Origin of the sequence: Metabacillus sp. B2-18 (assembly GCF_021117275.1) — a bacterium.
GTDB lineage: Bacteria > Bacillota > Bacilli > Bacillales > Bacillaceae > Metabacillus.
Genome location: NZ_CP088245.1, coordinates 4,337,672 through 4,395,342 on the forward strand (window position 1 = coordinate 4,337,672; position 57,671 = coordinate 4,395,342).

Here is a 57,671-nt window from a genome sequence, read left to right on the forward strand (position 1 = left end):
TTTTCTACTCGCTCAGGTGTAAATTCATTTCCTGCTTCTTCAAGCAATTCCAGTTCACCCAATGTATCTTGATAGATAGGATTCTCTTCAATATCCGTGTTAGCAAGGTCGTCTAGAGAGATAATTTCTTCCTCTTCATCACCTTTAAAGCAAACAAATTGCTTATTAAAGCGATCATGTATACCTAAGAAGCGTTTACCGCTTCCGACTGGCCAGTTCATTGGATATGACTCAATTCCTAGCACTTCCTCAATTTCTGAAAGAAGCTCTAACGGATCTCGCCCTTCACGGTCAAGCTTATTAATAAACGTAAAGATCGGAATACCTCTCATCCGACATACTTTAAAAAGTTTAATCGTTTGTGGCTCAACACCTTTTGTTGAATCGATGATCATCACAACACTGTCAACGGCAGTTAATGTACGATATGTGTCTTCACTAAAGTCTTCGTGTCCAGGCGTATCCAGGATATTCACGTGAAAATCATGATACGGGAAACTCATAACACTTGATGTAACCGAGATTCCACGTTTTTTCTCGATCTCCATCCAGTCTGATGCAGCAAACTTACCTGATTTTTTTCCTTTAACCGTCCCTGTTGAACGAATAATTTGACCAAAGAAAAGTAGTTTTTCTGTTAACGTCGTTTTTCCGGCATCCGGGTGAGAGATGATGGCAAACGTACGTCGTTTATTTATTTCCTGTTGTAAGCTCATTAGCAATAACCTCTTTTAAATAAATTCGTGCTTCAAATATACTACAAAGCGATCGAAAGAACAATTTGTTGTTTATGGCAAAGGGATTTCGTAGTTAGTTTATTCACCACAAAAAAAGCTGCCAATAATGGTTGCGGGTTTCCGTAAACTACCGAAACATATATAAATATAATCTGAAATGACCATCAATCCTCATATTGTTTTGATGGTCACTTTATGTTTTTATATAGAGTTTTGTCATTGCATTTACTTATTGATTAAACTGTTACCTAAGCTAAAGCATACACATTTCTCGTTTGCGTATACTTTTTTCACTTTTTCACTTAGAAAGGATACGCAAATGGAAAATAACTACAAGTTTAAGCTCTATTCATATTAAATTTCCCTTTTTCTGGATCTTACGAATGGTTTTAACCTGACTAGCTATGCAAAAGCATACATATTTCTCGTTTACGAATGCTTTTTTCACTTTTTCACTTAAAAAGGATACGTAAATGGAAAATAACTACAAGTTTAAGCTCCATTCATATTAAATTTCCCTTTTTCTGGATATTGCGAATGATGTTAACCTGACTAGCTATGCAAAAGCATACACATTTCTCGTTTACGTATGCTTTTTTCACTTTTTCACTTAAAAAGGATACGTAAATGGAAAATAACTACAAGTTTAAGCTCCATTCATATTAAATTTCCCTTTTTCTGGATATTGCGAATGATGTTAACCTGACTAGCTATGCAAAAGCATACACATTTCTCGTTTACGTATGCTTTTTTCACTTTTTCACTTAAAAACCATACACAAATGACTAAGTATTAACGATAGCTTCCCATTTTTTATTACAGAAAAAAGCAGAAGTAAAATACTCCTGCTTATCTTCCATATTTCCTAACCGCTCGTTTTCTCACATTATTTCGTTCATTCTTTGAATCAACTAAATTCCATGCAGTGGTATAACGATATTTCTTGCCCCATATAGAAATCAGCATGCGCATTCCTGTGATAAAGCTTAATAATAATAAGCTTACAATTAAAAATAAGATATCCATTTTATCTCCCCCAATCTTCCTTGTACACATTTATATGTGAGACGAGGGGAAACATTCTCAATAATTACAAGAAGAACTGAAGAAAGTAATAGACAATTCCTGCCAAAATAGCAGCTGCGGGCAGTGTTACCACCCAAGTAAAAATCATTGTTTGGGCTGTACCCCAATTAACTCCTTTTACCCGATTTGAAGCACCTACACCTAGTATAGAAGAAGAAATCACATGAGTTGTACTAACAGGTAGGTGAAAATAAGTTGCTGCAAAAATAATTGAAGCAGACGACAGATCTGCAGCAACCCCGTTAACTGGTCGGATTTTCATAATTTTGTTTCCAACCGTTTGAATAATTCTCCATCCACCAATAGATGTACCCAATCCCATTGCTAAAGCACAGGAAAATTGTACCCAAAACGGAATATCCATTGTTTGATGATAGTTATTGGCAATAAGAGCTAATGTGATAATCCCCATTGCTTTTTGGGCATCATTTGTCCCATGTGTATAAGCTTGAAAAGCAGCGGTTAAAATTTGAATTCTCCTAAATCGATTATTCGATTTTGTTAGCGAGTGATTTTTGAACAGCACTTTAAAGAGACTAAACACAACATATCCAACGATAAATGCTAGAATTGGTGAAATTAGCAGTGATTGAACAATTTTTGTAAATCCTGAGTAGTTAATACTTCCAAAGCCAGACGCGGCAATTGCTGCCCCAACAATTGATCCAATAATTGCGTGTGAAGAGCTGCTCGGTATTCCGTAATACCATGTAATCAAATTCCATGCGATTGCAGAGACAAGGGCTGATAAGATCACAACAGATCCATTTTCTAATGTGAATGGATCCACAATCCCACTTGTAATCGTCTTTGCCACACCCGTAAACGTAAGTGCCCCAATAAAATTCATAACAGCTGCAAGAATGACCGCATGTCTTGGTTTAAGCGCTTTTGTTGAAACACTCGTTGCAATCGCATTTGCCGTGTCATGAAATCCATTGATAAAATCAAAAGCTAAAGCGCCTACGACAATGAAGCATGTAATTAGTAAGGTCATCTCCATCTAGCTCGGCTCCTTACGCATTTTTCATCACAATGCTATCAAGTGTATTTGCCACTTTACGACAGCTGTCAACGATGCCCTCGAGAGATTCATAGATGTCTTTATACTGAATGATTTTAATCGGATCTTTTACGGTAGCAAACAGATTTTTCACAGCCGTACGAAGTAAATTATCACTATTTGTTTCATGTTCTTTAAGCTTTATTGAATACGGTGAGATGGCTTGTAATTTTTTCTGTGATAAGCATGTAACCGCTAATGAAATTTCTACGGCACATTGATGGTTAATGTTCACGAATTTTCTCATGTGCTCGGTTACATTTGTGACGGAATACATTTCAAAAAGTGCAGCAGTATGTTCAATACCGTCTAGTACGTCATCGATATCGATCGCAAGTTGAAGGATGTCCTCTCTGTCGATTGGCGTGATAAACGTTTGGTTAAGCTCTCTCGTAATCGTTTGAATGAGCTCATCACCTGTTGATTCATACTCTTTTATTGCTTCTAAGAAAATCTGTAACTCATGATGATTTGAAATGTTTTGCTCAATGCAATACTGTGTTGTTGATTTAAGATTGTCTGTCATTTTTAATAAAAGCTCTGAAAATTTATCTTTTTTACCCTTTGAAAACACCGTTTATTCCCCCAAGAAACCTTGTCCTTATTTATTGATACGTATGTAAATATAAAAACATGACAAATTTATCAAGTTTACTCGTATTGTAGCTTATTCAATGGTTATTATGCTAGATAGTTGGAAAATATTTTCGTCGACATTTGTCTAAATTAGTCGATTGTATGAGGAATAGATTTTCTTCTCTTGGTATATTTGGGACTAGAATCGAGGGCTGGCGCTTATACCTGTCTCGAGTCAGGGAGAATCGGGACTCGAACCGGGGGCTGGCTTTTATACCTGTCTCGTTTCAAGGACAATCGGGACTACAATCGGGGGCTGGCGCTTATTCCTGTCTCGTTTCAAGGACAATCGGGACTACAATCGGGGGCTGGCGCTTATTCCTGTCTCGAGTCAGGGGGAATCGGGACTCGAATAGGGGGCTGGCTTTTATACCTGTCTCGTTTCAAGGAGAATCGGGACTACAATCGGGGGCTGGCGCTGATTCCTGTCTCGATTCAAGGACAATCGGGACTACAATCGGGGGCTGGCGCTTATACCTGTCTCGAGTCAGGGGGAATCGGGACTCGAACCGGGGGCTGGCTTTTATACCTGTCTCGTTTCAAGGAGAATCGGGACTCCTATCGGGGGCTGGCGCTTATTCCTGTCTCGATTCAAGGAGAATCGGGACTCCTATCGGGGGCTGGCTTTTATACCTGTCTCGATTCAAGGAGAATCGGGACTACAATCGGGGGCTGGCGCTTATTCCTGTCTCGATTCAAGGACAATCGGGACTCCTATCGGGGGCTGGCGCTTATTCCTGTCTCGATTCAAGGACAATCGGGACTACAATCGGGGGCTGGTGCTTATTCCTGTCTCGATTCAAGGACAATCGGGACTCCTATCGGGGGCTGACGCTTATACCTGTCTCGATTCAAGGACAATCGGGACTCCTATCGGGGCTGGCGCTTATTCCTGTCTCGATTCAAGGAGAATCGGGACTCCTATCGGGGGCTGGCGCTTATTCCTGTCTCGATTCAAGGACAATCGGGACTCCTATCGGGGGCTGGCGCTTATTCCTGTCTCGATTCAAGGACAATCGGGACTCCTATCGGGGGCTGGCGCTTATTCCTGTCTCGATTCCCGGGTGAATAGCAATTATTCCTGCGATTTGGGCAATTTACACTCAGTTCCTGTTAATAGAGCACAAACTAAAAAAGAACCCAACACAAATGTGCTAGGTTCCCTATTATTTTTATTCTTCTTCAACTAACGTTTTTTTACGACGCACCTTGCTTAATGCTTCATATACGATTGGCACTATAACAAGCGTTAATAACGTGGAACTTGTTAAACCACCAATTACCGTTACACCAAGGTCTTTTGAGATCATCCCGCCGCCTTCTAGTCCTAGTGCTAGTGGGATGAGGGCACCGATTGTAGCGATTGCTGTCATGAGGATTGGACGAAGACGAGTTGTACCCGCTTCTAAAATGGCCTCACGTGTGCTTAAGCCTTCTTTCTCCTTGTGGATTACGCGGTCAATTAATACAATCGCGTTTGTTACAACGATACCGATCAGCATTAGAGCACCAATCATTGAGTTAACACTTAATGTTTCACCAGCAATTAATAAGCCGACAAGAGCACCGATTACTGTAAACGGTAAGGAGAACAGAATCGCGAATGGTGCTAGTGCTCCACCGAAAGTGATAACTAAGATCAGATAAACGATCGCAATCGCTGCTAACATGGCTAAACCTAATTGAGTAAATGATTCTTGGATGTCCGCTGATACCCCACCCATATTTACTTCAATTGTTGACGGAAGTTCTAAATCGTCTACCTTTGTTTGAACATCTGTTGAAACTTTTGCAACATCATCTGTTGTGATTTCACCTGAAACTGAAACATAGATTTTTCCATCACGTCTTGTGACAGTATTTGATGTTTCACCTTCTTGTACGTCAACTACATCACCAATTTTCACTCCTGTTCCAAGTGGAGATTGAATGGTTTTTTCTGTTAAATCATCAACATTTTCATACGTTTCTTCATCAACTTGAAGATACACATTTAGGTCTTCACCGTCTTTTTCAACTGTTGTTAATACTGGACGTTCTCTTGTTGGGTTAAGCGCCATACCGATTTGAGCTGCTGTTAATCCGTACTTACTTAACTCTTCTTGATTAGCTACAAATGTGTACTCTTCATATGTTTCTGACATACTTGATTCTACATTTTTAAGAGAATCATTGTTTTCCATAATCTCTTGGATATCTGCTACAACAGGCTCAATGTCTTCCATGCTGTTGCCATAAACATACATTGTAATTGCATTGCTAGATCCCATTGAAGCAAAGTCTTGTGAAGCCCATTCTCCCCCACCAGCTGCTACTTCAATTAAATCTTCAACAACTTGTTCTTTTTCTTCTGCAAATTCAGGTGTGTCATCTTCATAAAGAATGAAGAACATCGCACTGTTTGTATCACCAGGATTCATTGGGTTTTCACTACCAAGTGAATATTGTACTGTTTTCACATGTTCTCTATCCAAGAAGAATTCTTCAGCACTTAAAGCTGCTTCTTCTGCTTGCTCTCTTGTTTCACCTGGCTCTGGTTTGTACGTAACGATCATCATTTTTTCTTCTTCAGATGATAAGAAACTAACCCCGATAACCGGAACTAAGAATAAACTTCCTACTAACATAGCAATCGCAATCAAGGAGGTAATGATCTTGTGGTTCAACGTCCAATTTAGAATTGAACGATAAGCACCTGTCATTTTGCCTGGTTTGTGTTCGTCATGTTGCTTTAATTTTTTGCTTTCACCATATAAATTTTTCTTAAATAAACTGTGCGCCATCATTGGTACAATTGTGATTGCAACTAATAATGATGCTAAAAGCGCAAATACCATTGTTAATGCGAATGGTAAGAATAGTTCCCCGATCATTCCTTTTACAAGCGCTAACGGTAAGAATACCGCGATCGTAACGATTGTCGATGACATAATTGGTATGAACATCTCTTTTGTTGCTTCACGAACTAATGCCTTACCTTTTAATTGTTCACCTTTAAGTGACATTCTTCGGTAAATATTTTCAATAACAACGATCGAGTCATCAACAACACGACCAATCGCAACAGTCATCGCACCAAGTGTCATCATGTTCAGCGTAATACCCATTTGATTTAACAGGATAATTGCGATCAATAATGACAACGGAATTGAAATAATTGAGATTAATGTTGATTTAATATCTCTTAAGAATAAGAGAATAATAACAACCGCGAAAAGTGCTCCAAATAGTGCTTTACTTAGCATTGTCCCAACTGACTCTTCAATTGGTGTTGCTTGGTCAAGTGTATAAACAACATCAAGACCTTCAATTTCATCTTCAAAATCAGCTAATTTTTCTTCAATACCGTTGGCAACATCTACTGTATTAGCGTCTGATGCTTTTACAATTTGAATACCGATTGCTTCTTTCCCATTAGTACGAGAAATCGACTCTGCCTTTCCAACTAATTCGATATCAGCAATTTCTGAAAGTTTCACAGTAGGCAATTCGATCTTAGCAGACATTTGTGCTTGGGCTTGGGCTTGGGCTTGGCCCGCACCAGTTTGTGGTGACTGAGCGGTCATATCAGCCGATTGACCACCTTGTGCTGCTGCCTGTTGATTTCCTTGCGCCGAAGGCATAACTGGAATTTCAATATTTTTCAAATCATCAATTGTTGTAATGTTTCCATCAACTACCACAGATTTTTCTGTTTCATCTAATGTTAAAACTCCTAATGGAAAATTAACATCAGAGCCTTGAATAAGACCTTTTACTGTCTCTGTATCTAAACCTAGCTCTGTTATTTTATCTTCTTTAAAAGTAAACAATACTTCCTCTAACTGTTGTCCAGATACTTGAACAGAAGAAACACCTTCAACCCCTTCTAAAGCAGGGATGATTTCGTCTTCAACAACAGTGGTAAGCTCTGCAAGTGATTGATCTTCATTCGCAATACTTAATGCTAAAATAGGAAATGCATTTAAACTAATTCTTGAAACGCCAGGTTCATTAGCGCCATCAGGAAGTTCAATATCCGTTAATGCATCGTTTAATTCATCTTCAGCTTCATCCATATTTTTTTCAAATCCGTATTCGATTTGAAGCGATGATGCATTTTGCATAGAGTTTGAGCTAACAACATTTACTCCATTTAAATTTTGAACAATCTTTTCAATTGGTTCTGTGACATGATCAGCGACTTCTTCAGGAGTAGCCCCTGGATAAATGGTTGTAACTGAAATAATCGGGGTATTAATATTCGGGATTGTTTCAAGCTTCATGTTTAATCCGGAATATAGCCCAGCTACTGTTATAATTATTGTAAGCAGCCATACAGCAAATTTGTTTTTCAATACAAAATTAATTATGCTATTCATAACATCCTCCATTTTTTAGAATCTAATTGACTATCGGGTCACAATAATTAATAATATAAATGACTAGTCAGTCAGAGTCAACGAACATTTTGTTAATAAACTTTAATTTTTTTGTAAATGTTTTTATATCAAGCTATAAAAAACTCAATATAGAGGCTAAGTCTTTTGTAGTAAGGAGGTCAAAATGAAGGAAAAGGAAAAGAAAATTATTGAGGCCGCCGTTAGTATTTTTGCCACAAAAGGATATTCCGCTACATCGATTCAAGAAATTGTTGATGCTTGCGGAATTTCAAAAGGCGCTTTTTACTTATACTTTAAATCGAAGGATGCCCTACTTCTGGCAGCATTTAAGTATCAATTTCAATTAATTCAATCTAAAGTCGATTCCGTACCGATTAAAGATTTATCCCCTCGTGATGCATTTGTTCTTCAGCTAAAAACTCAGCTAGAAGAAATTCAAAAAAACAAAGAATTTATTATTATGCAAACACGTGAACAAGCAATACCAATAAATTCTGAGATTGAGGACTTTATTAAGAAAATGACTCAAAATATTGGGAGATTTTATCATAGATCTCTTCACGCTATTTATGGCTCAAAAATTGACCGTTATATTTTCGATTTAAATATGATTCTACAAGGTATTGTTCAATCGTATTTAAAACTGATTATTCTTGATTTAGGACAATTTGATCTTCAGAAGTTTGCAGTCTTTGTTTTAAGACGAGCTGATGATTTAGTAGAAGGCTACTTAAAATCAGATGAAGAACCAATATTATCAGATGAATTTGTCTGTCAGTTAACAGAGCAATACCCGGAGTTAACGAAGGAGGATTTAGTCAGAGAAATTTCACTGGTGAAAAATAAGATTGATAATGAAGCTTTTTTAATCACACTAGATGTAATTGAAGAAGAAATAAAGGGAGATTCACCGCGTTTACCCGTGATCAAAGGAATGTTAAGCAATATAAAAAACGCCCCTGGTTTAGAAGAATTAAATTCTGTCATTGAGCACTACTTTAAGCTGTAAAATAGAAAAAGGGATGAGCCATGCTCTTCCCCAATTTCCCTTACATTCATCCAATCGTTTCATTTTCGCGATCTGTTCCCTCCCCTGAATCTTCCTTCAACACAGTTGCAAACATACATAAAAAAATCCCCTTAAGCAAGGAGACTCGATTATGTATGCGACACAATCAGTTCAAGTGTCCCATCTACGATCATTTCTTTTGTATTGGCTGTTACTAGAAAATGGTCACCCTTTTGAAGCGAAAGTGTTTCTTCCTTTGTTTTTACAGACCCTTGTCCATTAATTACACTGCACAAGAGAAACGGTGCTTCTTTTTTATGTTTATATTCATCAACAACATTCCATTTATAAACAGAAAAGTACTCTTCTTTTACAAATGTCGTAATCATCGTTGATCTATTTTCTTCAATATGAGTTTTTACTTGATTCACATCGTCTGGGACAGTTGTCACTTGAATAGCCTTTGATAGGTGCAGCTCTCTTTTCTCACCATTTTGATCAACACGGTCATAATCGTACACACGATAAGTTGTATCAGAGCTTTGCTGTGTTTCCAACACAAGTGTTCCTTCACATAACGCATGAATGGTCCCGCTTGGAACATAAAAAAAGTCACCCGGCTTAATTTTCACTCTTCTTAACAAGTCCTCCCAACGACCAGAATGAATCATCGTGACCAGCTCTTCCTTTGTACGGGCATGATGGCCAAAAATCATTTCGGCTCCTTCTTTACAATCGATAATATACCAGCACTCTGTTTTGCCTAGTTCGCCATTTTCATGTTCTTTCGCATATGTATCGTCCGGATGAACTTGTACACTTAAGTCTGCTTTAGCATCTAGTATTTTCGTTAATAGAGGAAAGCGATCGCCTCTTATATGTCCAAAAAGCTCTTGGTGGTTTTCCCATAGCCAACTTAATTCCTTTCCTGCAAAGAGTCCATTTTGAACGGTACTATTTCCATTAGGATGTGCACTAATTGCCCAACACTCTCCAGTATGTTCACTCGGAATATCGTACCCGAAGGAATCTCTCAATGTTGTTCCACCCCAAATTCGTTCTTTAAAAACAGGCTTTAATTTTAGTAGCTCTACCACACAATTTCCTCCTTATCATACTAGTTCGTAATTACACTCATTAAAAAACAGACAAATAGTAAAAAGGGCTTATTTTCATTATAAGATAGGAGATAGCAATCTGGAAACAGATTCCTTAAAACGAATGGTCTTCGAACGTTGATGATAAGCTTCTAGTGTGTACTCCCTTGACTGCAAAACATCATGTTGAAACTCTTCTGATAGCTTTCTAGCAAGATCTTCATCATAAATAAACGCATTTACCTCAAAATTCAATTTGAAGCTTCTTACATCAATATTTGCTGTTCCAACTGAGGCAATTTCATTATCTACTACAATCATTTTGGCATGAATAAAACCATTGTCATATATGTACACCTTTGCACCTGAATTTAATAATTCGGCAACATATGAAAGGGTGGCCCAGTACACAAATGGATGATCAGGCTTATTCGGAATCATAAGCTGCACTTCAATTCCTGATAAACAGGCTATTTTTAACGCATCAAGCAGGCTAGCATCAGGAATAAAATAGGGTGTTTGAATACAAACGGATTTTTTTGCGGTAGAAATCATCTTGATATAGCCATTTTTAATTTGTTCCCATTCAGAATCAGGACCGCTCGTCACAATTTGCAAGCTGCTGTTTCCAACTGCCGTAACAGGTTCAGGGAAAAGCTCCTGTGAATAAGCAATTGTCCGCTTTTCTGTTGCTTGATTCCAATCAAGAATAAACCTTGCTTGAATCGCATGTACCGCTGTTCCTTGAATTCTTAAGTGTGTATCACGCCAGTAACCGAATGAAGGATCAAGCCCTAAATATTCGTCACCCACATTAAAGCCACCTACATACCCTGTTTTACCATCAATAATGACAAGCTTCCGATGATTACGATAATTCAAACGCAAATTTATCCATCTTAGCTTTGAAGGAAAAAACCCCTCCACCTCTCCTTCTGCAGCACGAAGCTCTTTGAAAAACGATTTTCTTAATCCTCTCGAGCCAAGATCATCATATAAAACTCTTACTTTAACACCCTGGGCTGCCTTCTTCGTTAAAGCCGCAACCAGCTTTTTACCAAGTTCTCCGTTTTTCAAAATATAATATTGTAAATGAATGTGATCGGTCGCCTCTTCAATATCCTTGAACAATTGGGAAAACTTCTCATTTCCATCTGTAAAAATATCAACAGAGTTATCTTCTGTTAACACCGCATCATTGTTAATAACCTGCATATTAATCAGCTGCTTATGCTGCTTTGCCGTTTCACTTTGAAAAGCAAATGTATTTTTGCGTATATCTTCAAGCTGATTGGCCAACAGTTTTTCAATTCCAAGCTTTTTCCGGTCTTCCCATTGAAACATGTGGTATCGACTTAAATTTTGACCAAAAAGAAGATAAAGCACAAATCCTAAAACCGGAATAAAAAAGAGAACAAGCAACCACGCCCATGAAGACGGCGCATCTCTTCTTTCTCTAAAAATCATCACAATCGCAAATAAAATATTCAAAACAATAATAAATCCAAGCAATATTGATACAATATTCATGTATATTCCTCTCATCTACAAATGATCTTTTCACACATAGTATATCGTGAAACAATGGTAAATGTTGTATGTTTTAGTGTTAATTTTCTTCAAAAAAAGAAATGTCTAAGAAATTTCAATTTAATATGTAATAACCACTGTGAGAACAACCCTCACTATGTTAAAATACTTCTTAATGAATTTTCAAAATATTATTTCCCATAGAGGTGAAAAGATAGGATCATGAATGAATTAGCACAAGCTTTAAACCAAGCAATCAAAGAAGATAATGAACATGTCTATCATATGTTATCCCAGCTTGGAAAGGAAATGTTCTATCCAAAGGGAATTTTAAGTCAATCAGCTGAAGCAGGCAAAAAAGCTCACCGCTTCAATGCAACAATCGGAATTGCAACAGAAGGCAATCAACCAATGCATTTCACTCACTTGCAAAACCTTTTTGGAGATCGTGTAGCACCAAAAGACTTGTATCCATATGCCCCACCGCAAGGGAAAGAAGAATTACGAAAAGTATGGAAAGAAAAAATCTTAAAAGATAACCCAAGTGTAAACAGTGATGTAGTTGGTTCGCCAATCGTTACAAACGCTTTAACACACGGTTTAAGTATTGTTGCTGACTTATTCGCTGATGAAGGCACTCCGGTTATTGTGCCTGATAAATTCTGGGGTAACTACAACTTAACATTCAAAGTTCGCCGTGGTGCAAATGTTGTGACATTCCCATTATTTAATGCAGAAAACGGCTTTAATACTCAAGCATTAAAAGAAACAATCTCTGCTCAGAAATCTTCTGGCAAAGTTATTGTTCTTTTAAACTTCCCGAACAACCCAACTGGTTACACACCACTTGAGTCTGAAGCAAGAGAAATTGCCGCAGTTTTAACAGAAGCTGCAGAGGAAGGCTTAAATGTTGTTGTCTTAATTGACGATGCATATTTCGGCTTATTCTATGAAGATTCTATGAAAGAATCCATTTTCAGCTACTTAGCAGATACTCACGAACGCATTTTAGCTGTAAAAGTAGACGGTGCAACAAAAGAAAACTATGTATGGGGCTTCCGTGTTGGATTCATCACATATGCAAGCAAAAGTGCCGCGATCTTAAACGCACTCGAGCAAAAAACAAAAGGGCTAATCAGAGGAACCATCTCAAGCAGTTCTCACCCATCTCAAACATTGATTCTAGAATCACTAAAATCAAATGAATTCGCGGTAGAAAAAGAACAAAAATTTGCATTGATGAAAAGTCGTGCAGATAAAACAAAAGAAGTTTTGGCAAAAGAAGAATACCAAAAATACTGGACTTACTACCCATTCAACTCTGGCTACTTCATGTGCCTAAAACTTAACGGAATCGATGCCGAAGAACTCCGCCTACACCTACTAGACAAATACGGAGTAGGAACCATCTCAATCAACTCAACAGACCTTCGCATCGCCTTCTCATGCGTAGAAGCAGATGACATCGAAGAACTATTTGATTTGATTGCACAGGGAGCTGCGGATTTAGCGTAGGTTTTTATGGTGCCTGTCACTTCCCGAAGTTTGTCGAAAACCCTCACATCCTAGATTGGATAGGTGAGGGTTTTTTTGTGCTTGTTTTGAAGCATAGATACATTGTATGTATTCGGAATTTCTAAGGTATAACACGTTCGAACAGGTTCCTGTCCCAATACCCTCCGAATCGGGACAGAAATTCACTCATAGCTCTGGCGTTTGTCCCAATACCTCCTGAATCGGGACAGAAATCCACTCATTGCACTAGCGTTTGTCCCGATACCCTCCAAATCGGGACAGAAATCCACTCATAGCACTAGCGTTTGTCCCAATACCCCCTGTATCGGGACAGAAATCCACTCATAGCTCTGGCGTTTGTCCCGATACCTCCTGTATCGGGACAGAAATCCACTCATAGCAGTCAAGTCCATATTCTTGTGTAAAAGTGTCAACAATGGTTTTCAACTTATTTAAAACGTGTATAGTAAGCAAGAATTATTTCGAATTTACATTGAGGGGCGGGCATGATAGCCTGGAGGGCAAGCCAGGGGTTGTAAAACTCCTGGCTTCCTGGCTTAACATCATGCCCGCTGGAGGCTCAATGTCAATTCGAAATTAGGAATTACCACTAGATTTTGATAGTGGTTTTGGCCTACATTTTTCTTGGTTTCCCTCTTGTAATTTGCTTCTTTGCTTGTTCCTCATTGACTTGCATAAGAACAGCTCCTATCAATCTAAATGCAGATTGAGTATTCGGAAATATACGGATAACTTGTTCTCTTCTTCGAACCTCTTGATTGAGGCGTTCCAATGAATTAGTACTTCTTATAAATTGTTGAAACCTAACTGGTTCATTTAAGTATTGAACGGCATCTTCGAAGCCATCCTCTAATGTTTGAATGGCTTTCTCGATCTTAGGATTTTCTCCAAAACGTTCAATAAATTCATCTTTAAATTGTCGTGCATCTTCAACACTGACAGCCTCAAAGATTCTCTTTAACCCTAGTTTTTCTTCTTCAATCCCTTTCTTTGGCATCACATTAAAGATGTTTCGCTTTAGATGGACTGTACAGCGTTGCCAAACAGTTCCAACAAACACCTCTTTTAGAGCCTTCTTTAGGCCAGCGTGTGCATCGGTTATGAATAGTTTAGGGGATTGAACACCTCGTGATTGAAGGTGTAGAAGAAATGCCTTCCATGCATCATAACTTTCCACATGATCTACTCTTATACCTAGTACTTCTCGTTGGTTATCTCCCGTTATGGCAGTCGCGATATAAACAGCTTTAGGCACAACACGATTATGTTCACGAACTTTGATATACATGGCGTCCGCGAAGATATAAGGATAATAGATTGTATTTAACGGGCGATTTGCCCATGCCTGTACGATTGGATCTAGCTTTTCTGTGAGGGAAGATACAAACGATTTTGAAACACTTTCTCCACAAAGCTGCTGAACAACATTCTTTACTTTTCGAGTAGAAACTCCATTTACAACCATTTCAAGCATAGAAAGGACAAACGCCTGGTCACACCGTGCATATTTTTCAAAGACGGATGGTGAAAAGTCTCCTTTACGTGTACGAGGAACTTTTAAACTTACTCTACCAATACTTAGAATAAGGTCACGATCATAGTAGCCATTTCGAGAATCAAAACGTTCAGAAGAACGTTCATAAGCTCCAACCTGTAAGTGGTCATCTCGTTCTTTCTCCATCACAGAATTTAACACAAGGACGATTGAAGCTTTGATGACAGCATCAATATCAGAATTCATTACAGATTCTTTTAAATTGTCAAGATTTAGGTTAAACTGAAATTGAGTCAAAATTAATTCCTCCACAAGGTTTTTCGTCGCTGATAACCATTGTGACCAAAAGGAATTAATTTGACTCTTTTTGTTTTTACACAATTATACGGACTTAATCCTCATAGCTCTGGCGTTTGTCCCAATACCCCCTGTATCGGGACAGAAATCCACTCATAGCTCTGGCGTTTGTCCATATACCCTCCGAATCGGGACAGAAATCCACTCATAGCTCTGGCGTTTATCCCAATCCCCCCTGTATCGGGACAGAAATCCACTCATTGCACTAGCGTTTGTCCCAATACCTCCTGAATCGGGACAGAAATCCACTCATTGCACTAGCGTTTGTCCCGATACCCTCCAAATCGGGACAGAAATCCACTCATAGCACTAGCGTTTGTCCCAATACCCCCTGTATCGGGACAGAAATCCACTCATAGCTCTGGCGTTTGTCCCGATACCCTCCAAATCGGGACAGAAATCCACTCATAGCACTAGCGTTTGTCCCAATACCCCCTGTATCGGGACAGAAATCCACTCATAGCTCTGGCGTTTGTCCATATACCCTCCGAATCGGGACAGAAATCCACTCATAGCACTAGCGTTTGTCCCAATACCTCCTGAATCGGGACAGAAATCCACTCATAGCACTAGCGTTTGTCCCAATACCTCCTGAATCGGGACAGAAATCCACACATAGCTCTGGCGTTTGTCCCAATACCTCCTGAATCGGGACAGAAATTCACTCATAGCACTAGCGTTTGTCCCAATACCTCCTGAATCGGGACAGAAATCCACTCATAGCTCTGGCGTTTGTCCCAATACCCCCTGTATCGGGACAGAAATCCACTCGTAGCACTAGCGTTTGTCCCGATACCGCCAGAATCGGAATAAAAAATTAATCATTCAACAAGAATAAACATCTCCAAAAGACAAAAAAGTGTCGCCATCTTCAAGTGGCGACACTTACTTTTTCAAAATACGATTAAAATTTCTCCGCTACCTTCTCAACCAATGGGTGATCCATAGCTAAGCCTGCAATTTCACTAAATGCAGCTGCTGCACCTTTTTCTTCTATTTTTTGTTTCAGCTCTAAAGATTCCTGATCTTCTTCTGATACGAATTGTAATGCCGCTGCCATAATCTTTACAAGGTTCTCTGGCACTTCATTGAATTCATTTAAGAATTCTAATGCTGGTGCCACAAGTCGGTCTTTCGGTCCAAGCTTACGAATTGGTGCTCTTCCAACACGCTGAACATCATCGACAATATATGGGTTGGCAAAGCGACCGATGATTTTCTCAATGTACGTTTGATGCTGATCTGCGTCAAAACCGTATTTTGACACTAGCACCTTACCTGTTTCACCAAGTGTTCCTAATACATCTTTTTTCATATTGTCGTTCGCAATTGTTTCAGCAATGGTGTTAAGACCTGCCAAGTTACCTAAATAAGCAGTTGCAGCATGCCCTGTGTTCACCGTAAACAGTTTACGTTCAATATATGCTGAAAGGTTTTCAACGAAAAGTGCTTCCTCAATTTTCGGCTGTACACCCTTGATTTGTGTAGAATCAATCACCCATTCATGGAATGGCTCAACAAGGACATCTAAAAGACGTTCGTTGTTTTGATTTGGTACGATACGATCTACTGCAGAGTTCGGGAAGCCGATATGTTCTTCCACCCATGCTTGTTCTTCTTCATTCAGCTTTTCTAACACATGCTTTTTAAGCTCACTGCTTCCACCAACCATGTTTTCACAAGCAATGATGTTAAGTGCTACCCCACCGATTTCCTTACGTTTTTTCAAGCCTTCTGCAATTAAAGCGGCCACAAATTTTAAGATATGTGGACCAACTGCAGTTGTTACGATATCAGCTGTTGATATTGATTCCACAGCTGCATCTGGAGATTGCTGACTGTTAATGCCTGAAACTCCTTCAACAACAGTTTCCTGTTTTTCTTCGTTTGCTAGCATCACACGATATGATTTCTCCTTATTTAATTCATCGATCAATGCTTCATTTACATCCACAAATTTAACAGAATAGCCAGATTGATGAAGAAGTAGGCCGATAAAGCCGCGTCCGATATTACCGGCACCAAAGTGAATCGCCTTCAAGTTAGTTCACCTCGCTAAGAAGTTGAATGATTTCCTCTTTCGTTTGTGCTTGAACAAGTTTTTCAACATTTTCTTCCTCAGAAAGAACAATGGCAATTTTAGAAAGAATGTCTAAGTGCTCGTCGCCTTTACCTGCGATTCCGATTAGAAGTTTTACTGTGTTACCATTGCCGAAGTCAACCCCACCAGGTACTTGAATAACAGATAAACCTGAGTTAAGAACAGCTGATTTTGCTTCTTCTGTTCCGTGTGGAATGGCAACAAAGTTACCCATGAACGTTGAAGATAATTCTTCTCTTTGTAACATGGCTTCGATATAAGCAGGCTCTACATACCCTTTGTCTACTAAGATCTGACCTGTTGCTTTAATTGCCTCTGTTTTATCGCTATATTGTTGATTTAATATGATATTTTCTTGGTTTAAAATACTCATTAATGAACACTCCTTAGGTTTTGAACAAAGTTTGTAAAATATTTTTGACTAATATATTGAATAAGACTACTTTTCGCAGCCGTTTCAAACATGGTAATACTTTCTTGTGATTCAATAATGCTTGCACTGATAAAGCTCATAATCTCCAAATCCTCAGCATCTGCATGTTCAGGCGCAATGAGTAAAAGAATTCTTGAAACCTCGAGCATTTCATTGTCCATCGCCCGTAACATGACCGGGAGATGGAGGTTAAGAACATGAAAGCCTGGTCGGACAACTGTCTCGCTTCTGGCATGAAATAAAGCTAGGTTTGTTTCAGGTATCGCTAGCCCACCAACATGTTCTCGCAGTAGCAAAGCTTCCACAATATCGTTCTCATTATGAACGAACCCTTTTTCTTTTAACCTCTCACTAACAGGTACCAGGATTGACCTTAGATGTTCTGTATTTTTCATTTCAAAAACTTCTAATTCCTCTAAAAGTTTTAGTAAAATGTGTGACTTTCTCGTAAACTGTTGATACTGATCAAAGGTTAATGTTAGCTCTTCCTCGTCTTTCAATTCCTCATAAAAACTTGGACTTGTTGCTATTTCTAAACCTTTCTCTTCAATATAATCTTTTATTTTATTTAATTCATCTGTTGTTAGTATTGGGCTAACAAGCAAATAATCACTTGAAATGTCTTCTATAGGAATGGTAGAAAGAATCAGATCATACTCACTAACATTAATATCTCTCAATTCAAATGCAGATATGTTCTTAAGCTCCGCAATATGCGGAAATTGATTGTTAATCTGTGTGGCAAGCATCTTTGATGTTCCTATACCACTTGAGCAAATAATTAATGCCTTTAATTTTTTCACGGTTTTTCGTTTATTTAGGGCTGCCCCAAAGTGCAAAACTAAATATCCAATCTCTTCATCAGGCACCTTTTCAAACGGAAGACTTACACTTACAGCTTTTTGAACAACGCGAAAAAGCTCTTGATAGTCTCGCTTAATTTCTTGAAGAAGTGGATTAGTAATTTTCATCCCCTGTTTTAGCCGATAAATTGCGGGCTGAAGATGGGCTAGCAAGCCTTGAAATAGAGACTGATCATGCTTTAACCCCTTGCCTGTAAGCTTTTCAACCTGCTCAATCAATCTTTGCACAAGATAGGCAATCTCGACATTTTCATTCTGGATATCCATCTTACCTTCAAATCGAAGCTTTGCCCCCCTTAGATGCATCGTAATATACCCTTTTTCATCTTCAGGGATATCAATATTAAAGGTTTCTTCAAGCTTCATCGCAATTTCATTCGCAAAAGCAAACTCACGGGATTCCTTCAGTTGATCGAGATATTCGCGTTTTATCGTAATGTTTTCACCACGTTGAATTCGTTCAATCGCAAGTGCAAGGTGTACAACTAATCCAACATAGGAGCTATCGGCTAATGGATATGGCAAGCGTGAATTAATCGTATTAATTAGATTTTCTATTATTATAAGTTTTTCTTTTTGAACGAGACCTAGCAGTCGCTCTGAAATGGAATCAATTTTATTCGTAGATTTTCTTTCAATATTTTCTCGAACCATTCGTAAAAAGTCAGGAACATCAAACCGGTTAGAAATCAAGCTAGTGATTGCCTTACGCTTTGCTTCTTCCGCTCCGGTTATCTCTATTCCATAACCTCTTCTTCGAATTAAGTTCAATCCATATTCCTGCACAAATGGCTCTAATTTATCAAGATCATGACTGATTGTTGCCGTTGTCACTCCAAGATCGTTCGCCAATGATTGAAGTTTTATTGGCTCCTGATGATCTAATAATGTACAAAGTGCAACCATCATTCGCTCGTCAGGTGTGTATTCCTTATAATCCTGCTTTTGAATTGAAACTCTTAATTCATGAAGACAACTTTCATCTCCAGTAATTTTAATTCCAATTCCAGCTCGCTTTACCAACTGGAGTTTGAAGTCTTGTAACACAGACTCAATATTATTCAGATCTCTATGTATTGTTCTTTCACTTACATCAATTATGTCAGCAAGCTCCTTAATCGTCACTTCCTGATTTGCTTCTTCAATTAAATATTGAAGAATAAGGCGCTCCCTAGCGGAAACAATCATTCTCATCAACTCGTTTCAACATGAGTTATTGACATAGTTTAATTATAAATGTAGCTAGTATGTAGTTTCAAAAGATAGAAAAAGCAATTTTTTCAGGTATGATGATGACATTATTTAATTAGTGAATAAATGCTTGTTTTATATGTACCTTGCCCAACTTCATATTCCTGCATACTGCTTCAAAAATGCTGCTTATCTGCGGTTTATGAATGTTTATCTTCGATTATCAAAATTGATCTTCGATTAGACAATTCCCGATAACTTCCGCGCCGCCCCCCCAACATTTCACACCTAAAAGTATAAAAAGGATGCGCTACCCAAAGTAATCGCATCCTCCCTAATTATTTTAACTTTTCAACAATCTCATCATATTTCGGACTGTTTAAGAAATTATCAACTGATACGTGATAAGCAGTTGGCAACTTCGCTTTTGCACGATCTGTTAAGTCTTTGTGAGAAATAACGATGTCTGCATCAGCTGGGATGTTATTGATAGATGTGTTCGTTACGTCAACACCTTCAATGTCTGCTTTTTTTACTTTATTTCTTAAAATTGAGGCACCCATCGCACTTGAACCCATTCCTGCGTCACATGCGAAGATGACTTTTTTCACATTGCCAAAATCAAACTCTTCAGTTGAAGTTGCTTCAGTTGTTACTTCAGCACCTGTTAAGTTACCACTTACAGAGCTCTTTTTACCTTTCATTGCTTCCATTTTTTCAGTAGCTGCTGTTAAGTCTTCATCTTTTTGCTTACTTGTTTTCAAGATAAGTGATGCAACTAAGAAAGATACTGCTGCTGCTACAATTACACCAAGAAGAACTCCTACGTAGCCACCTTTTGGCGTCATTGCAAGTAATGCAATAATACTACCTGGAGATGGACTTGCTACTAGACCTGCGTTGAAAACTGTGAATGTGAATACACCACTAATTCCACCAGCGATTGCTGCAAGAAGTAACATAGGCTTCATTAAGATATACGGGAAGTAAATCTCATGAATACCACCAAGGAAGTGAATAATCACTGCACCAGGAGCTGTTTGTTTCGCTGAACCTCTGCCAAAGAACATATAAGCTAAAAGAATACCTAAACCAGGACCAGGGTTTGATTCAAGTAAGAATAAAACAGATTTACCAGCACTTGCTGCTTGCTCAATACCAATCGGACTTAAAATACCGTGGTTAATTGCATTGTTAAGGAATAAAACTTTTGCCGGCTCAATGAAAATACTTGCTAATGGAAGTAAGCCTGCATCAAAAATACCTTGAACCGCACCTGCTAATACTTTGTTTAACCCTTCAACAACTGGACCAATACCTAGTAAGGCAATAATCGTTAAAATGGCACCTAAAATTCCAGCTGTAAAGTTGTTTACTAACATTTCAAAGCCTTGACGAACTCGATCTTTAAATAGTCCATCAACCTTTTTGATTAAATATCCACCAAGTGGACCCATAACCATTGCACCTAAAAACATCGGGATATCCGCACCAACGATAACCCCCATTGTAGCTGTCGCACCAACGACACCACCACGTACGTCATAGATCATCTTACCACCAGTGTAACCAATTAATAGTGGAAGAAGATATGTGATCATTGGACCAACTAAAGCCCCTAATGTTTCATTTGGTACCCAACCTGTAGGAATGAATAAAGCTGTAATAATACCCCATGCAATAAATGCACCTATATTTGGCATAATCATGCCACTTAAATAACTACCAAAACGTTGAACTTTAACACGAAAATCGCCCTTGTTTTGAGTCGTTTCCATTATATTGTCACCTCTTTGTAATATGTGTACTTTCTTGTTTTAATAATAAAGCGATTACAACAACAAAACAATTTAAACTAAACTATATTTTGTCTGACACAATGTTGACAGAATTAATTTTGGAAAGAGTTGTTATTGGTTTGTCAATAGCTAATATTGTCGAAAACACTTTATTCTATTAACTTTTTTAAAATTTTCTTCATTTAAAAAGGAATGAACCTGATGGGAATTTATCAGATCCACTCCTTTGAAAACGCATTCATTTTCATGTGAATTACTTTAAAGAATTAGCCATTTCAACCATCACATCAGCTCCTAATGGTTCCTGACCTTTTAACATATGATGATATAGTCCATACACAGCTCCATTTTCCAAACACTCTATGCCTTCTCCAATATCCAATTCAGCATATTTTCCCATTCTTTTATTAGCAAGCTCCATTTCTTCCACTTGTAACTGCTCATACTCTAATAAGTCCTGTTCTTTCTGAGAAGCAATATAATATAATTCCTCATTTGTTTCTTCGTTGATAAAATGTAACTCTACCCGATGATGTTCCTGATTACCACCAAATTTCGTGATAAGTAAGGTGCCTTCTTCTTTACTTGGTGTAAATGGAAGTTCTTTTAGCTCAGGAATATCTAGGTTTGCTCTGTTCATTGTTTCCTCAACCGTCAACTCTTCGATCCTCTCAAAGCCTGTTGGGGCACTTCCACCAGTATTGCCGCTAGTAAGATATACTGCACCCCCAATAACTAAGAAAGAAAAAATAATAACAAACACATCTAATTTTCTGCTTTTTCTAGTTCTCTTCATGATCCTTAGGTTATTATTTACGTTTACTTCCACACTCAACATTCCTCCTAAAAATTTTCAAATAAATTTTTCTACCCTCCTTTCGCCCTAGTATATTATATGAAAATACCTATATATCCAATCATTTACATTGTTAACAAAATCTTCATCTCTTTTTGAACTTTCTTGTTTTTATGAAACAATCCCTCTCTTTCTTGCGTTATATCATTTTTGTAAGCCAAAAAAGCCCAGAGTCTACGTTTGACTCTGGGCTTTTCCACTAATTAATAACTTTTGATATTAAAACCGAAGGATTTTCTGCAAGATTCAATTCTTTTCCACTTTCTAAAAAGCGAATAACTGGTCGTTGTAAATGAGTTTTTATTCCTATCACAATCGCCTGCTCACCTGTATAGAGCTCCACTTTTGTACCTGGTAGATAAGAAGGAACACTGTTCACAAATGCCTGAACTACTTTGTGAGAATATTCATCATCACTTTTTGTCATAATCAATTCTAACGCTTCATGTGGAGGCAGTTTTTGATTTGAAAGCATACGATCATACAAGTTTGCTATCCCACAAATTTGCGGAAATTCTAATACTTCTTTGTCCTTAAGTCCCCTAGGATAGCCTTTTCCATTTAATAGCTCATGATGTTGAAAAGCAACATGAGCAGATAGTAAACTAATTTCGCGACTTTCCTTAATCACCTCAAAGCCTTTTGCAGGATGTTCTGCTTCTTGATCTGTTACAGCCTTTCCGATATCATGCAGCAACGCCCCTATGGCAAGATCTCTTAACTGAACAGGAGAATAACTCATTTGCTTTGATATTTGTAAACATAACAATGCTACGTTTACAGAGTGAGCATATTTCTCCAATCCTTCTGAAATAGAGGTTGTTGGAATTAAAATGATCGTTTTAAGAGCATTTACTTCATGGATAAGAGTCATGGCAGCTTTTTGAATAGCTACAACATTTAATCTTTTTCCTTTTTTCACATCTTCAAATGCTTCTTGCACAACAGCAATTATATCCATCCAAGTTGGCATGTCCAGCATTTCATCCAATGTAATTCCAAATGACTCAGCATCTTCTACCACAAGAGTTGTTACTCCAATTTCTTTAATACGTTCCAAATAGTTAGGATGAATTGTACGTCCTGCTGCTAAAAGGATCCGTCTCATCCGATCATAAACAGGCATTGCCAATTGCATGGCCTGTGGGTTGTAATCCTCTATATCAATAAATCTCATGATATCCTCCTTGTTGCTATCTTTCTTTGAAATCAAAAACTTTTTCAAGTCTCAACTACGTTTGGCTATTGAAAAATAACAAAAAATCCACCGATAAACACGGAGGATTGCTGTACAAAGCTCTTCCACTCATCAGCAATCCAGCCACCATAGATTTCTCCTTAGGTCTGTGACTTTGCGTCTCCATTTTTCAATGAATTTGCCTTTATTATATAAGGTTGTTGTTTTCGTTTATTAACAAATATACCATGAGATTTACGTTTATTAATAGCTTTAATTTCTTCCAATGAATTCTAAGAAGAGATACAAAAAACCCCTAAATGAGTTTTAAGGGATTCTTTACTTAGCTTGATTTTATCTCGACCTTATGTGACATGCTACCGATGATCCACTCTGCCGCTTCTTCTATTGCCATTATGGAAAGATCTATAGTTGGACATCCAAGGTTAACCATTACTGTTTCAGCGAATTGTAATTCTTCCTTAATCCGTTCAATTTTCGCATAACTTGAATCCGGAGATAACCCTAAGTGCTTCAATCTTTCTCCCCTTATTTCTCTTAGTTTCTCAGGTGACATCGTTAACCCAATACATTTTCCTTCTGACAACTTAAAAAGTTCTTCAGGAGGAGAAACCTCAGGGACTAATGGGATATTTGCTACCTTAACCATTTTATTAGCCAAATACATCGACAATGGTGTCTTTAAAGTTCTTGAAACACCGATGAGAACGATATCCGCCTCCTTGATTCCACGCATATCCTTTCCATCGTCATATTGCACAGCAAATTCAATGGCTTCAATTCTACGAAAATAGGAGTTATCAGGTACTTCTATTATACTTGGTTTTTGTACCGGTTGTTTATTTAGCTTAGTTGCAAATGTCTCCAATAGTGGACCTATTAAGTCAATCACCGTAACATCTTCTTCATTCGCTTTATGATCAAGATGCTTTTTAAATAGTGGAGTAAAGAGTGTATAGGCAATGATAGCGTTGCTTAGCTTCGCGAGAGCAATCAGATCATTTATTTCTTCCTTATTTTCTATATAGGAGATTGTTTTAATGTTAAACTCTGTTCCGATAAATTGGGCAGCAACTGTTTTGACCAACAGCTCTGCTGTATCACCCACCGAATCAGAAAGAACATAGACAATTTCTTTTTCATACACTTATAATCACCTATTCTTTGAACTTATTATCTTCTGAAACATTACCACATTCATCTTGCCTAAAGGTAGTATAATGCTTACTCTTACTCCAGAAAATTTCATCATTTGTTAGTAAAATCTACTTTTCTGTTAACGATACTCGAAACCTTTGAAATCGACGAAACTCTACAAATATCGGGTGGTGACAGTAAGAAACAACATTAATAGCAAAATAAACGGAATTCAATGTGAAGAATGTCATCGTACACAAGCGTTAAAAATGAATCTTGTTAAAGAATTTCAAAAAGAAGTGTATGAGCGGATTTCCACAAAGCCAGTGAGAATCACTCAGGAGTATAAAGAAGATTTAAGTAAATTACTAGCAAGCCTGCCGATTCGAATACTAAGTAAACCATATCGACTTATGCGGTACTTGAATGAAACTCGGAAGGTGTTTAAGTTGTATAGAGATAATAAGGGGTAAGCACTCATACTCTTTTATAAAAAGAATACTCTACTACCAACTTTAAAAGTCAGCAGTAGAGTATTCATCCAACAACTCTTCAAATTCCCCATGTGGTACAGGCCTCGAAAAGTAAAATCCTTGGGCCTCGATACGAGGCCACTGAAAAAGTCCAAGTAAAAGGTAGAAAGATTCACTTAGGTGAACTTTTCTACCTTTTTTACTTTATAATTAAAATTATAAATATAAGTGGGTGGTTTCCAATGATACAAAAACAACAAACAATGATGTTTAGTCCATATGTGGCTCTATATGATATCGTCGTTCCTCAGGATAATATGTTACGAAGAATTAAGGATCTAATTGACTTTTCTTTTATTTACGAAGAATTAAAGGATAAATATTGTCTAGATAATGGGCGGAATGCGATAGATCCTATTCGCATGTTTAAATATTTGTTTTTGAAAACCATTCATGATGTTTCAGATGTTGATATTATCGAGCGTTCAAAATATGATATGTCCTTCAAATATTTTTTGGATATGGCTCCGGAGGAAGCCGTTATTGATTCAAGTTCTTTGACAAAGTTTCGTAAGCTTAGGTTAAAAGACATGAACTTATTAGACATGCTTATCAATAAGACAGTGGAGATTGCCATTGAGAAAGAGATTATTAAAAGCAAGTCCATTATTGTAGATGCCACCCATACAAAGGCGAGATATAATCAAATGACTCCAAAAGAAATACTAATGGAGCGCTCCAAAAACCTCAGAAAAGCAATTTATAAAATTAACGAGAGTATGAAGAAGAAATTCCCCGTAAAGCCAAACAATGATCTACTTGAAGATGAGATTACTTATTCCCAAGAGCTCATTGAAGTGATTGAAAAGGAAGAAAGCCTTTTAGAGTATCCAAAAGTCAAGGAACATCTTAATCTCCTGAAAGAAGCCGTTGCAGATGATATCGAACAGCTACAGTCCATGAATGATCTAGATGCCAAAGTCGGACACAAAGCAGCTGACTCATCATTCTTTGGCTATAAAACTCATCTGGCGATGAGTGAAGAGCGAATTATTACAGCCGCAACGATTACAACCGGAGAAAAAAATGATGGAAAAGAGCTACAGACACTTGTTGAGAAAAGTATAGATGCAGGAATGGAAATTGAAACGGTTATTGGGGATACTGCGTATTCTGAGAAAGACAACATTCAATATAGTAAGGAAAATGGAATTAAACTGGTCTCAAAATTAAATCCTTCCATAACTCAGGGTACCCGAAAAAAAGAGGATGAATTTGAATTCAATAAGGATGCGGGCATGTATGTCTGCAAGGCAGGGCATATGGCTGTACGGAAAGCTAGGCAAGGTAAAAAAGGAGTAGGCAAAAACCAAGTTGATACCTACTATTTTAATGTTGAAAAATGCAAGAGATGTCCTTTCAGAGAAGGGTGCTACAAAGAGGGAGCCAAAAGTAAAACATATTCTGTTTCCCTTAAGTCTGAACAACATTCATCCCAAGCACAATTCCAGAAAAGTGTATATTTTAAGGAAAAGTCTAAAGAGCGTTATAAAATTGAAGCGAAAAATAGTGAATTAAAACACAGACACGGGTATAATGTGGCAAAATCCTCGGGTCTAATTAGCATGGAGTTGCAAGGCGCCATGGCTATATTTACGGTAAACATTAAAAGAATTCTAAAGCTACTAGGGGAAAATTAGAGAAAATATGTGGCTAATGCAAAGAAAGAGCCGACTTTAATTCCTAAAAAAGGAAAAAAAGTCGGCTCTTTTTAAACTCACATGAATAATCTTTAAAATCGTCAGATTTTCAGTGGCCTCCCTCGATACAACCTAGTTTTTTCAGAATTCTTATTTGGTCTTCGTCCTCAACACCTTCAGCAATCACCTGTAATCCTAGTGCCTTTGCCATCGAAATAATGGTTGAGACAACCTCTGAATTTCCCACACATTGATCAACAAACATCTTATCAATCTTCAACCGGTCCACTTCTAGCTTGTACAAGTAACTAAGTGAACTATATCCAGTTCCAAAGTCATCTATGCTTATTTCAATGCCCATATTACGTAATTGTTGAAGTCGACTATTTACCTCAACCTCATATTTCATCACAATTCTCTCTGTTATTTCAAACTCCAAAAAAGTGCCGTCTAATTTGTTTTCAACAAGTGTATGAGAAACAAAATTTATAAAACCATCATGTAGTAACGTAGGTAAAGATATATTAATAGAGGTTTGATGAATTCTTTTCCCTTTCTTCTTCCAGTTTGAAAGTATGCCACATACCTCTTTAATCATATTCTTTTCCAGCCGATCAATTTCCCCAATTTCCTCAGCCAAAGGGATAAATATATTTGGAGCAATCATACCCTGAGTACAGTGGTTCCATCTAGCAAGTGATTCTGCTCCAATTAACTCTCCATTGACCATATTATATTTCGGCTGTAGATAAACTGATATTTGATTATGATCGATTGCATAGCGTAGCTCATTTTCAATGGCAATGTTTTTAAATTTATTTTCCAACATACTTTCTGAAAAAAACGAATATCCATTTGATCCATTTTCTTTTGTATGGTACATAGCAATATCCGCGTACTTCATTAACTCCGTAATATTAGTTGAATGATGTGGATGCGTGGAGATACCAACACTTGCAGTTGATATCACGTCTACTCCTTCAACATTCAATGGCTTTCTAAAGCAATCAACAAGTTCCTCTAAATATCCGTCTTGAGTTTCTGTCAAAGGAATCATAATGAGAAACTCGTCTCCTCCAAGCCTTCCGACAACACCTTTTTTCCCTGTAACGTGTTTAAGCTTGAGAGCAATTTCTTTTAATAAAGAATCACCGAAGCTATGTCCAAAGCTATCATTTATTCGTTTAAAACGATCAAAATCCAATAATAAAATATGAAACTCTTCACCGTTTGCTGCCCATAGGTTTAATATCTCCATTAGCTTTCTTCTATTGTATAGACCTGTTAGCTCATCGTAAAAAGCCAGCTTATGAATCATTTGTTTTGCCTTTTTTTCCTCAGTAATATCCTTGGCAATCCCGTAATACCCGATTGTTTCATTATTAATAACGATCCTCATTGTTGTAATCTTAATATCAACTGCTCGTTGATCTTTTGTCACGATGACCGTTTCAACATCTTCAATGCTACCTGATTTTACTTTCTTGATAATTGCTTGTTTATCTAAATTAGGTTGTAAAAGTGAAAAAAGCTCTTTCCCAATTAATTCTTCTCGACTGTACCCTACCAACTTTAATGTTTCTTTATTTACATCCATTATTTTCCCTTTTAAATCAACAGAAAAAACAGCATTCGGGTTATGGCTGAAAAGAGATTTATATTTAACTGTCGTCGTTGACAACATTCGATCTGAAATAATATCCGGGAGTATCATTAATAAAGTGTTCGAGAGCATTGGATATAAATATGGAAGTAAATAGGTATAGCCTTTGTATTCATACTGTAAAACACCTTTGAAATCAAGCAGTGATGTTAATAGCAGATAAGGGATTCCACTTATTGAGATCCCACATAAAATAGCACCAATATTCAACCAACTCTTCTTAACCACTTCTTCATCTTCATTTGTTATCTGCCTTAAAAACTTCATAAGTTTAAAAATACAAGTAACTATGATTAGACAAGAGATGCTAAACGAAACGGGCTTAAAGTAGATTAACTCACGAAATGTCCACCAATAACCAATTGTTGTAATTCCAATAAACATCATGGAAACGACAATACTTGAAATAATATACTTCCACCATTTGAATTCCTTAGCCTTTGCCATATATAACGTAAAATAGGCACCAAGAAAACATAGTAAAAATACGAGTAGTAATAATATGTAATTTGTCTCAGCGACAATCGGTACATCCAGCGATAAGCATGCATACGTATAGATTGACCAAAAACCAAGACCAACTACAAAAGAAAAAAGAAGTAACTTCTTCTTCATTTCTTTTTTATCTGTTACTCGCTTAATTTTTGTACTATATTCAAACCCCAGCTTACACGTCAAAATAGCCAATATAGCAACGACTGAAATATCAAAAATATGAAAATAAAAAAATAAATTCATGTCAATTCCCCTAAAAACCGTTATGTTAAACATTCTAGATATCCTTCTTGATCTATTACTGACATAAAACAAAACAAACTAAGTTAGTCACCATCTAGTTTTAAAAGAATCTTCCACTCTTTTTATCGACATCTTTGTGCTAATAATGAAGGAAAATTCAAGAAAAATTGAGTTTTGTGGTGCCTGTCACTTCCCGAATTTTGTCGACACTTCAAATTAACCTTTAAGGTTCCTTTAAGGTTCCTTTAAGGTTCTTCCGTAATAATAGAGCCCTAGAAAATACAACCTTAGATATAGTCATTATTTGCTAATGCATAAAGGAGAACTACATATGAAGATTACAATTCGAAAGAAATTAATGTCCGGCTTTTTACTACTCGCTATTCTAATCGGGATGGTGAGTGCGCTATCTTACTATCAGATTCATAATATCAACAACTCTTATTCGCAATTAGTTGAGCAGCAAACTACTAATTTAACAAGCATTAAAGATATACAACTCTACGCATCTCGCTCCATTGCGAGCTTGAAAGATATGCAATCTGAAGGAACAGAAAATATGGAGTTTCTTGAAAATTCTCTTGATCAGATAACCGAACAGATAAACAGCATTGAAGCAGATATACAAGATGAAGAAGCCAAGGAACTTTTAACTACTATCACTTCCTTAAAGGAACAAATTATAGAACAGGTTCAAGAAGAGCAAGCAAACAAACTTGTTGGAGAAGAGATTATTCCATTAGCGATACAAATCGAAGAAGCAGCAAATAGAATCGTTGAAATACAAACAAAAGAGATGAAAACTGAAACAAAGGCAAATACGAAAATGGTATCTTCTGTTAAAAACATGATGCTAGTATGGAGCCTCATTTCTCTGATTCTAGCCATCTTAATCGGCATGTTCATGTCCGGCATGATTACTCGCCCTATTTCTTTATTAGTAGAAGGAGCTAAAAGAATTGCTTCAGGTGACTTAACACAAGAAGACATAAGTGTAAAAAATAGCGATGAAATCAGTGAGTTGGCAAATTCCTTTAATATCATGAAGCAAAATCTTCAACAACTAATTGATGAGGTACGCTTGAACGCACACCAGGTTTCGGTAACTTCTGAAGAGTTATCTGCAAGTGCCGATGCAACGAATCTGGCAACACAACACATTACTCTTGGGATGCAAGAGGTTGCAGCAGGCGCTGAAAAACAAGTTAGCACAGTTATTCAATCAGTTGAAAGTGCTGAAAAAATTACAAAAGGAATGAATAAAGTAACTGAATCCATTCAGTCTGTAGCGAATTTAACTATTGTGGCAAATGAAAAAGCAACACTGGGTAACGATGTAGTTAATAAAACAATTAATCAAATGAGATTGGTGCAGGATTCTGCAATGGAGTCTGCTGAAGTTGTTCATACACTAAGTAATAAGTCTAAGGAAATTGGCCATATAATCGAATTAATAACCAAGGTTGCAAGTCAAACCGACTTACTTGCTTTAAATGCTGCAATCGAAGCAGCTCGTGCGGGTGAACAAGGAAAAGGATTTGCTGTCGTTGCCGATGAGGTTCGAAAGTTGGCTGTGCAATCCGCAGATGCAGCAGGTCAAATTCGTCAACTCATAGAAGAAATACAAGAAGAATCCGAAAAAGCGGTAAGATCTATGAATAATGGAACAGATGTTGTAAATGAAGGGTTAAAGCTAGTAAGTCAAACCGGTGACTCATTCAAAAACATTCTTGGAGCGATCCAACAGGTAGCAGCTGAATCACATGAAGTGGCTGCTATTGTAAATCAAATTCACTCAAATACACAAATAGTTACAGAAGGAATGAAAGAAGCCAGAGATATAGTCGAACAATCCTCAGTAAGTATCCAAAACGTTGCTGCCTCTACTGAGGAACAAAACGCCACAATGGAAGAAGTCTCTTCATCAGCTGAAGGATTAAGTGAAATGGCACAAAATTTAAATAAAGTGATTAAGAAGTTTAAAGCATAAATATTAAAGAGATCATCTCTCTACTGACGATGATCTCTTTTTACTCTTAAAATTCGTATTACAACACTTTTTGCTTCTTCTTAATCTCTTTATGATTCATGCCGCGGTTTTTCATTTCCCATTTCACTAAAGATAGGAATTTTTTAATTTCAATCACTCTATTCAGATCATAAAAAGATCCTCTACTCTTATGTACTTTTAATTGTTTTTTATATTTTAAATAAATACAAGATAATTCGTTATTATTAATTGAACTTAGTTCTGGTCCCATCCACTTCACCCTATAGAAAAAATTCCTTTCTCATTATGAGCGAAGAATGGTGTTAATTCAAGAGATTTATTTTTTATTTTAAAACCTTTATGAAATGAGCTTTTATGAGTAATGAAAAGGTAAAGGGCAATGACCTCGCAACGGTTTATCACCCTTTACCTTTTCCTAGTCTAAGAAACCATTTCAATATGATTTGTCTTCGTATCCACAACAATACCATGAACTGCGATTGATTTTGGAATAAGGGGATGCATTTGAACCAGATTCATATTTTTCTTAATGATCGTTTCCATATTGTTCTCCCCTGTTAACCACTCGTATTGTCAAAACTTCTATAAGAAATAGGTTATAAAATATCTCCATAGAGGGCTTTATAGGCAAAAAAATTGCCACCCCCTAAATTCTTTGGATAATTGAGGTTACCACACACCCAACAACCAAGAATGGAAGTGACAATTTGTACCCTCAAATTATAACCTATTTATTAACTTTTATAAACTATCAAGAACAACTCATTCGAACATTGCTTACTTTATTGATTGGTAAAAGCATGTTCGATAAACCTACTGAACAGCCCGTAAATAAACCTTATCGAAAACTTCAAGTGGATGACCTTCCGGTCATTGAAGTTCTAGAACAGCTTGATTATCGAGTTCTTCTTAGTGAATATCTAGAGAAGAACGGGAAAGCTCTCAAACCTGTTCAAAGGCGTAAGAATGCAAAAGTTTCCGTACCTAAAGCCATGAACTGTCCAAAGTGTGGTGCTCCATCGGATTATCTTTATGCCAACAATGGAGATAAAGGTCAGTATCAATGCAAGGTGTGTACAGAACTTTTCAGTGAAAAGAACCGTTACTCTAAGGAGGCCATCCTGAAGTGTCCTCATTGTTCCAAGACTCTCGAGAAAATAAAAGAAAGAAAAGATTTTCACGTGTTTAAGTGCAAGAACAATGACTGTTCTTATTATCAAAAGAAGCTCAATGGGATGACTTCAAAAGAAAAGAAAAGGTTCAAAAAGGACCCTCAAGCATTTAAATTGAGATACATTTTCCGTCAGTTTTATATCGATTTCCAGCCGTTATCTAAGGAATCACCAGAACTGCCGGCCGTGGACTTATCAAAGATTTATGCATCCCCACATACATTAGGATTGATCCTAACCTATCATGTAAACTATGGCCTTTCGGCCCGTAAAACAGCTGCGATTATGCAGGACGTACACGGAGTGATGATTTCACATCAGACTGTATTGAACTACGAAAATAGCGTAGCTTTATTACTTAAACCTTATGTGGATCACTATCCCTATGAACTTTCAGACCAATTCTGCGGTGATGAAACGTATATCAGAGTAAACGGTCGATGGCATTATTTATTTTTCTTTTTTGACGCCGTGAAAAAGATTATTCTTTCGTATCCGGTGTCGCCTAATCGAGACACAGCAACAGCCATTCGAGCAATTGATGAGGTCTTAATCAAGATGAAAGAGATTCCAGAAAATCTGACCTTTGTGGTAGACGGGAATCCAATCTATCTTTTAGCCCAACATTTCTTCGCTCAACATGAGATTTTATTCGATGTGAAGCAGGTCATTGGATTAACCAATGAGGACCCTGTTTCAACCGAATATAGACCAATGAAACAAATAATTGAGAGACTTAACCGCACCTTTAAGGGCAATTATCGCTCCACTCATGGATTCGGCTCTGAACATGGTTCCATTTCATACGTCACCTTATTTACGGCCTACTTTAACTTTTTGCGTCCGCATGCCGCCTTAGAAGGAAAAGTGCCCGTAGTGAATCCAGAACTCAAGGGGCTTCCAACAATGCCAGCACGTTGGACAAAGCTCATTGGATTAGCACAACAATGGATAGTAGAACAAAGACAAGCCTAACTTTTTGTTTAGCTGAGCCCTTAAGCTAATTCAGCAATCGGCGGAGCGAACTCTTGACAAACCGAACTTGCCAATGGTTTAAAATGGAAACAACCAAGGGCTTATTTGGTATGCCTTCTTTTGTTCCCTTCGCCCTTGTTAAACAATCCACAAACCATTGGCGTGTTTGTCAAGAGAGATTGCGGCGCATCTCCATCCAGTAAATAGGAGAGAAGCTAACCCTTTAGGTAGTTTTCATAAATCTTTTGACACTACCTTCGTCATTCCAATAAAAAAACCGACAACTTAAGAAGTAATGGTATGACCCATTTCATCTTAAATTTGCCGGTTTACTTTCAACTAAGCTACAAGCTTTTTTGGTTGTCTCCCTCTATTTATTTCTCAAACGTTTCCTCAAGATTGCGATTTAGCTTAAACAGCATCACTCGTTCACCTGTTACTGTGCTAATATCTGTGTGGAAGCTTCTTATTTTTTCTCCAGTAATAGTAAAAATGATTTCTCCTAATGTTTCAATTCCTGACTCCACTAAATCGGAACGGGTTCTCTTAATCGATTGCATTCCTTCCTTTGTTTTACAAAGGATGAGCTCGGCCGGTGCCAACACTCCTCTTAAATTCACAATAATCATGTCCCGTAAGATATCTGTTTTCACAGAAACGGAACCACGTCCTAGAAAATCCTTTTCCCACTGTGTTAACGCCTTACTTATTTCAGACTCGATTATTCCCTTTGACTTCATGTTCCCACCTTCTCCCTAATAAAAAAATCGGTATACTTCCTAACATCGTCATCTTGTTAAGAAATATACCGATTTATCTTCACCTCGTATCTAAATTAATTATCTTCGTCTTTTTCAGATTATCAATAAAACGTATTAATAATGTGCTAAAAACTATTTATCATTTAGATCAAGTAAAATCTATCGGTTATTAAATTTAATCTAAATTTACCGATTCTTATTTGGAATGTCAACATTTATTTTAAAAACTGATTTTAAATTAATACTCCACTAACGATTACATGCTTAGCCTCCTTTTATTTTCAGTCCTTTTCTTCATTTTTTTTTAAAGCAAATCTGTATTTTTCCCCTTTTTCAATTTGAGTCACTTGAGAGTCATGTACTGTAATTTGAACAGTACCATATTCCATACTTTCCAAGAAGCTGACAATTTTATCGATTACCTCTTTATCAATTTTATTTTTTGTAGACAACAAGATCCTCTCCATTCAGTAAACTAAATCCACCCACCAAAAACCAAGTAATTCGATGTGTTTTATCTATTTTTTTTATAATATATTATGTTTCTTTCATTAAATCAACTACATTTTTGGAAGGATTTTCACTAAATTTTTTCACACTTTCTAAGAATAAGTTTTATTATAAGACGAGTCCGTTTTTAATCATACCGAACTATTTTGAAAAAGATTTAGCTTACTCCACCTCAACTAAAACTACTTTTTCTTAAAAAGGAAAAGGCTTCCAAATCTTAATAATCAAAGGATGAATATTAAGAATAGAAGCCTTTGTTAACGAGTCATCATCAAAACATCTATAGCTAGAAAAACTTTTTTCTCTGAAATTACTGTTTCGAGAGCCTACAGTTTACTAGTCAGCTTTTTATGAATTGATTTCTGCTTGATTGACATTTTTATAAATTCTTATTTTAGAAATTGTATAGAAAATAGCTACCACCCAGACAAGGGCAATCCCAACATAGATATAAGGATAAAAACCTGTATTTTCAACCCAGGAATTTAGTAGTGTTCTGGAGTTCACAAGAATAATAAATCCGCCAACTAAAACGCCCATTAATTGTGCATGAACTTTTTGGACTAACCATGCCGCAATCGGAGCAGCGATAATACCACCAATCATTAGAGCACCTACCCATAGCCAGTTAACCTCTTCCCACCCAAGAGAAATTAGAAATCCTAGTGTAGCAGATACTGCAATTGCAAACTCACTTGTATCAACCGTTCCCACAACTTTACGTGGACTCATTCCTTTTTTTGATAATAAGACAGGCGTCGCAATAGGACCCCAGCCACCTCCACCCGTTGCGTCGGCAAAACCTGCGATTAAGCCTAAAGGAATGGATTGTTTTCGACTAAGCTCAATACCCTTTTTCTCTTCTGTTTGACGAAACTTAAATAGAAATCGGATAAGAACATAAACCCCTAACAAAAGAAGAAATAAAGAGATATAAGGTTTTGCTAGATCACCAGGTAAATTACTTAAGAAGGTAGCACCTAAAAAAGCGCCAATCGAACCTGGAATAATCAGTCGATACACCGTCTGCTTATCCACATTACCAAACTTGATATGTGATGCCCCGGAGGCTGCTGTTGTCACAACTTCAGCCAGATGAACAGATGCTGAAGCAACTGCTGGTGCAATCCCGAATGTTAGTAAAAGCGTTGTGGATGTGACACCATAGGCCATTCCTAAGGCACCATCAATCAATTGTGCAAGAAAACCAATAATTGCGAAAACAAGTAACTTTTTCATCAATAAACACCTCTTTCATGATAAAAAATGATAATAAAAAAGGCATAACTCCTCTACATGAAACAGCAGAATAAGAGTTATGCCTTCGGTGGTCCGATCGGCTTTTTTATTTCATTTTTTGATTAAGCTGATTATAATTCATATTATTCCTACCCGTCAACTAGTAATTAAAATCTTTTTGTCATTTTTTTATCTCAAACAAATATGCTGCTGTAACTATAGCACCGCTATTTGTTCATATGTCATAAGAAGATGAAAGGAGCTTTTGAGAGAACATGTAGTGCAGATGTTATTCGTACTATCATTTGGTGAAAGTGCTATGCTGACAGTCTTCATCGCAGCATGTAAACAATCGAGCGAGTGTATCCAAATACACTCCTTTTTATGTTCAATTAAGGTTTATTTACTCATTTCATTTGATCATTTCCATCTTATATTTGACGATTCCAAATATTTATCCGCTAAATCCCAACTTACATAAAAAAAGCCACTCTTCCACTCGAAGAACAGCTTCCCATTAATTCGGTTCAACATGTATATGAACATCATGCACACCATATTCAATAGTCATCATTTTTTCAACCATTGTCGCAATATCATGAGCCTTTGTGATATTTAATGAAGAATTTACAAGAATCACAACATCAATCACTTCATTGTTTCCGTAATTTCTCCCCTTAATTTGCTTAATACCCTTAACACCATCTACCTTTAAAATAACTTCCTGATACAAGCGTAATTTATCTTGATCAAATCCGTCTGAAAGTTCATGTGAAGATTGCCTGAAAATGTCCCAGGCTGTTTTACATATTATTATGCCAACAATAATGGCAGTGACTGTGTCTAACCACGGCATATTGAGTTGAGAACCAATGATTCCAATGGCCGCCCCGATACTAACCCAGGCATCTGATAAATTGTCCTTTGCTGCAGCCATCACAGCACTACTCTTAATGTTTTCAGCTAATTTTTTGTTATAACGATACACAAAATACATCACGAGTGCAGAAAACACCCCTACATATGCAGCAATAATACCTGGTGATTCTTTTTCCCCATCAAATATTGATACAATTCCATCAAACAATACTTGCAATCCTACTGCCATCATAATAAAGGAAGCCAGCAGCGATGCAATTGTCTCACTTTTCCAGTGCCCATAACCATGATCCTCATCAGGAGGTCGTTGTGAAAGCTTTAGACCAATGAGTACAGCAATGGATGCAATTACATCCGTTGAATTGTTTAATCCATCTGCTTTCAGTGCATCCGAGTTACTTATGTAGCCAACAACAAGCTTTAAAAGTGATAAACATATATATGCAACGATGCTAATAATAGCACCACGTTCGCCAAGTTTTAGGTTCCGATACTTTTCTTCTTCCATCACAAACCTCCTTATCGCCTTTCATATCATAGCAACAACAAGTCGGGTGGGTCTAGAGCAACCTTTTTGCATGCTTTTATATAAATATGAAGGGTGAAAGAATGTTGAGTGGAGGAAATTTAGGTGGATTGAGAAAACACTATTTTAAGGTTGAATGAAGGTTCGTCTACCATATTAAATCTTGTAAATCAAAAATTTTAAAATAAAAATTAGCAAGGTACTTATTAGAGTGTATACCTAATAAGTACCTTGCTAAGAATTACATAGCTAATCTTAGTCATTTATTTCTTTTATCTTGTGATGGCCGCTTCCCCCACCATCCCTTACTCCTAAAAAATAAAGCAATACTAATGCCTATCCCAAACATAACAACAAGGGCTAATCCATAACCAAAATTCCATGTTAATTCAGGCATATTTTCAAAATTCATTCCATATAAACCAGCAATGAATGTCATGGGAATAAAAATAACACTAACTAATGTTAGAGTTTTCATAATAGAATTCATATGATCGGATTTAAGAGACATTTGTAAATCAAAGATACCTGTTAAAGTTTCAATAAATGTATCAAATGCACTGACAACTCGTTCAAAATTTTTGCCTAGAGTCTTTAGGTATATCGCTGAATCTTCATTAATATATTTGGAATCTGATTCTCCAATATCGTTTATAACAGACTCTTGAGCTTCAACAACTTGTCTTAAAGAATGAATTTTCCCTTTCCAATTATACACTTCATGACCTATTTCATTAGCAAACGGATATTTGAAAACAGATTTTTCAAGCTCCTGTATTTCATCTGCAATAGCATCAACTGCTTGCAGGTAATACTCACTAACATGGTCTAATATATGATACAGGATGTGCCCTGGACTGCTCATGTGCTGCGGATGGTCTTGAAAATCCTCTAGTATAGTAGAAAAAAATTGCAAGTCATTTTCTTCTTCATGGGTTATGACATAATTACCTCCTAATAAGATACTAATTCTAACATTAGAGTAATCTTCTTTTATAATGAATGTTGAAATATATGTGTGATAGCTATATACATCCATTCTTGGTGAATCACTGAAAGTAGCAATAGCTTCTGCTGCAAGAGTATGTATATTTAATGATTCAATGATTTTTTTTAACTCACCTTTAGTAGAAGGAGTAATATGAACCCACAGTGTATCATCATTTTTCTCAGGGATAAAAAATTCATTTACTATTTCACTTGTATGATTTTTATTGCAATAATATAATAAATCGGGTTCATCCTTACTCCTAGTTGTTTTCATGAGTGTGGATCCTTTCTCAAAAAAGTTTTAACCGATTTCAACTCAACGCTCTTTCCTTACTAGTATGATGGATTATTTTGTTTTTTATTTACGAAAGTAAAGATCTCATCATTGTTGTAGTTATTAAAAAAGAGAGACGTCCTCCATTAGCTAAGAACCTCTCTCCAGAATTGGTAATTTCTTAATGAAACATCCAAATTTAAACGATGTAATCTTTTTAAAGCAGTTAATGTTCTAACTACCTCTCTTAATATGCTTTCAGTTGTATGTTCTTCGTTATTTTTTATTCGATATTTGGCAAACAAAACCAACTGATTTTTTCCCACTCTTTCAATTTTTCTCATTCTAGTATGAGTTGATAAAAATACGATAAACTCCTCAATGATCTCTAATTCCCTTTCGTTATAACCTTTTTCAAATGAATTAATTAATCGTATGTACTGTTTATATAGCGATTCATAGCGCGAAGAGTTTATTGTAATCGTGTCTATATTAATAGTCATCGTGCTCATATGCCCTCCCATCGTTTACTCCTCATCTGAGTATCACGTACTTTTCAAGTAGTCTTCATTAAGCTTCCTACCAAAATTTACTATATATGACAAACCTTAAATTAACCTTAAGTTTTTTACAGAAACCTGTATAATTTTGAGTTTTCACCAAAACATATAATTACTAAGCAAAGGAGGATGGTTATGAATACAAAACGACTAATGTCATTACTGACGATTTTTCTTTCATTAGGATTTTTGTTTGGCTGTAACACAGCAGAAGAACAAGACCCTGCACCACCTGAGGTCGAAACACCTGGAATGGATGAAGAGGAACCAGATTTAGATGAGGAACCATCTGAAGAAGGTAACGAAGCTCCTGGAATGGATGAAGAAGAACCCGACTTGGATGAGGAACCGTCTGAGGAAAATAATTAATCATGATAAAAGCATGCAGAAACAGTATCAGTTCTCTGCATGCTTTTCATGGGACCTTATATTCTTAGCTGAAGTTGGTTCTTTCTCCATTAAATTAAATGACTCTCCCACTCATTCCTTAAAATTCCCATAACTAAAACGTCGTACCTTTTTCCATCTCTATAAACAGCCGATCTTTTTCTTCCTTCTAATTGAAACCCTACTCGTTCATATGCTTTTAAACCGCCGATATTATACTCAATCACCTCAAGACCAACTCGATCTAAATTGGCTTCATGAAACGCATAGCGAAGAATCAATTGTAGTGCCTCTGTTCCATATCCTTTCCCTCTATTAGTTGAGTCTCCGATGCCTATCGCTAAAAGTCCGGTTCTGTTATTCCATTCAATTGAGTGAATACAAATCAACCCTATTAATCTATTGTCTTGAATCGTTTTTAAAGTGAAGAATATTTCAGTGTGGCTCGATTTTCCTTCTTCTGCTAACTGCTCCTTATTTTTAGGAAGTGCGATTTCAGTATCAACATTGCGAAGATACTCAGCATCTTCTCCCCACTTCTCCATTGTTTCAAAGTCTTCTTCTAATGGCAGAGCCAGCTTTAGTTTTTCTCCACGAAACAGGTTTAATTTCATTGTATTCATCCGATTAATCTCCTTTTTTATATAGGTACTTACTTACAAGGACTGCTTGAATCAGTTTATCTTCGATTCTCGGTACTTTATCTTCGATTTTAGGCATCTTATCTTCGATTCTACAAAACTCTACTATTTTCTCACCGCTAACAAGTAGTAAATCATCTCCTCATAGAATTAAAATTAGTAGTCTTTCAAAAATTCCAGCATACTTTGCTTATCCTTTGCCATATATAAAGGAGTTGAATAATCCAACTTGCCACTTCTATAATCGTAAACAAAGAAGCAAGGAAAATCTGTTAGATAATATAAGGGAATTCCTTCTTCAAGAGCAATGTCTCTTGAGAATGCTTGAGACTCTCCGACATTATTGAACTGCCATAAATCATCTTCATACTAATAATGCTTGTTTAACTCGTCATGATCCTCATCATCAAACTCTCTGTAAACTGTGACTAACGTTAAATCTTCCTTAGCATCACTTTTAGGTGTTGATTTAGCTTCTTCTATACCAAATAACTTTTTAAATAATCCCATGTTCTTCCTCCTCTTTGTTCACTGTTCTTTTTTATATAAAAATTAAAAAGCTGGTGGTGTTACTGAAAATAGAATAACAGCTTTTTCAGTAAAGCTATTTTCCCATTTATGCTTCATATATGCTGGAATTTTGACGCTATCACCAGTTTCTAATCTGTATTCTTCACGATCTAAAAACACTTTTATTTTCCCTTCTATTACAATAGCCACTTCTTCTCCTTTATGCTCTAAAAGCTTTTCAGACGAAGAGGTGTTAGGAGGGACTGTCATAATGGCCGTTGCCAATGTGCCTGTAAAATCAGGTGACACTAGCTCATACGATAGGTTTTCAACAACCATTTTTTTACGTGAATGGGATCTTACAACTAAATCCTCTGTTTTTGTTTCTTCAAGTAAAAAGCTAAATGTCGGAACATCAAGAGCCTTTGCTAATACCTTTAATGTCTGGATTGATGGATTAGCTAATCCTCTTTCAATTTGACTTAACATGGAGGGTGTTATTTCAGCTATTTTTGCTAACTCTCTGCTGCTAAACCCTTTTGCTTTTCTAAACTTCTCAACTTTTTTTCCAATATCTATATTTTCCATCATCATCCCCCTTAGCAAAATAATTAAATATAATTTAACTATTTTAAATCAAATTGAATATATTGTGTTAAACTGAATTTAACAATTGTTAAATTCTATTTTACCTTACTAAATTTTACAGGTCGAGTTAGGAGTGGAGAAAATGAATGATTTCTTAACGTTTTTGGTTCTTTCTTTATTTGTGGTAATGAGTCCAGGTATTGACACTGCCCTTATTACAAAAAGAACGATTTCAGACGGTAGAAAAGATGGATTTAGCATGGCTTTAGGAATTACAACTGGATCTTTCGTTCACACATTTGCAGCTGCCTTTGGTCTTTCAGCTATTTTGCTTCAGTCAGCTGTTGCCTTTGAAATTTTAAAATATGTGGGTGCCTTTTACCTGATATATCTCGGGATTTCTTCTTTTATTTCAAGAAAGAAAAAAGATCCTGCTGCTGAAAATCAACAAGATGCCCAAATGAAAAAGTCCGCATTTAAGCAAGGTCTCATATCAAATGTACTCAATCCTAAGGTTGCTATGTTTTTTCTAACATTTTTACCACAATTTATTCAAACAGGTGAAAACGCCACACAGCAACTAATCATTATGGGAGTTATTTATACACTGCTATCAATTTCTTGGTTTTTCATTTATGTATTTTTCATTAACTATTTACGTGAATGGCTGTTGTCTCCGAAAGTACAAATAATCATGGATAGGGCTACAGGTCTGGTTTTAATCGGATTTGGTTTAAAGCTTGCGTTGGATAAAAATCACTAATAGGGCCTTACAAATACGTAAGACCCTCAAAATGTAAGGATTAGATGATCTATTTTCCCCTTAGGGATTATACGAACTATCTGTTTCTTTAGATAAAGCTTAAGAATTTACGAGAGTCATAGTGGTTTTTTTCTCATCAGTGTGTGATGTGATTATTCTGTGAAGTGAATCTAAAGAGGTTAGATACTGATTACATTTCATGTTATCTTGGCACATATAATGACTTTGCTTAGTTGAGGTTTCTGTTTCAATTGTAAAAACACCTATTTGTTCATAACGATTGCAAACTTCACAAATTCCTTTATTCGCCCTTGTAAATATTCCTTTTATACCTACTAACTCATTATCCATTGTAGCAATGATAAATTGCTTGTTTACACCAGGATCTTGCCACTTAAAATAACTAATGTCTCTTAAATCTATATTTTCTATGGAAGGAAGTTTGACACTTTTTTCGTTATCAAACAGCGTGCTAAATAATGGCTCAGAAATCTTCCTAAATGGAATAACATAAATCTTCAACCTAAGCAAATAAACCAATGCCTCCTTTTTATCATTAAGATAAAAAATTGGATCAAATAAAGCTTTCTTATTTTGATCTAAGTTAGGAAATAAATGATAAATTCTTTCCCTCATCATTTGCTTAATACTATCTAAAACATCCATGCTGCAACCAGATTCATGAACATGAACTAACCCTATTACATCTGACTTAATAACATTATATTGGTAGCTTTTTATAAAAGGCTTCATGTAATCCTCCACACCTTGTTTTGACTAGTACCATTAGTAAACCCGATAGGTCTTTCCGGTTTGAGCACCTTCTACACTTTTCACATATGCTTTTGCGACTTTACTTCCTGGAACAGGATCAAAACCCTGAAAATATGGGCCATACTTATCGATTGACTCCACTAACACATTTGGACTAACATTATTGATTCTAATTCCCCTTGGTAATTCGATTGCAGCTGATTCTACGAAACTTTTTATAGCTCCGCCTACCATTGCTGCCGAAGTACCTCCAATTATAGGATCTTCCATGATAATGCCGGTGGTTAACGTAAAGCTACCACTATCCTTAATAAAATGCTGTCCTATTAGAACGAGATTCACTTGACCTTTTAATTTACTATTAATGGATAAATCATTGGTCTGTGGTGTTAATTCCTTTAAGGGACCAAAATAGGTTTCACCCGTGGCACTAATAACTGCGTCAACCTCACCTACAGATAGGTACATGTCCCTTATACTATCTGGAGAAGTGATATCCACAAAGATATCTGATTCTCTTCTTCCTGCTGACACTACTTCATGACGTTGTTCTAACTCTTGTCGGACTGCACGACCAATTGTTCCATTAGCACCAATTAATACTATTTTCATAGGGTTACCTCCTAAAGTATTTTTAGTCATTATTCTAAATAGGTAGAAATCTCTTGTTTATTCATCTCAAATCCAATGATATTTTTAACCAACTTTTTAGATCCAAGAAATCCCTTCTTATAGAAAGCAAAAGTTGGTACAATCCTTGTTCCCGATAATTGTATAAGCTCTTTTTCCAAACTAGAATTCTTACTTACATCTTTATCGATATAGGGTATTTCATTTTCTTGAAGATACTTTTTCGCTTCTTGGCAGTCAGAGCAGGTTGGTCGAGTATACAGCTCAAGAATGTATCGTTGTTTCAATGTAAACACCCCTCACTTTTTTAAATTTATAAACAACAGCAATGCTATGCTTGAAACAATCATCAACACAGCAAATACATAGGAGAAGCCGCTAGCAATTGATGACAAAATGATCCCTGCAATTGTTGGTCCAACTGTTGAGCCTAATGATCTAAATAAACTTAACAATCCAACTGCTGAACCTGCTTCTTGAATTGATGTGCCCTGTATAATAAGAATATTTAATGGTGCACCAATAATAATTCCAATTCCAAACCCTGCTATAGCAGCAGAAATAAGGAGTAAGAGATAATTAACAGGAAAGATAAAAGAAAGTGAGCCGATTAATGTAATCGCAAATCCTAAAAACAATACATGTTTAGCTCCCCATTTTGAAACCAAATACCCGCCTATCAGTGAGGCAATCATAGAAGCTACAGCAAGTGGAGCCACCCCATAGGATGATTGTGCCTTCGTTACCTCAAAGTTTGTTTCTATATATAGTGGTAATAAATTCATTGTTGATGCCATGATGAAGCCGGACATTAGTGATAAGAATAAAACCACTAACACATATCTTGATTTGAAATAACCTAGTTTAATAATAGGATCTTGTGATTGCTTTTCTGTTTTAATGAACAATGGAACGATTAGTAATCCGATCATTAGCATTGTGATATTTTTTAATGTAATCCCCAGCATAATGGAAAGAATCATACCTGTTAGTAAGATAATACCTAGATAATCAATTGGTTTTTTACTAATTGTTTGCGGTAATTTCATCGTACTCATTAATAAAATTACTAGAATAGAAATTGGAACATTGATGAAGAAAATCCATTGCCATGCGAAATGTTGAATAATATATCCTCCAACAATAGGACCCATAATACTGCCAAAACCAAATACTACCCCAATCCATCCCATTGCTTTTGCACGCTCTTCTGCTGGATAACTTACAGTAATGTAAGCAGCAGTGATTGGAAAGATACCCCCTGTACCTATCGCCTGAATACTCCTTCCTATTAAAAAGGTTAAGAAGTTAGGAGCAACGGCTGAAAATAAAGAACCTAATCCAAATAACAAAATACCAGTCATGAAAACTTGCTTTCTGCCGAATCGGTCCGAAAATTTACCCATTAGGGGTATACTAACAGCAAACAGTAAAGTATAAATGGTGAAACTCCATACCCCCCATGAAGTATTAATACCAAAAGTACGAACAATTGAGCTTAACGCGGGTCCGACAATTCCATGATCTAAAGCCCCCATAAAGATACCTGTAAGAAAAATACTTAACACAAGAGATTTTTGTTTACTTTGTGTTTGTAATTTGTTTTCCAATAATGCTTCCATAACTTTTAACCTCCAATATCTAACAAGGAAATAATTTCTATATTTATTTTATACCATACCCCCCTACTGTATGTAAAGTAACGATTTACTATTTTTTCTAATTTTATTATTTCACTTAATGAAACCCTAACTAAGAACGGTTTTTGAACAACCTCTATTCACCTTCCAATTGACTCTCAATAAACTCATTAATTTGTTTACTCATTTCCTGAGATTTTGTCCAATGCAAATAATGATGTCCATCTAAGGTGATAAGTTCACTTGTACTTTGATTTTGCAATTGATCTTGATAAAAGGTCACATTTGATTTTCCTTCTTCATTCACCTTGTCTTCTTTCGTCGTGAACATCATAATAGGCATATTTGGAGGAAATACCAAATTCTTTGTTTTCTTAATATTATTGCTTAACTCTTGTGCTTCTTCGATCACATTCGAATTGTAAGCCTTCCAAGCAGAAAGCTTCTTCGTCATCATTAAATTCTGTTCAGAATAAGTTCCTTCATCTGCGATAGGTAGAAAGTTATTTGAAATCACATTTACAGCAGCTCTTGCGATTCCCGTCGGAGCAACAAATTTCAGATATCCTGGCAAATCTGGTGTAGATTCTTGAAAGTATTCTGTTGCCATTGGTAAGGTGCTATCAATACCAATAATGGCTTCCACTTCATCTGGATATTGATTAACGTAATACATACTATAAATTCCTGAAACAGAATGAGGCATGAAGATATAAGGTCCATCAATATTGCTTTCCTTAAGAGCTGTTCTCATTTCCTCTGTTATGTTCTCTACTGTTCGTTCCTTCTTTGTAAACTCACTCCAGCCATAACCAAAGGGCTCAATGACAACAACTTTATGATGTTTTGCTAATTCATTCATCAACGGTTCGAAATCTAAGGCAGGGGCTGTCGTACCTAACCCACTTAAAAGAACAACAGTATGTTCACCTTTTCCCTTTGAATATACATGCATTTTCTTTCCATCTACCTCAACGTATTGCCCAATTGCAGGGTATTTTTTTTGCTCAAATTTCGTCATAGTTTGATGATATGCAATCCATATCAAAAAGAATGATAGTAAGACGATCAAAATATTTCTCGTTCTTTTCCAAAATGTAGACTTTTTCTTCACTTTCATAGCTTCACATCTCCTAGTAATCTAGTTCCACACATTTCTTTATAATAACGAGTCATTTACCTAATTAAGCAATTCAAAGTAAGTTTAACAACAACTAACGAACGTTAGTACATTGATTATTATAATACTTCTTTTGTAAAAATCAACAAAAATATTCCAGTAACTAGAAAAACCACAATAATGTCTAGACCTGTAAAAAAGGCCAAGCAGCTTAGTCAGATACAAACTAAGTGCTTGGCCTTTTTCACTATTAATATTCCGTAATAATAATCGGTGTCCCAATTGTCACATTTGTCCGCTCTTGATCGGGGCTATAGCGTAATCCCATTTGCAAATTCACTTTCTTGTTATTCTTGGCTGGGATGCTTTCTTCCCATTTTGACGTGAAACCGGATATTGATTGAAACCCTTCTTCTTTAACACCCTCAATATAATCTGCTCCAAAACCATCCATAAGGTTTGTTGTTATTTTCTCCAAGTCGGGTTTCCCCTCAAGATATCCATTAATTGTATAATACTCTTTGTCCATCTTCAGATTCATATTATCCAAGAGTTGATGAAGTTCCTCACCATCTAAAGATTTATCTTTGAATTGTAATGTTAAAAACATTTGAAAACCTTCATTGCTTTCAGTGATATAAATTTGTATTTTATAAAGTTGGCTAGTTACCTGTTTATCTATTTTTGCCTCAACAGTAACATGATGGTTTTCCGGTTCATGTGTAATCCATTCGTGTATAAAAGGAAACTTGGCTTTTGTATTTCTCACTATTTTATTTACTTCTTTATCGCTATTCGCAGTACCTAGATCTGCTTTCAAGTATCCTTGCCATGAAGTGATGCTTATCTGATTTTTTTCTGCGATTTCGATCATTTCTTCTAATTTATATTCTCTATTACTTCCTTCTACAGAATGAATAGAATAAAAAATAATAGTAATAAGACAACTTAATATTAGTCCAATTTGTTTGATCATTGCTCTCTCTCCCCTCATGAGAAAGCATTGACCCTTTTTTATAGATATATACCTATTAAAATACTAATTGAGGAAAAATAAAAAAGGCTGGAACTAAATATCACGATGGTCATACCATATAAAAAAGCTTAATAAGGGGATGTTGAGTGTCAATGCTGCTAAAAAACCTAATACCGATCTTTGTCATTTTTTTGCTTTCAGCTGGAGCATGGTTAATCCCATCTGAGCAACTTCACTCCGAAATTCCAGCATTAGAGGTCTTTGGTAAGATTGGCACCACAATATCAGTTGTGATGATTATGTCTTTTCTACTTCTGTATGTAATCTATCGATTAATAAGAAAAAGGTCGTGTTAAAGGAAACAATAGATTACTAATATGTATAAATAGGGTGAATATTAAATGTTTGTAACACTATTACTACCGGCTGTCATTCCCTACGGCAACCCGGTCACATTTTTTAATCCAACAGCAGGCTATCATCGTAAAAGAGAATTTTTTAATTGGGTTCATATGGTTCAAATAAAATATAGTCCATATCAGTCTGTACCTTTATTACAAACCGATACAAACGATACAATGATTGAAGGAGAATTAAGTCCTCAAACAAATTTTGTCCCAAATAATCCTTCATAGAAGGAGTTGCCCCAGTAGGCAGCTTCTTCTTTCTTTTTCACTTCTTTTCCACAGCCTGTCCACCATACTCATTTCTTAACGCAGCAACAACCTTCCCAATGACCGATTAGTAGTGAAAGAACAATCACAGGGGTGTAATGCTTCGGATTGTCGAAATCTAGCGAATCGAAGATAAGTAGGGCAAAATCGAAGATAAATTTAAATAATCGAAGATAAACAAATCCTACCAGCTAATTTGTAAGCACATTTAGCTAAAAACATATGATCATCTCCTCTAATAATGAGTCTTTCTTAGTAAAAATCATTTTCCTCCTACTACTTAAGCTCTATATTTAGTAAATCTGGAACTTTTCTCCCCCAAAAAAATCTTATTATTAGAAGTCGATAAACAAATGGCCATGCTTCAACGCTTAAAGGCAAGAACCCAGGAAAAAAATCAGTCCGGCTTTTATGAAGCTGTACCTGCAGTTGAAAAGGAATTAAGGAAGTATGAACAAACACTACAAGCAGCTGAATAAAGTAAAGAAAAAAATAGCCAATCAATTCATGTCAATTGATTGGCTATTTTCTTTGCAACCTTATTCAAAATAACTACTCTTTCCTCACCTTCATAGACTCCATCATCTCACTAATCTGCTTCCCATCATTCTCAAGCACTTTCTTCACATTTGGACCAAACCATTCTAACGAAGCATATACGTCCATTGTTGGAATCAATTCTTCAAGAAAATCCTGATAATTAACAGCCCCTTCAAATAATTGAACCATTCCTTTCCTGGAGCCAGCTGCTGCATAAACATTATTAGGAGAGAAAACATCTAATTGTGAACGCGAGGCAATATTTTTAAAGTGAAAATGAGACACATACGGTCCAAGCTGATTCATCGCTTCAATTGGATTTATACCAGATTCCCATACATGTAACACATCAAAGTTTATTCGAAGAGCTGGGTGATTTGTTTCTTCTAGTAGCTGAATCGTTGAAGCAAGGTTATCTGCTAATGTATTCGGATGTGTTTCAACAAGGACAGACTGACCTTCTGCGTATAGAAATTCACAAATTAAATGAAGTTTTTCAACCAACTCATCTCGTTCCCTTTTAGTTGTCTGCGCGCTACCTTTTTTCCCGACAAATGTACGAATCTTCTTTGTTCCCCAATGCTTTGCTAATTGAGAAAGCTTCTTCGTCTCTGTAAGTAGATCGCATTCACTCACTTCTAACGGTAGATAATCGCTAAGCATACTTGTTTCTAAACCATAAGCATTCAGCCAATCAGCTCCATAATGAGGTTCATCTGCTAAATTTTTTGCATGAATTCCCCAAAGCTCAATTCCTTGAAAAGATTGGGCTTGAGCCCAGTGTGCAATTTGATCTAGGGAATGGAGATGATGTCGAAAAGAGATTGTACAGATCGAGAGTTTCATTTAAGCGTCACCTTCTTTGTCTTGTTGGTTTGTTCTTTTGACCACTGCTCGAAGCATTGCAATAATCCCTTTTTAATCTTACATTCTCGTTCATTTTGTTCGGCTAATTTTGAATTAATATCATTAACGAGTGATATGTTCTTTGTTAGCGCAAGCTTCATCGCCCGGTATTGTATTGTTGTATATCCCTTTACAAGAAGTTCGATTTCATCACACCAACTTTCAAAGCCTTCCTCCTCCAGCTCAAGAAGCTCCCAAAAATAAGCAAAGGCATGTTCATACGCATATTTTCGTATGGCTAGTACGGGTAATTGTTTTAATGCTGAAGAAAGCTGCGACAGGTTCTCCTTCTGTTCTCCAATCGTATAGACTTTAACAATGTTAGATATAGCCTCAGTAATAGGATTAATATCAAGCTTAAGGCAAGTATGAAAATACGCTTGAATAGTCTCAGCACTTGGTGGCTGAATTCTTTCCGCTTGAAAAACATACCCTCCTTCTACTGCTGGTTCAGCGATGGCGTTCAAAATTCTATCCTTCGGCAATACGCCCTCCCACCTAAAATCAGGATCATACATAAACCACTCATCCTCATTTTCTGTTTTTTCGAGCATGACATAATGAGGAAATGGCTTTGAATGAAATTTATTTTCTCGTTCTGGAAGCAGTGATAAATCGAGCATAACCATTACATATTGATGCTGATCTTTAGCTTCCAAAAGTCTTAACATCTTTTCTATATTTTCCTGCTTAGATTTTGACTCGTCATACCATTTTTCCAGCTTAATACCGTAAAGCAGTTCATACCATATTTGAAAAAATTCATGGTCTATTCTGTCTGAATGGTACGTTAATGTTCCATCTTCAAGTACATCAAAATCTGCATCCCATACACCAAAGTAGTAAGGCCTGTGGTCAACCCCACTTGTTTTTTTAATCACTTCACAAATACAGCTCACAAAGCAATGAACTTTAATCATGAGTTATCTCCACCACCTCTTTTTCATGCTGACGCTCTAAGAAAGTAGCTAAGTGGCCTACTGTTCTAAAATCATTTGGTGAAAGTGCCTCGTCTGGCATTTTGATCCCTAGATCTAACTCAATGAATAAAATCAGCTCTAAAATCATGACGGAATCCATATAAAGATCTTCATTTAATCGTGCATCTTCATGAAAGGAAGCTATCGTCGGAAGCTCTATTTTATTTTTCAATATGTGATAGATTGCTTGAATAATATCATCTCTTGTCATATGTACGTCTCCGCTAATTTTTTTCGACTTACCTTGCCATTTGGTAGTTTGTCAATTTGTGAAACACGTTCGAACTCGATCGGTATTTGATGTGGAGCCAGATATTTACTGCACCATTCTCTAAGCTCTATTTCTTCAATAGGTTCCTCTGAAACATATTGAGCACATACCCGTTCTCCTGTGAATTTGTTTTGCTTTCGAAATACAATTGCTTCGATAACTCTGGGTTCATTCATTAAAACATTTTCCACTTCTTGAGGGTATACATTTAACCCAGCAACATTAATTGTGTCATCCATCCTTGCTAAAAACGAAAGAATTCCATCATTAACATAACCTAAATCCTTTGTAGAAACGGAGTTTGTGGCTGTGTGAACAATGATTTCACTCGGAGCATCCATTTCACCAGCTTCCACTCTAAGATGTGGTAGAGGATATCCCATTTCCCAAGCTTGTTGCAGGTTTGTGTGAACGGCAACACATCCAGCTTCAGAGCATCCATACTGCTGAAACACTTTTGTTGAAACACTTTTTAATGACTCTAACCAAATAGCTGGGATCACTGTCCCTGAAGTCATCACATAGTGAAACCGTTGATTCGCGCCCATTAACCTGCTCAATGTATGTAAAAGTGTTGGTGCTGCATAAAAGATATGATTGCGATGCTCATTAAGCTTTTTTAATAGATAGCTTGGATTCATTTTTGTAATGATAACAGGATCTGCTCCTCTTTTTAGACAAGAAAGCACGCCGCTGATTAATCCATAAGAATGAGTAACAGGACAAGCCACGATTGAGGTGGTGAAACGATCAAGAGATAGTGCGGAAACATAGCTAGTCAGCTCTTCTTCAACTGAACTCCATGATCGTTCTATGCATTTTGGGGTACCTGTTGTGCCTGAACTCATTTGGATAAGACCACCTTCACCTCCCCATTCAATACTTGATAATTCAGTCATAGAATGTAATGATTGATAGAATAGAAGATGGCAAGAAGCCGCAGTTGCCATTCGTAACGCTCCTTGTTGTGGTGTTGAAGGATGAATTGGAAACACCATCCCGCCTTTTTGACGAATATATAAGCATAGTGTAATCCACTGAAACATATCAGATAAACAAACAGCTAATCTTTTATTTTGACATTCTCTAATCTGCTCGATTGAATCAAACAACTCATATTGTTTTTCCACATCATGCAATGTATAGTAATGGTCATCCACATAAATCATCGCGAATTCTCCTTTTGTCCTAACATATTTTTCACAAGGTGACGAAATTCACCTTCACTCTTTTTGCTAAGCTTTTTCTTTAAAAGAGATTCAGCATATATAAACGGTTTATTTATTTCTACCTGTTTGTGTCGATGAATCAACTCGGGGAATTTATCCAGGTGGAGTGAGAGCGCTGTATCCACTGCATGCCAAAATTCCCCCTCTTTGTAGCAGTATTGTTTTTCAAATAGTGCTGATAGCTCTGTTAAATGGAAGACAAATAACGTATCCATAACAAGCTCTCTTAAAGCCTCCACAGATGACATCCAATAATACTGATCAGGAGATGCATCTTTAAAAGTAGGATGTATGTTTTCGAAGTTTGGTACAAAATCTTTATTTACTAAAAACTCCTCAACATACTCCAAGCTATCATGGAAATCTCGTAAAACAACTTTTGTTGGCCAGCCATTTTTGTGTAAAAGAATCATATTTTGTGCATGAGCTTCAATCGCAATTCCGTGTGCGATGAGAAGATGCCAGACAGGTACAATACTTACTTGTATGAATTGGTTTAGCCAGGTTTCAATTCCATATTGAGTAAGCCAATCATCTATAAAAGTTCGACCATCCTGCTCGATCATGGCTAGAGCAGTAAATGGTACAGCCTCATCACCCTTGTTCATATATACCCTTATGCTTTCTCTCCAAATGGCTCCTAACTGTCCTTCTAACTCCTGCTCTGATGATTCAAAAGTGATACCAGCATATTCCTTTAATATAACGAGAGCTGCCTCATTTTTTAGATAGAAATCATTTTTAATGATGTTTTCAAGCCAATCTGAAATATAAGCTGCTGCACAAACAGCATGAGGCTGTAATGTTCTTTTAGAAGATGTGTTGACCATATTCATAGATAGCTTCATATTTGCTTTTTCAGGACTAAATTCGTTCCATAAGGTACGAACAGATTGTGTGGCTCTGTAGTAATCTCCTTTCACCCTTAATAAAAGAATCTCTTTGGCATTAATAAGTTTTTCTAGATGTTCTTGAATCGACTTCCATTGGTAAGGATGAATCGGTAAAAACGTATACGTATCAAAGCTCTCTCCCATTGAATGAAGCTGCTGTAGCAAATATTCCCACATTAATGAGCCAAGCTCTTTTCTCCAAAATACTTCTTCGTCCCCGGGAATCGATATTCTTACTTTGTTTCTTTTAACCGCCGTCCAAACTAATGGAAACGATCGCTTTGCTTCTGGACCATACTGTTCATGGTCTTGGATTGAAAAACCAATACGTGACTTAAAACACGGATGATACGGATGGCCTTCACTGATTTCTGATTCTAATTCTTCATAGCTGGAGTCCCTCCTCGACATTGGATGGAAAAGATGTGCTTCATTCCACTCACATAGGGTAATCGCTTGAGTTAATTCAACAACTAATCTCCGTTTTGCCTCACCATCTGCTATACATGCTTCTACTAGCTCTTCTAAAGTTGCCTCGATCCTTTCTTCGTCTAGTCGCACCCTATCAAAGGCTATTCTTTTTCCTCTAAAACGATAGGTACGTGATTTTCCGAGTAGATGAAAGGTACCATTGTCTTCTTCAAATGGAATTAGATTTTCATAAAGCAATGCTTCAACTAATTGTTTTTTCACTCGGTTTTCTGCTGTTTTAGTAGGTATAAGAGATAACTTTTGCACATTGTTCCTCCTTTTGAAGGGTTAAGAAAGGATTGTCTACTTTTGTGTAAATCGCCTGCTCTAGCTTTGCTGTTAGTTCATCTACATCATGAAGACGGGTTAATAAATTGGCTTTGTACGATAGTTTGTCTTCATGTAATAAGGTGTGAACAAGTTGTTTGCCTTGTCCTTTTAGCTCTTTTTCTAACAAGTGTAATTTGTCTGTTGACCATTGAAGCAGAGTATCTTCTGAGATCAGCCCATCAGCTCCAAATCGATAGATTACTGAGAAAAGCTGATTCATCACCAGATAATAGGTAAATCTTTCTTGTATTAACGAATCATTATAAAACAACTCTGGTGTTTCGAGTAATGAAGGCTCCATATGACAAAGATACTGTTTATGATTTTCCGATAAATAATAGCCTTGATTATCTCGGTAAAAATACGTTTTTGGATAGCCCTCTGATACATCTAAAACACTGTTTTGCTGATGAGCTTCTAACGCAATTCCATGCTCATCATATAAACGGATAAGTGGGTCAATTGCACAATCCCAATACTTTTCAAACCACTTCAAACTCACATCTTCTATTGAACGATGATCTCGCTTTGCCACCTTCATGATGAGTTGGTAAAGCCTTGATTGTTGATTTAGCAAGGGATCTTGTGCAATTGCTGCTATCGAGCAGATTCCTTTATCTCTTCCTTTAGGAAAGGGGTTTGACCGAATAATCACTTCAAACCCTGACTTTTGTTGATGTGGAAAATCAACTGTTATATATCCAGGATCATCAATAATTTGAAAAGCTGGATAGGTTTCAATAAACGATAATTTCCTCCATAACCTTGCCATTACAACTCCTGCTTTTAGTTCATGCTGTTGATTAACTCGTAATGAGTTGGTCACTTTCACGGGAATCGAAAATTTAAGCATATACTCCTCATCATCTTGATAAACCGTTCGTAGTGATGACGTGGCGGTATAATTTTTCCCTAATGTACCTAAATTTTTAATTAATCCCCTATTTATTGCATCTTTCACATGATCTTGATGTAAGAGCCATTGTGCTTGAAGCGGATGCATCGGTACGATACAAGCTTCTTTTGAAATGTGTAGAGTAGGAGATGATTTTATTAAGGCTTTTTTCAGCAGCTCACTAGCACTCTCAGTTAAAATGGATTCTTCTTTTATCATGCTGAAATCAATTTGAAAGTAATGTAGCTGAAAACTTCCTGCTAATTCAGGTGCAAAGCTTTTGTGCTGCCAATATGACATTCCTTGCCTGCTTTTTGGTGTAGGGTGAAACCAATGACCAAAGAGTAGAGATTGCTCTGTTTCTATAAATGAACTGTTTGCTGAATAAAGAGTATGCGAATTCTCCAATCTTGCTTCAATATATCTTTGCATTGTTTGATAGCTTCCAATTAATCTGAGAATTAGTTCATCATAATGTGAAGCAGGATCATGATCACGATTTGAAGTTGCCATTAAGTGAAGCTCTTGAACTAACGTCATCATCAGCGTGAGCTTTTCTTCTCTATACCACTGCTTTCCTTTTTGACAGTACTTAAGTGGTGTGCCTAAAACATGTCTCCCAACCTTTGAGCGATAGTTCACTTCAATTGCTAATATGATTTCTTGCAGAGGAAGTTCAAGCTCTAGTATGTATGGACCATTAAGGAGGATCGAAGACCTATTTTCTATAATCCAGTCCTCCGTCCTTATACATCGTCCAATGTCTACTTCTCGAATAAAGCTATTAAAAAAGGCCTGAAACGTTGCGTTTTCAGCAATTTGTTTAGCTGAATAGTTCATATTTCCACCCTTTCACAGAGTCTATAGTCCTACTAATTGAAAATCATTCTCAATAGGTGAGGGAAAAATAGTCTTCTTTTTCAGAAGACTAAATGATCATACTAAATGATTATTCACCTAATAATAATGTCTCAATTTCTTTCAAGCCTTTTTGACGTTCAATTGGATCCCAAAAGCCCCAAGTTGTTGTAAGGGTATGTACTTTATCATTTTGTACCGCTCTTAGGTTTTTCCACACTTCTCCTTGAGTAACAGAGTCATAATATTCACCACTATTAAAGTATGTTACATCAATAATGTGATCAGGATCATATTTTACTAGACCCTCAATTGAAATATTTTCACCAAAATCTTCAGGCAGGTTTTCAGTTGGTTTTAATTTCAGATCATCAAATAATAATGAGTTCGTTGCATGATTTGTTGTTCCATATACACGAATGTCCTTTTTATTGATACCAACTGCCATGAAGGTTTCTTCCCCAACCTTCTCACGAATGCGATTTCCTATATCTTCTGCTTCTTTTTCCAAGTCTTCAATAACTTTTTTACCTTCTTCTAATTTACCAGCTGCTTCAGCTACTTTAAGGTGATCTTCCTTCCAATCTCCCCCTACCTCTACAACAACAGTAGGAATTGTCTCAGCTAACGCATCATATAGTGGCTTGTATCGATCACTGATAATTAGTAAATCAGGGTTAAGCTTTACAATTTCTTCCGTATTTATTTCATCTGCATATGGAAGTGCAGTGACACCAGCTAATTCTTCTGTTAAATGTGGTGGGAATTCATTGTCATATGCCATAACAGCATGTGGTTTAACGCCAACAGATACGAGTGAACCTTCCCATGAAACATGTGATAGTAACACAATTTTCTCCGGATTCATTGGTACTTCTGCTTCACCGTATAAGTGCTTAACCGTTCTTGTCTCCTCTACTTGTTCTTCTTGCTCTGTCTCGACTTCCTCTGTTGCTTGATCTTCCTCTTTATTCTCTTCTGCATTAGAAGCTGTTTTTTCTCCACTACCGCATGCTGTTAATACAAGTAAAAGTAGCATTACCATCATGCTCCATGAAGCGAATTTCTTTGTCATGAGCCTTCCTCCTAATTGATAATGAATTTCATTTATGATGATAACAATTATCAATTAAAGCGAACATGGACAATTCATCCTTTTTACATGGACAAAATATACTCCTTATGAAACTATGACATTAATCTTGAAGTTTTAAAGCTTGAGCTAAATTGTAGGAGCATATGCTTTCTGCCTATTGGTCCCCAAGGATCCCATTCATGGCTTTTGGGATAGTAGATTTCTCTATTTTTAACAGCTTTTATGTTTTTCCATTCTTTTGTTTGAACCACTTTCCATACATCTTTTTCATGACTCCAAAGGATTAGCAGCTTGTCAATATTGAACGCAGCAAGCTCTTCTACTGTGAGTACTCGGTATCCACTAGTTGGCAAATCTGGATGAGGCTCAAAGCCCAGCTTTTGATAAAGTAGATCAAAGCAAGCATGATCACTGTGACCATAAAGACGAATTTCATTTTGTCTGATCCATATAACCGCCCAGTTCCCTTTTCTCGTCAAAGGACAGAGTTCATCCTTCACTTTTGACTCCAAGCAACAAATCTCTTGCTCGATCTTATCAACCATATTCTCTTTTCCAAGTAAGCTTGCAATCTCGCGAAAGTAGTCATTCCATTCTGTTTTCAATGAAATATGCTGTACTTTTTGTTGATGTGATAGCAACACAGCTTGTACCTCTCCATTATGTAAAGGAGTTTTAAAAATTCGATCTGGCTGTGATTGAAGAATTTCTTCTGGTTTAAACATCTTTTCTGCATTTAGTAAACGTGTTCCTTGTAAATGATGTTCAAGATGACTCGGTAGCCCGTTACTTGACGGATAGACAGATGGGTAGAACGGGGCCGCTACAGGCTGTATGCCTAATGCTAATAAATGATCTTGTAAAAACATTTGACTCACAACCGCAATTCTTTCTTTTGATTTTTTCATAAAAACGGTTGGAGCCTCTCCTACTTTTTGTTTAAAAAGACGACTAAAATAAAATTCATCCTGTAACCCAATCTTCATCGCAACATCTTTTGTTGTAATGCCCTTATTTTGAAGCATGAGTGACTTCGCTGTTTGAATTCTTTCCTCAATTAAAAACTCTTTGGGCGACATTCCTACTCGCTTTTTAAACGCACGGGCAAAAGAATTTGGAGTCATATTTACTTTTTCAGCTAGTGTTGCAACCGAATATGGACTTGCTACATTCTTTCGAATCAATTCCATCGTTTCCTCGATTTGATCCACTTCTGCATAATCAGTTAAAAAAGATAAAATATTCCAAATCGCTGATTGAAACCTACATTGTGCCGACAACGACTCCCCTTTTTGTAAATGAATGGCTTCATCCCACAATGAAACCATCTTTGCTGGCAATTGGTCAGCTAGGCCAATCGACAATATATTAGCAAGATCTTTTACTTCCTTATCCCATGACAGCTTATAAACAGTTAAAAGCTCCGGGGCCGTGGATAGGAAATGACAGTCTTCTGTTAAGAAATAACTTTTCCCTTCCTTAAGAGGTTCCTGCTCTCCATTTCTCACGATAAACCCGTGAC

The 57,671-nt window shown here is 36.6% G+C and carries 52 protein-coding genes and 1 riboswitch (2 of these 53 running past the window's edge); of the genes, 11 read left to right on the top strand and 41 right to left on the bottom strand.

Annotated features, from left to right (window positions below):
• From LPC09_RS21945 to LPC09_RS21965, 5 genes are all read right to left on the bottom strand, one after another.
• A protein-coding gene (locus tag LPC09_RS21945) for a peptide chain release factor 3 (RefSeq protein WP_098799208.1) crosses the window boundary here: on the bottom strand, nt 1-716 show its 5' end (the start). It extends 871 nt beyond the left edge of the window; 716 of the gene's 1,587 nt are visible here — the first part of the coding sequence; it begins with the start codon at nt 714-716; its stop codon lies beyond the left edge, outside the window.
• 870 nt (nt 717-1,586) lie between these two features.
• Nucleotides 1,587-1,763, bottom strand: coding sequence for a hypothetical protein (locus LPC09_RS21950; RefSeq protein ID WP_231308286.1), 177 nt, complete (start codon nt 1,761-1,763; stop codon nt 1,587-1,589).
• A gap of 64 nt (nt 1,764-1,827) precedes the next feature.
• Nucleotides 1,828-2,826, bottom strand: a complete 999-nt coding sequence (locus LPC09_RS21955) for an inorganic phosphate transporter (protein ID WP_231308287.1) — start codon at nt 2,824-2,826, stop codon at nt 1,828-1,830.
• Between the two features lie 13 nt (nt 2,827-2,839).
• A complete protein-coding gene (locus LPC09_RS21960) occupies nt 2,840-3,460 on the bottom strand; it encodes a DUF47 domain-containing protein (RefSeq protein ID WP_231308288.1) in 621 nt (206 codons plus the stop codon).
• A gap of 1,234 nt (nt 3,461-4,694) precedes the next feature.
• Nucleotides 4,695-7,883: an efflux RND transporter permease subunit gene (locus LPC09_RS21965; RefSeq protein WP_231308289.1), complete on the bottom strand. Its 3,189-nt coding sequence runs from the start codon at nt 7,881-7,883 to the stop codon at nt 4,695-4,697.
• A 184-nt stretch (nt 7,884-8,067) separates the two neighbouring features.
• Between LPC09_RS21965 and LPC09_RS21970 the strand changes: the two genes are divergently transcribed.
• Nucleotides 8,068-8,913, top strand: a complete 846-nt coding sequence (locus tag LPC09_RS21970; RefSeq protein ID WP_231308290.1) for a TetR/AcrR family transcriptional regulator — start codon at nt 8,068-8,070, stop codon at nt 8,911-8,913.
• A 149-nt stretch (nt 8,914-9,062) separates the two neighbouring features.
• Here the strand turns inward: LPC09_RS21970 and manA are convergent, their stop codons facing one another.
• Together manA and cls are read right to left on the bottom strand one after the other, a co-directional pair.
• Nucleotides 9,063-10,010 carry a mannose-6-phosphate isomerase, class I gene (gene manA / locus LPC09_RS21975; RefSeq protein WP_098798944.1) on the bottom strand — a complete coding sequence of 316 codons (948 nt, stop codon included), beginning with the start codon at nt 10,008-10,010 and terminating at the stop codon, nt 9,063-9,065.
• A gap of 78 nt (nt 10,011-10,088) precedes the next feature.
• On the bottom strand, nt 10,089-11,540 hold the full coding sequence (gene cls, locus LPC09_RS21980; RefSeq protein WP_231308291.1) for a cardiolipin synthase: 1,452 nt from the start codon (nt 11,538-11,540) through the stop codon (nt 10,089-10,091).
• 222 nt (nt 11,541-11,762) lie between these two features.
• On the opposite strand from cls, the gene LPC09_RS21985 reads away from it, so the two are divergent.
• A complete protein-coding gene (locus LPC09_RS21985; RefSeq protein WP_098798946.1) occupies nt 11,763-13,055 on the top strand; it encodes an aminotransferase class I/II-fold pyridoxal phosphate-dependent enzyme in 1,293 nt (430 codons plus the stop codon).
• Nucleotides 13,056-13,689: 634 nt separating this feature from the next.
• On the opposite strand, the gene LPC09_RS21990 is transcribed toward LPC09_RS21985, so the two are convergent.
• The 8 genes from LPC09_RS21990 to LPC09_RS22025 form a co-directional block, all read right to left on the bottom strand.
• On the bottom strand, nt 13,690-14,868 hold the full coding sequence (locus tag LPC09_RS21990; protein WP_231308292.1) for an IS256 family transposase: 1,179 nt from the start codon (nt 14,866-14,868) through the stop codon (nt 13,690-13,692).
• A 964-nt stretch (nt 14,869-15,832) separates the two neighbouring features.
• The gene (locus LPC09_RS21995; RefSeq protein WP_231308293.1) at nt 15,833-16,969 is read right to left on the bottom strand and encodes a mannitol-1-phosphate 5-dehydrogenase; all 1,137 of its coding nucleotides are present in this window, start codon (nt 16,967-16,969) and stop codon (nt 15,833-15,835) included.
• 1 nt (nt 16,970) lies between these two features.
• Nucleotides 16,971-17,402 (bottom strand): PTS mannitol transporter subunit IIA, encoded by a 432-nt coding sequence (locus LPC09_RS22000; RefSeq protein WP_098797157.1) that lies wholly within the window; start codon nt 17,400-17,402, stop codon nt 16,971-16,973.
• The gene (locus tag LPC09_RS22005) at nt 17,402-19,513 is read right to left on the bottom strand and encodes a BglG family transcription antiterminator (protein ID WP_176551061.1); all 2,112 of its coding nucleotides are present in this window, start codon (nt 19,511-19,513) and stop codon (nt 17,402-17,404) included. The genes LPC09_RS22000 and LPC09_RS22005 overlap by 1 nt, the downstream gene beginning before the upstream one ends.
• A gap of 341 nt (nt 19,514-19,854) precedes the next feature.
• The gene (locus tag LPC09_RS22010) at nt 19,855-21,294 is read right to left on the bottom strand and encodes a PTS mannitol transporter subunit IIBC (RefSeq protein ID WP_442920002.1); all 1,440 of its coding nucleotides are present in this window, start codon (nt 21,292-21,294) and stop codon (nt 19,855-19,857) included.
• A 274-nt stretch (nt 21,295-21,568) separates the two neighbouring features.
• Nucleotides 21,569-22,144: a hypothetical protein gene (locus LPC09_RS22015; protein WP_098797154.1), complete on the bottom strand. Its 576-nt coding sequence runs from the start codon at nt 22,142-22,144 to the stop codon at nt 21,569-21,571.
• Between the two features lie 226 nt (nt 22,145-22,370).
• Nucleotides 22,371-23,348 carry an HD-GYP domain-containing protein gene (locus LPC09_RS22020; RefSeq protein WP_098797153.1) on the bottom strand — a complete coding sequence of 326 codons (978 nt, stop codon included), beginning with the start codon at nt 23,346-23,348 and terminating at the stop codon, nt 22,371-22,373.
• A gap of 131 nt (nt 23,349-23,479) precedes the next feature.
• Nucleotides 23,480-23,562: riboswitch (cyclic di-GMP riboswitch) on the bottom strand.
• Nucleotides 23,563-23,691: 129 nt separating this feature from the next.
• A complete protein-coding gene (locus LPC09_RS22025; RefSeq protein WP_231308294.1) occupies nt 23,692-24,516 on the bottom strand; it encodes a pyruvate, water dikinase regulatory protein in 825 nt (274 codons plus the stop codon).
• Between the two features lie 181 nt (nt 24,517-24,697).
• On the opposite strand from LPC09_RS22025, the gene LPC09_RS22030 reads away from it, so the two are divergent.
• Complete coding sequence (locus tag LPC09_RS22030; RefSeq protein WP_231308295.1) at nt 24,698-24,979, top strand: bh protein; 282 nt, start codon at nt 24,698-24,700, stop codon at nt 24,977-24,979.
• Between the two features lie 242 nt (nt 24,980-25,221).
• A complete protein-coding gene (locus LPC09_RS22035) occupies nt 25,222-26,679 on the top strand; it encodes an IS1182 family transposase (RefSeq protein ID WP_231308296.1) in 1,458 nt (485 codons plus the stop codon).
• A 109-nt stretch (nt 26,680-26,788) separates the two neighbouring features.
• Here the strand turns inward: LPC09_RS22035 and LPC09_RS22040 are convergent, their stop codons facing one another.
• Nucleotides 26,789-29,080: a sensor domain-containing protein gene (locus tag LPC09_RS22040; RefSeq protein ID WP_231308297.1), complete on the bottom strand. Its 2,292-nt coding sequence runs from the start codon at nt 29,078-29,080 to the stop codon at nt 26,789-26,791.
• Between the two features lie 331 nt (nt 29,081-29,411).
• On the opposite strand from LPC09_RS22040, the gene LPC09_RS22045 reads away from it, so the two are divergent.
• Nucleotides 29,412-31,070, top strand: a complete 1,659-nt coding sequence (locus tag LPC09_RS22045) for a methyl-accepting chemotaxis protein (protein WP_231308298.1) — start codon at nt 29,412-29,414, stop codon at nt 31,068-31,070.
• A gap of 58 nt (nt 31,071-31,128) precedes the next feature.
• On the opposite strand, the gene LPC09_RS22050 is transcribed toward LPC09_RS22045, so the two are convergent.
• A complete protein-coding gene (locus LPC09_RS22050; RefSeq protein ID WP_098797148.1) occupies nt 31,129-31,341 on the bottom strand; it encodes a hypothetical protein in 213 nt (70 codons plus the stop codon).
• Between the two features lie 170 nt (nt 31,342-31,511).
• Nucleotides 31,512-31,634, bottom strand: coding sequence for a carbonic anhydrase (locus tag LPC09_RS27425; protein WP_269217402.1), 123 nt, complete (start codon nt 31,632-31,634; stop codon nt 31,512-31,514).
• Between the two features lie 164 nt (nt 31,635-31,798).
• Here LPC09_RS27425 and LPC09_RS22055 point away from each other — a divergent pair, with 164 nt between their 5' ends.
• Nucleotides 31,799-33,238, top strand: coding sequence for a DDE-type integrase/transposase/recombinase (locus LPC09_RS22055; RefSeq protein WP_098795475.1), 1,440 nt, complete (start codon nt 31,799-31,801; stop codon nt 33,236-33,238).
• A 374-nt stretch (nt 33,239-33,612) separates the two neighbouring features.
• Here LPC09_RS22055 and LPC09_RS22060 read toward each other — a convergent pair whose 3' ends face one another.
• The 6 genes from LPC09_RS22060 to LPC09_RS22085 form a co-directional block, all read right to left on the bottom strand.
• Complete coding sequence (locus tag LPC09_RS22060) at nt 33,613-33,978, bottom strand: Na-translocating system protein MpsC family protein (RefSeq protein ID WP_098797145.1); 366 nt, start codon at nt 33,976-33,978, stop codon at nt 33,613-33,615.
• Nucleotides 33,979-34,280: 302 nt separating this feature from the next.
• On the bottom strand, nt 34,281-34,451 hold the full coding sequence (locus LPC09_RS22065; RefSeq protein ID WP_098797144.1) for a YezD family protein: 171 nt from the start codon (nt 34,449-34,451) through the stop codon (nt 34,281-34,283).
• 406 nt (nt 34,452-34,857) lie between these two features.
• Entirely contained in the window at nt 34,858-35,748 is an 891-nt protein-coding gene (locus LPC09_RS22070) for a sulfite exporter TauE/SafE family protein (RefSeq protein WP_098797143.1), read from the bottom strand.
• A gap of 517 nt (nt 35,749-36,265) precedes the next feature.
• Nucleotides 36,266-37,135 (bottom strand): cation diffusion facilitator family transporter, encoded by an 870-nt coding sequence (locus LPC09_RS22075; protein WP_231308299.1) that lies wholly within the window; start codon nt 37,133-37,135, stop codon nt 36,266-36,268.
• 277 nt (nt 37,136-37,412) lie between these two features.
• Nucleotides 37,413-38,417, bottom strand: coding sequence for a magnesium/cobalt transporter CorA (corA, locus tag LPC09_RS22080; RefSeq protein WP_231308300.1), 1,005 nt, complete (start codon nt 38,415-38,417; stop codon nt 37,413-37,415).
• 146 nt (nt 38,418-38,563) lie between these two features.
• Nucleotides 38,564-38,920, bottom strand: coding sequence for a hypothetical protein (locus LPC09_RS22085; RefSeq protein ID WP_231308302.1), 357 nt, complete (start codon nt 38,918-38,920; stop codon nt 38,564-38,566).
• 192 nt (nt 38,921-39,112) lie between these two features.
• Between LPC09_RS22085 and LPC09_RS22090 the strand changes: the two genes are divergently transcribed.
• Nucleotides 39,113-39,346, top strand: a complete 234-nt coding sequence (locus tag LPC09_RS22090) for a hypothetical protein (protein WP_231308303.1) — start codon at nt 39,113-39,115, stop codon at nt 39,344-39,346.
• A gap of 89 nt (nt 39,347-39,435) precedes the next feature.
• Here LPC09_RS22090 and LPC09_RS22095 read toward each other — a convergent pair whose 3' ends face one another.
• The 3 genes from LPC09_RS22095 to LPC09_RS22105 form a co-directional block, all read right to left on the bottom strand.
• Nucleotides 39,436-39,987, bottom strand: a complete 552-nt coding sequence (locus LPC09_RS22095; RefSeq protein ID WP_231308304.1) for a GNAT family N-acetyltransferase — start codon at nt 39,985-39,987, stop codon at nt 39,436-39,438.
• Nucleotides 39,988-40,374: 387 nt separating this feature from the next.
• Entirely contained in the window at nt 40,375-40,515 is a 141-nt protein-coding gene (locus LPC09_RS22100) for a hypothetical protein (RefSeq protein ID WP_231308306.1), read from the bottom strand.
• A 42-nt stretch (nt 40,516-40,557) separates the two neighbouring features.
• The gene (locus tag LPC09_RS22105) at nt 40,558-41,103 is read right to left on the bottom strand and encodes a cupin domain-containing protein (protein ID WP_231308307.1); all 546 of its coding nucleotides are present in this window, start codon (nt 41,101-41,103) and stop codon (nt 40,558-40,560) included.
• Nucleotides 41,104-41,245: 142 nt separating this feature from the next.
• Here LPC09_RS22105 and LPC09_RS22110 point away from each other — a divergent pair, with 142 nt between their 5' ends.
• A complete protein-coding gene (locus LPC09_RS22110) occupies nt 41,246-41,866 on the top strand; it encodes a LysE family translocator (RefSeq protein ID WP_231308308.1) in 621 nt (206 codons plus the stop codon).
• A gap of 99 nt (nt 41,867-41,965) precedes the next feature.
• Here LPC09_RS22110 and LPC09_RS22115 read toward each other — a convergent pair whose 3' ends face one another.
• The 6 genes from LPC09_RS22115 to LPC09_RS22140 form a co-directional block, all read right to left on the bottom strand.
• Nucleotides 41,966-42,619: a FusB/FusC family EF-G-binding protein gene (locus LPC09_RS22115; protein WP_231308309.1), complete on the bottom strand. Its 654-nt coding sequence runs from the start codon at nt 42,617-42,619 to the stop codon at nt 41,966-41,968.
• Nucleotides 42,620-42,652: 33 nt separating this feature from the next.
• Nucleotides 42,653-43,252 (bottom strand): short chain dehydrogenase, encoded by a 600-nt coding sequence (locus LPC09_RS22120; RefSeq protein WP_231308311.1) that lies wholly within the window; start codon nt 43,250-43,252, stop codon nt 42,653-42,655.
• Nucleotides 43,253-43,281: 29 nt separating this feature from the next.
• Nucleotides 43,282-43,557: a glutaredoxin family protein gene (locus tag LPC09_RS22125; protein WP_231308312.1), complete on the bottom strand. Its 276-nt coding sequence runs from the start codon at nt 43,555-43,557 to the stop codon at nt 43,282-43,284.
• A 12-nt stretch (nt 43,558-43,569) separates the two neighbouring features.
• Nucleotides 43,570-44,892, bottom strand: coding sequence for an MFS transporter (locus tag LPC09_RS22130; protein ID WP_231308314.1), 1,323 nt, complete (start codon nt 44,890-44,892; stop codon nt 43,570-43,572).
• Between the two features lie 154 nt (nt 44,893-45,046).
• Nucleotides 45,047-46,030, bottom strand: a complete 984-nt coding sequence (locus tag LPC09_RS22135; protein WP_098797132.1) for an alpha/beta fold hydrolase — start codon at nt 46,028-46,030, stop codon at nt 45,047-45,049.
• 250 nt (nt 46,031-46,280) lie between these two features.
• The gene (locus LPC09_RS22140) at nt 46,281-47,006 is read right to left on the bottom strand and encodes a YwmB family TATA-box binding protein (RefSeq protein WP_176551058.1); all 726 of its coding nucleotides are present in this window, start codon (nt 47,004-47,006) and stop codon (nt 46,281-46,283) included.
• 146 nt (nt 47,007-47,152) lie between these two features.
• Between LPC09_RS22140 and LPC09_RS22145 the strand changes: the two genes are divergently transcribed.
• From LPC09_RS22145 to LPC09_RS27430, 3 genes are all read left to right on the top strand, one after another.
• On the top strand, nt 47,153-47,362 hold the full coding sequence (locus LPC09_RS22145; protein ID WP_098797130.1) for a hypothetical protein: 210 nt from the start codon (nt 47,153-47,155) through the stop codon (nt 47,360-47,362).
• Between the two features lie 45 nt (nt 47,363-47,407).
• The gene (locus LPC09_RS22150) at nt 47,408-47,641 is read left to right on the top strand and encodes a hypothetical protein (RefSeq protein WP_098797129.1); all 234 of its coding nucleotides are present in this window, start codon (nt 47,408-47,410) and stop codon (nt 47,639-47,641) included.
• Between the two features lie 392 nt (nt 47,642-48,033).
• The gene (locus LPC09_RS27430; protein WP_255301611.1) at nt 48,034-48,159 is read left to right on the top strand and encodes a hypothetical protein; all 126 of its coding nucleotides are present in this window, start codon (nt 48,034-48,036) and stop codon (nt 48,157-48,159) included.
• Nucleotides 48,160-48,232: 73 nt separating this feature from the next.
• On the opposite strand, the gene LPC09_RS22155 is transcribed toward LPC09_RS27430, so the two are convergent.
• The 8 genes from LPC09_RS22155 to LPC09_RS22190 form a co-directional block, all read right to left on the bottom strand.
• A complete protein-coding gene (locus tag LPC09_RS22155; protein WP_231308315.1) occupies nt 48,233-49,066 on the bottom strand; it encodes a sugar phosphate isomerase/epimerase family protein in 834 nt (277 codons plus the stop codon).
• Nucleotides 49,063-50,046 (bottom strand): DUF6005 family protein, encoded by a 984-nt coding sequence (locus LPC09_RS22160; protein ID WP_231308316.1) that lies wholly within the window; start codon nt 50,044-50,046, stop codon nt 49,063-49,065. Before LPC09_RS22160 ends, LPC09_RS22155 begins: the two co-directional genes overlap by 4 nt.
• On the bottom strand, nt 50,039-50,317 hold the full coding sequence (gene asbD / locus LPC09_RS22165; RefSeq protein ID WP_231308317.1) for a petrobactin biosynthesis protein AsbD: 279 nt from the start codon (nt 50,315-50,317) through the stop codon (nt 50,039-50,041). Before asbD ends, LPC09_RS22160 begins: the two co-directional genes overlap by 8 nt.
• Nucleotides 50,314-51,546, bottom strand: a complete 1,233-nt coding sequence (locus LPC09_RS22170; protein ID WP_231308318.1) for an AMP-binding protein — start codon at nt 51,544-51,546, stop codon at nt 50,314-50,316. The genes asbD and LPC09_RS22170 overlap by 4 nt, the downstream gene beginning before the upstream one ends.
• Nucleotides 51,543-53,237, bottom strand: coding sequence for an IucA/IucC family protein (locus tag LPC09_RS22175; RefSeq protein WP_231308319.1), 1,695 nt, complete (start codon nt 53,235-53,237; stop codon nt 51,543-51,545). Before LPC09_RS22175 ends, LPC09_RS22170 begins: the two co-directional genes overlap by 4 nt.
• Nucleotides 53,209-55,035, bottom strand: coding sequence for an IucA/IucC family protein (locus LPC09_RS22180; protein ID WP_231308320.1), 1,827 nt, complete (start codon nt 55,033-55,035; stop codon nt 53,209-53,211). The genes LPC09_RS22175 and LPC09_RS22180 overlap by 29 nt, the downstream gene beginning before the upstream one ends.
• A gap of 109 nt (nt 55,036-55,144) precedes the next feature.
• Complete coding sequence (locus tag LPC09_RS22185) at nt 55,145-56,128, bottom strand: ABC transporter substrate-binding protein (protein WP_231308321.1); 984 nt, start codon at nt 56,126-56,128, stop codon at nt 55,145-55,147.
• A gap of 113 nt (nt 56,129-56,241) precedes the next feature.
• A protein-coding gene (locus LPC09_RS22190; protein ID WP_231308322.1) for a helix-turn-helix domain-containing protein crosses the window boundary here: on the bottom strand, nt 56,242-57,671 show its 3' portion. The gene runs 124 nt beyond the window's last position; 1,430 of the gene's 1,554 nt are visible here — the last part of the coding sequence; its start codon lies off the right edge, out of view — the gene reads right to left on this strand; the stop codon is at nt 56,242-56,244.

Excerpts from the sequence above, each read along its gene's own strand:
- LPC09_RS21950 (WP_231308286.1), bottom strand. The coding sequence starts at position 1,763 with ATGGATATCTTATTTTTAATTGTAAGCTTATTATTATTAAGCTTTATC.
- LPC09_RS21955 (WP_231308287.1), bottom strand. The coding sequence starts at position 2,826 with ATGGAGATGACCTTACTAATTACATGCTTCATTGTCGTAGGCGCTTTA.
- LPC09_RS21965 (WP_231308289.1), bottom strand. The coding sequence starts at position 7,883 with ATGAATAGCATAATTAATTTTGTATTGAAAAACAAATTTGCTGTATGG.
- LPC09_RS21970 (WP_231308290.1), top strand. The coding sequence starts at position 8,068 with ATGAAGGAAAAGGAAAAGAAAATTATTGAGGCCGCCGTTAGTATTTTT.
- cls (WP_231308291.1), bottom strand. The coding sequence starts at position 11,540 with ATGAATATTGTATCAATATTGCTTGGATTTATTATTGTTTTGAATATT.
- LPC09_RS21985 (WP_098798946.1), top strand. The coding sequence starts at position 11,763 with ATGAATGAATTAGCACAAGCTTTAAACCAAGCAATCAAAGAAGATAAT.
- LPC09_RS22000 (WP_098797157.1), bottom strand. The coding sequence starts at position 17,402 with ATGAGTATTTTAAACCAAGAAAATATCATATTAAATCAACAATATAGC.
- LPC09_RS22005 (WP_176551061.1), bottom strand. The coding sequence starts at position 19,513 with ATGATTGTTTCCGCTAGGGAGCGCCTTATTCTTCAATATTTAATTGAA.
- LPC09_RS22010 (WP_442920002.1), bottom strand. The coding sequence starts at position 21,294 with ATGGAAACGACTCAAAACAAGGGCGATTTTCGTGTTAAAGTTCAACGT.
- LPC09_RS22020 (WP_098797153.1), bottom strand. The coding sequence starts at position 23,348 with ATGAGATTTATTGATATAGAGGATTACAACCCACAGGCCATGCAATTG.
- LPC09_RS22035 (WP_231308296.1), top strand. The coding sequence starts at position 25,222 with ATGATACAAAAACAACAAACAATGATGTTTAGTCCATATGTGGCTCTA.
- LPC09_RS22040 (WP_231308297.1), bottom strand. The coding sequence starts at position 29,080 with ATGAATTTATTTTTTTATTTTCATATTTTTGATATTTCAGTCGTTGCT.
- LPC09_RS22045 (WP_231308298.1), top strand. The coding sequence starts at position 29,412 with ATGAAGATTACAATTCGAAAGAAATTAATGTCCGGCTTTTTACTACTC.
- LPC09_RS22050 (WP_098797148.1), bottom strand. The coding sequence starts at position 31,341 with ATGGGACCAGAACTAAGTTCAATTAATAATAACGAATTATCTTGTATT.
- LPC09_RS27425 (WP_269217402.1), bottom strand. The coding sequence starts at position 31,634 with ATGGAAACGATCATTAAGAAAAATATGAATCTGGTTCAAATGCATCCC.
- LPC09_RS22060 (WP_098797145.1), bottom strand. The coding sequence starts at position 33,978 with ATGAAGTCAAAGGGAATAATCGAGTCTGAAATAAGTAAGGCGTTAACA.
- LPC09_RS22070 (WP_098797143.1), bottom strand. The coding sequence starts at position 35,748 with ATGAAAAAGTTACTTGTTTTCGCAATTATTGGTTTTCTTGCACAATTG.
- LPC09_RS22075 (WP_231308299.1), bottom strand. The coding sequence starts at position 37,135 with ATGGAAGAAGAAAAGTATCGGAACCTAAAACTTGGCGAACGTGGTGCT.
- corA (WP_231308300.1), bottom strand. The coding sequence starts at position 38,417 with ATGAAAACAACTAGGAGTAAGGATGAACCCGATTTATTATATTATTGC.
- LPC09_RS22085 (WP_231308302.1), bottom strand. The coding sequence starts at position 38,920 with ATGACTATTAATATAGACACGATTACAATAAACTCTTCGCGCTATGAA.
- LPC09_RS22090 (WP_231308303.1), top strand. The coding sequence starts at position 39,113 with ATGAATACAAAACGACTAATGTCATTACTGACGATTTTTCTTTCATTA.
- LPC09_RS22095 (WP_231308304.1), bottom strand. The coding sequence starts at position 39,987 with ATGAATACAATGAAATTAAACCTGTTTCGTGGAGAAAAACTAAAGCTG.
- LPC09_RS22100 (WP_231308306.1), bottom strand. The coding sequence starts at position 40,515 with ATGGGATTATTTAAAAAGTTATTTGGTATAGAAGAAGCTAAATCAACA.
- LPC09_RS22105 (WP_231308307.1), bottom strand. The coding sequence starts at position 41,103 with ATGGAAAATATAGATATTGGAAAAAAAGTTGAGAAGTTTAGAAAAGCA.
- LPC09_RS22110 (WP_231308308.1), top strand. The coding sequence starts at position 41,246 with ATGAATGATTTCTTAACGTTTTTGGTTCTTTCTTTATTTGTGGTAATG.
- LPC09_RS22115 (WP_231308309.1), bottom strand. The coding sequence starts at position 42,619 with ATGAAGCCTTTTATAAAAAGCTACCAATATAATGTTATTAAGTCAGAT.
- LPC09_RS22120 (WP_231308311.1), bottom strand. The coding sequence starts at position 43,252 with ATGAAAATAGTATTAATTGGTGCTAATGGAACAATTGGTCGTGCAGTC.
- LPC09_RS22130 (WP_231308314.1), bottom strand. The coding sequence starts at position 44,892 with ATGGAAGCATTATTGGAAAACAAATTACAAACACAAAGTAAACAAAAA.
- LPC09_RS22135 (WP_098797132.1), bottom strand. The coding sequence starts at position 46,030 with ATGAAAGTGAAGAAAAAGTCTACATTTTGGAAAAGAACGAGAAATATT.
- LPC09_RS22140 (WP_176551058.1), bottom strand. The coding sequence starts at position 47,006 with ATGATCAAACAAATTGGACTAATATTAAGTTGTCTTATTACTATTATT.
- LPC09_RS22150 (WP_098797129.1), top strand. The coding sequence starts at position 47,408 with ATGTTTGTAACACTATTACTACCGGCTGTCATTCCCTACGGCAACCCG.
- LPC09_RS27430 (WP_255301611.1), top strand. The coding sequence starts at position 48,034 with ATGGCCATGCTTCAACGCTTAAAGGCAAGAACCCAGGAAAAAAATCAG.
- LPC09_RS22155 (WP_231308315.1), bottom strand. The coding sequence starts at position 49,066 with ATGAAACTCTCGATCTGTACAATCTCTTTTCGACATCATCTCCATTCC.
- LPC09_RS22160 (WP_231308316.1), bottom strand. The coding sequence starts at position 50,046 with ATGATTAAAGTTCATTGCTTTGTGAGCTGTATTTGTGAAGTGATTAAA.
- asbD (WP_231308317.1), bottom strand. The coding sequence starts at position 50,317 with ATGACAAGAGATGATATTATTCAAGCAATCTATCACATATTGAAAAAT.
- LPC09_RS22170 (WP_231308318.1), bottom strand. The coding sequence starts at position 51,546 with ATGATTTATGTGGATGACCATTACTATACATTGCATGATGTGGAAAAA.
- LPC09_RS22180 (WP_231308320.1), bottom strand. The coding sequence starts at position 55,035 with ATGAACTATTCAGCTAAACAAATTGCTGAAAACGCAACGTTTCAGGCC.
- LPC09_RS22185 (WP_231308321.1), bottom strand. The coding sequence starts at position 56,128 with ATGACAAAGAAATTCGCTTCATGGAGCATGATGGTAATGCTACTTTTA.